This window comes from Variovorax glacialis (assembly GCF_051216375.1).
Taxonomy (GTDB): domain Bacteria; phylum Pseudomonadota; class Gammaproteobacteria; order Burkholderiales; family Burkholderiaceae_C; genus Variovorax.
In genome coordinates this window covers 1-57,671 of record NZ_JBPJZT010000016.1, presented here as the reverse complement: position 1 = coordinate 57,671, position 57,671 = coordinate 1, and the positions used below count along the sequence as shown (strand labels likewise).

Annotated in this window: 35 protein-coding genes and 1 pseudogene (1 of these 36 running past the window's edge); 20 read left to right on the top strand and 16 right to left on the bottom strand. The window is 63.7% G+C overall.

Annotated elements, in window-relative coordinates; genetic code table 11:
• Together mgtA and ACSFBL_RS28885 are read right to left on the bottom strand one after the other, a co-directional pair.
• On the bottom strand, window positions 1–2,089 hold the 5' portion of the coding sequence (gene mgtA, locus ACSFBL_RS28890) for a magnesium-translocating P-type ATPase (RefSeq protein ID WP_435519256.1). Its footprint begins 650 nt before the window's first position; the window shows 2,089 of its 2,739 coding nt (coding positions 1–2,089); the start codon lies at window positions 2,087–2,089; its stop codon lies beyond the left edge, outside the window.
• A 54-nt stretch (window positions 2,090–2,143) separates the two neighbouring features.
• Window positions 2,144–3,328 (bottom strand): acetyl-CoA C-acyltransferase family protein, encoded by a 1,185-nt coding sequence (locus ACSFBL_RS28885; RefSeq protein WP_435519255.1) that lies wholly within the window; start codon window positions 3,326–3,328, stop codon window positions 2,144–2,146.
• Window positions 3,329–3,467: 139 nt separating this feature from the next.
• Here ACSFBL_RS28885 and ACSFBL_RS28880 point away from each other — a divergent pair, with 139 nt between their 5' ends.
• The 8 genes from ACSFBL_RS28880 to ACSFBL_RS28845 all read left to right on the top strand — a co-directional run bounded on the left by ACSFBL_RS28880 (window position 3,468) and on the right by ACSFBL_RS28845 (window position 13,915).
• Window positions 3,468–4,250 carry a YoaK family protein gene (locus ACSFBL_RS28880; protein WP_435519254.1) on the top strand — a complete coding sequence of 261 codons (783 nt, stop codon included), beginning with the start codon at window positions 3,468–3,470 and terminating at the stop codon, window positions 4,248–4,250.
• Window positions 4,251–4,487: 237 nt separating this feature from the next.
• Window positions 4,488–6,131, top strand: coding sequence for an acyl-CoA synthetase (locus ACSFBL_RS28875; RefSeq protein ID WP_435519253.1), 1,644 nt, complete (start codon window positions 4,488–4,490; stop codon window positions 6,129–6,131).
• 8 nt (window positions 6,132–6,139) lie between these two features.
• The gene (locus ACSFBL_RS28870; protein WP_435519252.1) at window positions 6,140–7,933 is read left to right on the top strand and encodes an acyl-CoA dehydrogenase family protein; all 1,794 of its coding nucleotides are present in this window, start codon (window positions 6,140–6,142) and stop codon (window positions 7,931–7,933) included.
• Window positions 7,934–7,945: 12 nt separating this feature from the next.
• Entirely contained in the window at window positions 7,946–8,434 is a 489-nt protein-coding gene (locus ACSFBL_RS28865; RefSeq protein ID WP_435519251.1) for a MaoC family dehydratase, read from the top strand.
• A 256-nt stretch (window positions 8,435–8,690) separates the two neighbouring features.
• Window positions 8,691–9,050 carry a hypothetical protein gene (locus ACSFBL_RS28860; protein WP_435519250.1) on the top strand — a complete coding sequence of 120 codons (360 nt, stop codon included), beginning with the start codon at window positions 8,691–8,693 and terminating at the stop codon, window positions 9,048–9,050.
• A 41-nt stretch (window positions 9,051–9,091) separates the two neighbouring features.
• Window positions 9,092–10,456: an MFS transporter gene (locus ACSFBL_RS28855; RefSeq protein ID WP_435519249.1), complete on the top strand. Its 1,365-nt coding sequence runs from the start codon at window positions 9,092–9,094 to the stop codon at window positions 10,454–10,456.
• A 268-nt stretch (window positions 10,457–10,724) separates the two neighbouring features.
• A complete protein-coding gene (locus tag ACSFBL_RS28850; RefSeq protein ID WP_435519248.1) occupies window positions 10,725–11,246 on the top strand; it encodes a universal stress protein in 522 nt (173 codons plus the stop codon).
• A gap of 284 nt (window positions 11,247–11,530) precedes the next feature.
• Window positions 11,531–13,915 (top strand): phosphoketolase family protein, encoded by a 2,385-nt coding sequence (locus ACSFBL_RS28845; protein WP_435519247.1) that lies wholly within the window; start codon window positions 11,531–11,533, stop codon window positions 13,913–13,915.
• A gap of 38 nt (window positions 13,916–13,953) precedes the next feature.
• On the opposite strand, the gene ACSFBL_RS28840 is transcribed toward ACSFBL_RS28845, so the two are convergent.
• The 4 genes from ACSFBL_RS28840 to ACSFBL_RS28825 all read right to left on the bottom strand — a co-directional run bounded on the left by ACSFBL_RS28840 (window position 13,954) and on the right by ACSFBL_RS28825 (window position 28,020).
• Complete coding sequence (locus ACSFBL_RS28840; RefSeq protein ID WP_435519246.1) at window positions 13,954–14,214, bottom strand: hypothetical protein; 261 nt, start codon at window positions 14,212–14,214, stop codon at window positions 13,954–13,956.
• Window positions 14,215–14,777: 563 nt separating this feature from the next.
• Window positions 14,778–14,903: a hypothetical protein gene (locus ACSFBL_RS28835; protein ID WP_435519245.1), complete on the bottom strand. Its 126-nt coding sequence runs from the start codon at window positions 14,901–14,903 to the stop codon at window positions 14,778–14,780.
• Window positions 14,904–15,012: 109 nt separating this feature from the next.
• Window positions 15,013–27,003: an autotransporter-associated beta strand repeat-containing protein gene (locus ACSFBL_RS28830; protein WP_435519244.1), complete on the bottom strand. Its 11,991-nt coding sequence runs from the start codon at window positions 27,001–27,003 to the stop codon at window positions 15,013–15,015.
• Between the two features lie 531 nt (window positions 27,004–27,534).
• Window positions 27,535–28,020 (bottom strand): hypothetical protein, encoded by a 486-nt coding sequence (locus ACSFBL_RS28825; RefSeq protein ID WP_435519243.1) that lies wholly within the window; start codon window positions 28,018–28,020, stop codon window positions 27,535–27,537.
• Window positions 28,021–28,599: 579 nt separating this feature from the next.
• Here ACSFBL_RS28825 and ACSFBL_RS28820 point away from each other — a divergent pair.
• Window positions 28,600–28,869 carry a hypothetical protein gene (locus ACSFBL_RS28820; protein ID WP_435519242.1) on the top strand — a complete coding sequence of 90 codons (270 nt, stop codon included), beginning with the start codon at window positions 28,600–28,602 and terminating at the stop codon, window positions 28,867–28,869.
• A gap of 38 nt (window positions 28,870–28,907) precedes the next feature.
• Here the strand turns inward: ACSFBL_RS28820 and ACSFBL_RS28815 are convergent, their stop codons facing one another.
• Together ACSFBL_RS28815 and ACSFBL_RS28810 are read right to left on the bottom strand one after the other, a co-directional pair.
• A complete protein-coding gene (locus tag ACSFBL_RS28815) occupies window positions 28,908–29,072 on the bottom strand; it encodes a hypothetical protein (protein ID WP_435519241.1) in 165 nt (54 codons plus the stop codon).
• A 740-nt stretch (window positions 29,073–29,812) separates the two neighbouring features.
• Window positions 29,813–30,222, bottom strand: a pseudogene (locus ACSFBL_RS28810) (phosphate acyltransferase); the annotation flags it as partial.
• Window positions 30,223–30,502: 280 nt separating this feature from the next.
• Between ACSFBL_RS28810 and ACSFBL_RS28805 the strand changes: the two are divergent.
• Window positions 30,503–32,569, top strand: a complete 2,067-nt coding sequence (locus tag ACSFBL_RS28805; RefSeq protein ID WP_435519240.1) for a PAS domain-containing protein — start codon at window positions 30,503–30,505, stop codon at window positions 32,567–32,569.
• A 415-nt stretch (window positions 32,570–32,984) separates the two neighbouring features.
• Window positions 32,985–33,401: a phospholipase D family nuclease gene (locus ACSFBL_RS28800; RefSeq protein WP_435519323.1), complete on the top strand. Its 417-nt coding sequence runs from the start codon at window positions 32,985–32,987 to the stop codon at window positions 33,399–33,401.
• 1,007 nt (window positions 33,402–34,408) lie between these two features.
• Here the strand turns inward: ACSFBL_RS28800 and ACSFBL_RS28795 are convergent.
• Window positions 34,409–34,879, bottom strand: coding sequence for a class I SAM-dependent methyltransferase (locus ACSFBL_RS28795; protein WP_435519239.1), 471 nt, complete (start codon window positions 34,877–34,879; stop codon window positions 34,409–34,411).
• Window positions 34,880–35,649: 770 nt separating this feature from the next.
• The gene (locus ACSFBL_RS28790) at window positions 35,650–36,033 is read right to left on the bottom strand and encodes a c-type cytochrome (RefSeq protein ID WP_435519238.1); all 384 of its coding nucleotides are present in this window, start codon (window positions 36,031–36,033) and stop codon (window positions 35,650–35,652) included.
• Window positions 36,034–36,361: 328 nt separating this feature from the next.
• On the opposite strand from ACSFBL_RS28790, the gene ACSFBL_RS28785 reads away from it, so the two are divergent.
• Window positions 36,362–36,556 (top strand): DUF2970 domain-containing protein, encoded by a 195-nt coding sequence (locus ACSFBL_RS28785; RefSeq protein ID WP_435519237.1) that lies wholly within the window; start codon window positions 36,362–36,364, stop codon window positions 36,554–36,556.
• A 150-nt stretch (window positions 36,557–36,706) separates the two neighbouring features.
• On the opposite strand, the gene ACSFBL_RS28780 is transcribed toward ACSFBL_RS28785, so the two are convergent.
• Window positions 36,707–37,420 carry a dienelactone hydrolase family protein gene (locus ACSFBL_RS28780; protein ID WP_435519236.1) on the bottom strand — a complete coding sequence of 238 codons (714 nt, stop codon included), beginning with the start codon at window positions 37,418–37,420 and terminating at the stop codon, window positions 36,707–36,709.
• An 812-nt stretch (window positions 37,421–38,232) separates the two neighbouring features.
• On the opposite strand from ACSFBL_RS28780, the gene ACSFBL_RS28775 reads away from it, so the two are divergent.
• From ACSFBL_RS28775 to ACSFBL_RS28755, 5 genes are all read left to right on the top strand, one after another.
• A complete protein-coding gene (locus ACSFBL_RS28775) occupies window positions 38,233–39,768 on the top strand; it encodes an aminotransferase-like domain-containing protein (RefSeq protein WP_435519235.1) in 1,536 nt (511 codons plus the stop codon).
• Window positions 39,769–39,777: 9 nt separating this feature from the next.
• Complete coding sequence (locus ACSFBL_RS28770; RefSeq protein ID WP_435519234.1) at window positions 39,778–40,218, top strand: DoxX family protein; 441 nt, start codon at window positions 39,778–39,780, stop codon at window positions 40,216–40,218.
• Between the two features lie 83 nt (window positions 40,219–40,301).
• Window positions 40,302–41,153 (top strand): glyoxalase, encoded by an 852-nt coding sequence (locus ACSFBL_RS28765; RefSeq protein ID WP_435519322.1) that lies wholly within the window; start codon window positions 40,302–40,304, stop codon window positions 41,151–41,153.
• A gap of 64 nt (window positions 41,154–41,217) precedes the next feature.
• A complete protein-coding gene (locus ACSFBL_RS28760) occupies window positions 41,218–42,657 on the top strand; it encodes an alginate export family protein (protein WP_435519233.1) in 1,440 nt (479 codons plus the stop codon).
• Window positions 42,658–42,661: 4 nt separating this feature from the next.
• Window positions 42,662–43,387 (top strand): YoaK family protein, encoded by a 726-nt coding sequence (locus tag ACSFBL_RS28755; protein ID WP_435519232.1) that lies wholly within the window; start codon window positions 42,662–42,664, stop codon window positions 43,385–43,387.
• A gap of 16 nt (window positions 43,388–43,403) precedes the next feature.
• On the opposite strand, the gene ACSFBL_RS28750 is transcribed toward ACSFBL_RS28755, so the two are convergent.
• Window positions 43,404–45,260, bottom strand: a complete 1,857-nt coding sequence (locus tag ACSFBL_RS28750) for an amidohydrolase (protein WP_435519231.1) — start codon at window positions 45,258–45,260, stop codon at window positions 43,404–43,406.
• Window positions 45,261–45,302: 42 nt separating this feature from the next.
• On the bottom strand, window positions 45,303–46,001 hold the full coding sequence (locus ACSFBL_RS28745) for a hydrolase (RefSeq protein ID WP_435519230.1): 699 nt from the start codon (window positions 45,999–46,001) through the stop codon (window positions 45,303–45,305).
• A gap of 272 nt (window positions 46,002–46,273) precedes the next feature.
• On the opposite strand from ACSFBL_RS28745, the gene ACSFBL_RS28740 reads away from it, so the two are divergent.
• The gene (locus ACSFBL_RS28740) at window positions 46,274–46,549 is read left to right on the top strand and encodes a hypothetical protein (RefSeq protein ID WP_435519229.1); all 276 of its coding nucleotides are present in this window, start codon (window positions 46,274–46,276) and stop codon (window positions 46,547–46,549) included.
• Between the two features lie 591 nt (window positions 46,550–47,140).
• Window positions 47,141–47,572 (top strand): DUF6130 family protein, encoded by a 432-nt coding sequence (locus ACSFBL_RS28735; protein ID WP_435519228.1) that lies wholly within the window; start codon window positions 47,141–47,143, stop codon window positions 47,570–47,572.
• Between the two features lie 220 nt (window positions 47,573–47,792).
• On the opposite strand, the gene ACSFBL_RS28730 is transcribed toward ACSFBL_RS28735, so the two are convergent.
• Entirely contained in the window at window positions 47,793–49,229 is a 1,437-nt protein-coding gene (locus ACSFBL_RS28730) for a catalase (RefSeq protein WP_435519227.1), read from the bottom strand.
• A gap of 278 nt (window positions 49,230–49,507) precedes the next feature.
• Window positions 49,508–50,074 (bottom strand): DUF427 domain-containing protein, encoded by a 567-nt coding sequence (locus ACSFBL_RS28725; RefSeq protein WP_435519226.1) that lies wholly within the window; start codon window positions 50,072–50,074, stop codon window positions 49,508–49,510.
• Between the two features lie 767 nt (window positions 50,075–50,841).
• On the opposite strand from ACSFBL_RS28725, the gene ACSFBL_RS28720 reads away from it, so the two are divergent.
• Window positions 50,842–57,126, top strand: coding sequence for an AAA family ATPase (locus ACSFBL_RS28720; protein WP_435519225.1), 6,285 nt, complete (start codon window positions 50,842–50,844; stop codon window positions 57,124–57,126).
• Window positions 57,127–57,236: 110 nt separating this feature from the next.
• Here ACSFBL_RS28720 and ACSFBL_RS28715 read toward each other — a convergent pair.
• A partial coding sequence (locus tag ACSFBL_RS28715) for an MbcA/ParS/Xre antitoxin family protein (protein ID WP_435519224.1) occupies window positions 57,237–57,671 on the bottom strand: 435 nt, incomplete at its 5' end.

Below are 57,671 nucleotides of genomic sequence, written 5' to 3'. Positions count from 1 at the left end.
CGTCGAGCACCAGCAGGCTCTTCTCCAGCAGGATGATGTCGGCCGCCTCCTTGGCGATGTCGACGGCGGAGTCCACCGAGATGCCGATGTCGGCCGCGCGCAGCGCCGGCGCGTCGTTGATGCCGTCACCCATGAAGCCGACGACGTGGCCATTGGCACGCAGCGCGCGCACAATGCGTTCCTTTTGCAACGGCGTCAGCTTGGCAAACAGGAGGTGCTGCTCGGCGGCGCGCGCCAGCGTGGCGTCATCCATCGCTTCGATTTGCGAACCCAGCAGGACCTGGTTGGATGGCAGGCCCACTTGTTGGCAGACGTGCGTCGACACGAACTCGTTGTCGCCGGTCAGCACCTTGACCACGACGCCGTGCGTTGCGAGCCTTTTCAGCGCCGGTGCTGTTGATTCCTTCGGCGGATCGAGGAAGGAGATGTAGCCGACCAGCGTAAGGCCGGCTTCATCCGCGACCGAATACGTCGTCTGGCTGGGTGGCATTTCCTTCATGGCCACAGCCACCACACGCAGGCCTTCCTGGTTGAGCCCGTGCGTGAACGCCAATATGCGCGTCATCGCAACCGCGTCGAGTGGCGGGTCGCAGGACTTGCCCGGGATGCCAGTAGCGCCGCTCACCCGGACCCTGGTGCAGATGGCCAGGATCTCTTCGAGCGCACCCTTGCAGATCAACTCATGGTGATCGTCCCTCTCGGACACCACCACGGACATGCGCCGCCGCACGAAATCGAACGGGATCTCGTCGACCTTGCGGTAGCCCTCCTTCAACTTGAGTTCGGCGGGAAGGTCCACGTTGTCGAGCACTGCGCGATCGAGCAGGTTCTTCAGGCCGGTCTGGTAGTAGCTGTTCAGGAACGCGAACTCCAGCACCTCGGTCGACAGTTCGCCGAACGGGTCGGTCTTGCGAGCCACGGCGATCTTGTCCTGCGTCAGCGTGCCGGTCTTGTCGGTGCACAGAACGTCCATCGCACCAAAGTTCTGGATCGCGTCAAGCCGCTTGACCACCACTTTCTTGCGCGACAGCATCACTGCGCCCTTGGCCAGCGTGGACGTGACGATCATCGGCAGCATCTCGGGCGTCAGCCCGACCGCCACCGACAGCGCGAACAGGAATGCCTGCAACCAGTCGCCCTTGGTGAAGCCGTTGACCAGCAGGACGATCGGCACCATCACCAGTGCAAAGCGGATCAGCAGCCAACTGACGCTGTTGACGCCCGCCTGGAATGCGTTGGGCTGCGGATCCACCGCCGCTACGCGAGACGCCAGTGTGCCGAAATAGGAGCGGCTTCCGGTCAGCACTACCAGTGCGGTGGCCGCACCTGAGACGACGTTGGTACCCATGAAGGCCAGGTTGACCTGCTCCAGCACACTGGCCCCATCGCCGCGTCGGTCGACGAACTTCTCCACCGGCAGCGATTCACCCGTCATCGCGGCCTGGCCTACAAAAAGGTCGCGTGCGGTGAGCACACGGCAGTCAGCCGGGATCATGTCACCGGCAGAAAGCGCCACCACATCGCCAGGCACCAGCTCGCGCTGCGGTATCTCAACGCGCTCGGACGGTTCGCCCATGCCGGGCCCGGAGCGTATCACCGTGGCGTTGCTGCTCACCATCGCCCGAAGCGATTCGGCGGCCCGGTGCGACCGGCCTTCCTGCACAAAACGGATGATGGTGCTCAGGGCCACCATCGCGCTGATGACGATGGTGGCCTTTGCGTCTGCACTGAGCCACGACAGGCCTCCCAATACCGTGAGCAGCACGTTGAAAGGGTTCAGGTAGCAGCGCCAGAGGTGCAGCCAGGCCGGCAACGGCTTCTCGTGCTCGACTTCATTGATTCCTACCCGGGCCAAGCGCTCAGCGGCCTCTGCCTGGGTCAGTCCGCTTTCGCGCGACAGCAGTCTCGCGAGCGCAGCGGACGGCGCTTCGGCGGCCACAAGGAACATGTCGTCCGACAAGGCAAGCGGAGCGCCGGCGACGCGCGCGTGCGCGGCAACAGTGTCGAGGATGGGCGGACGCGAAAAGTGCCGCTGCGCGCTGCGGTGCCGCAGGAAAGCGGAGAAGCCCTGGGTCAGCACTGTGCGCATGTCGATCGGGCAGCGATGCCACTGTCACGCCGCATCCGTGACAGGAGCGCGTGCTTAGAGGCGTTCGAATATCGCGGCGATGCCCTGGCCACCCCCGATGCACATGGTCACGAGCGCATAACGTCCGCCCGTACGGTGCAGCTCGTAGATGGCCTTGGTCGCGAGGAACGCACCGGAGCAGCCGATGGGATGGCCCAGGGCAATTGCGCCCCCGTTCGGGTTGACTTTACTCACGTCGAATTCCAGCCCGCGCGCCACCGCGATGGCTTGCGCGGCAAAGGCCTCGTTGCTTTCGATCACATCCATCTGGTCGAGCGACATGCCGCACTTCTTCAACGCCAGCCGCGTCGCAGGGATCGGTCCCTCGCCCATGATTTCGTTCGGAACGCCGGCCACCGCGTACGACACCAGCCGGGCCATCGGCCTGTGGCCGGCCGCCGCCGCGACGCTCGCATCGGCCAGGACGAAGAAAGCCGCGCCGTCGTTGATGCCCGACGCGTTCCCTGCTGTCACCGAGCCGTCCTTCTTAAATGCCGGCTTCATCTTCGCCAGGGTCTCCATCGATGTCGATGCCTTGACATGCTCGTCCGTGTCGAAGGTCACTTCGCCTTTGCGCGTTTGCTTGACGATGGGCACGATCTGCGACTTGAAGCGCCCTTCGGCGATGGCGGCCGCAGCGCGTCGATGCGATTCGACGGCAAGCGCGTCCTGCTCCTCGCGGGTGATGCCCCATTTGCTCACCAGGTTTTCAGCCGTGATTCCCATGTGGCCCACACCGAACGGGTCGGTCAGCGTCGCGACCATCATGTCGATCATCTGGGTATCGCCCATTCGCGCTCCGGAGCGCATCGCAGCGGACATGTAGCCGCCCCGGCTCATCACTTCCACGCCGCCTCCCACGCCGTAGTCGCAGTCGCCGAGCAGGATGTTCTGCGCGGTGGTCACGATGCCCTGAAGGCCCGAGGAGCACAAGCGATTGACGGACATCGCGACCGAATCCACCGGCAAGCCGGCCTGGATGGCCGCGACCCTCGCCACGTAGGCAAAACGGTTGTCGGTGGGAATCGTGTTGCCGACGGTCACGTAGTTGATGGCCTTCGGGTCGACGCCTGAACGCCGGACGGCCTCCTTCATGACGGTTCCCGCCAGTTCCGCGGGTTCCGTGTCGGCCAAGCCTCCGCCGAAGGTGCCGATCGCCGAGCGGGCCGCGCCCAGAATCACAACGTCACGTTGGGTCATTTCGTCTCTCTCTTTGGTAGATGTGCCATCACCTTGTAGACCCTTGCGCTGGACTTGTCGGTGCGCCAGTGCACCGACAGCATGGATGGTGCGGTGCCGCACAGACCATTTCGCTTCGCTGAACTACAACGCATTCGATATGACCGCGCGTTGGGCAGGCTTCCTGTACGGGCTGGTCGGGAGGCGGCGCACCCAGGCGGCCAATCGCCAGTTGGGCTGCGTGCTGGCCGCCGTCGCGGGCGCCATCAACGCCGGTGGCTTTCTCGCTGTGCACCGCTACACCTCTCACATGACGGGGATCGTGTCGTCGGTCGCCGACGACTTCGCCATCGGCAGCCTGGCACTGGCGCTCGCAGGCGTAGTGGCCCTTGCGACATTTGTGAGCGGGGCGGCCTGCACGGCGCTCCTGATCAACTGGGCACGCCGCCAAAGGTTGCACAGCAAGTATGCGCTGGCCCTGATGGTCGAGGCGGCGCTGCTGCTGTTGTTCGGCCTCGCGGGTGCGAATCTCGCGTCCTTCGCCCACCTGATGGTCCCCGCCACGGTAATGCTGCTGTGCTTCATCATGGGCTTGCAAAACGCGATCATCACCAAGATTTCCGGTGCCGAGATTCGAACGACGCACATGACCGGTATCGCCACAGACATCGGCATCGAGCTGGGCCGGCTGTTCTACTGGAACCGCAACGCGGCAGCCAACAGCGTGCACTTCGTCAAGGCCAACCGCGACAAGCTCTTCATTCATTGCGCCATCCTGGCGTCGTTCTTCGCGGGGGGCGTGGTCGGCGCCTTGGCATTCAAGGCTGTGGGTTTCGCGGCGACCATTCCGATCGCCTGCACCTTGGCCATGCTGGCATTGCCTCCGATCCTGGTCGACCTTCACTTGCGTCGCTTCGGCCATCGTTCAGCGCACGGACGGTGAAGCGCGCTCACTGGATGGCGGCGGCCGAATGCAGTTGCGGACGAGTGGCTGTTGTGCGTTGTGATGCCAGTGCCGTGCTTGCTCTGGTACAGCGAGTTGCGCAAGTGGGTGATGCGTTTCCATTGACTGCCAGCATCGGCGCTGCAGAGCGGTACGGCAGCGCACAGACGGATTCGCCTGGTGCGTCTATGTTGGAACGGCTAGGCGCCTGAGCGGCGCCGAAGAACGGACATCACCATGAAAAGAGCCCATCCCTACGAATTCGGCCTGGACAAGAACGAAGCCAACTTCGTTCCCTTGTCGCCCCTGAGTTTCCTGGAGCGATCAGCCAGCGTCTACCCGGGGCACACCGCGCTGATCTACGGAACACGACGGCAAACCTGGCGCGACACACATTCGCGCTGTCGCCAACTGGCCAGTGCTCTTGTGCAACGCGGGGTTGGCGCGGGCGATACCGTCGCGGTGATGCTGCCCAACGTGCCAGCGATGTTTGAAGCTCATTTCGGCGTGCCGATGACGGGCGCCGTGCTCAACACGCTCAATACGCGCCTCGACGCGGAGGCCATCGCGTTCATGCTGCAACACGGTGAGGCGAAGGTGCTTCTGACTGACCGAGAATTCGCGGGCGTGATCGAGAAGGCACTCGCGATGGTTGGCGACAGGCGGCCATTCGTAGTCGAGGTCGAGGACGACCATGCGCCGGCCGGCAATTCGCTCGGCGACGTTTCGTACGAGTCCTTTCTCGCGCAGGGCGACCCTGACTTCCGCTGGAAGCTGCCTTCCGACGAGTGGAATGCCATTGCCCTGAACTACACCTCCGGCACCACCGGCAACCCCAAGGGCGTGGTGACGCATCACCGGGGCGCCTACCTCAACGCGGTGTCGAACGTCGTGACGTGGGAGATGCCGCGCCTCCCCGTCTACCTCTGGACGCTGCCGATGTTCCATTGCAACGGCTGGTGCTTCCCGTGGACCCTGGCCTTGCAATCCGGCGCCAGCGTCTGCCTGCGCAAGTTCGAGCCAGAGACAGTGTTTGACCTGATCCGCGAGCACAAGGTCACCCACCTCTGCGGTGCGCCGATTGTCTATGGCATGCTGATCAACGCGCCCGAAGCGCAGCGCGCTGGCATTCGCCACGCTGTCAAGGGTTTGATCGCCGGATCCGCGCCGCCCGCCGCGATCATCGAAGGCTGTGAACAGATGGGGATCGCAATCACTCATGTCTACGGGCTGACGGAGGTCTACGGCCCAGCGGCTGTATGCGCCCAGCAGGTCGAGTGGGCTGCGCTCCCGGTGGGCGAGCGCGCCCGCCTGAACGCGCGCCAAGGCGTGGCCTATCCAATGCAAGAGGCCATCGTCGTGCTGAACCCCACCACGATGGAACCTGTGCCGGCGGATGGGGAGACGATAGGCGAGATCTTCTTCCGCGGCAATCTGGTGATGAAGGGCTACCTGAAGAACGCACAGGCCACGGAGGAAGCGTTCGCCGGTGGCTGGTTCCACACGGGCGACCTCGGGGTAACGCAGTCCGATGGCTATGTGAAGATCAAGGATCGCAGCAAGGACGTGATCATCTCCGGTGGCGAGAACATTTCCAGTGTCGAAGTCGAAGAGGTGCTGTATCGCCATGCCGCGGTGCTCGCGGCCGCCGTCGTGGCCAAGCCGGACGAGAAATGGGGCGAGGTGGCCGCGGCCTTCGTTGAACTGCGCATGGGTGCCACTGCGACAGAGGCGGAAATCATCGCGCATTGCCGCGCGGAAATGGCTCGGTTCAAGGTTCCAAAGCAGGTCATTTTCGGGGTGTTGCCCAAGACCTCCACCGGCAAGATCCAGAAGTTCGTGTTGCGCGAGCAGCTGCATTCGGCCGCAGCCATCGTGTGAGTGTCGTCATGAACTTCTATACCCCCCCGCTGCACGAGATGCTGTTCGCCATGAAAGCGCATGGTGGCCTGGATGCGGTGCTCGCTCAAGTCGGCAATGAAGAAGTCACTGGCGACCTGGTCGAGGCGATCCTTGAGGAAGCGTCGCGATTTGCGAGCGACGTGCTGGCGCCTATCAATGCTCAGGGAGACACCCAGGGCTGCCAATGGAGCAACGGCGTCGTGACCACCGCCGACGGGTTCAGGCACGCCTACACGGGCTTTTGCAAGAGCGGATGGAACGGCATGCCCTCGGGCACCGAGTTCGGCGGGCAGGGAATGCCCACGCTGGTGTCGACCGCGGTGCTCGAGATGTGGAAGGCCTCCAACATGGCGTTCTCGTTGTGCCAGATGCTCACGCTGGGCGCCGTGGAGGCCATCACGCATCACGGCAGTGAGGAACTGAGGCAGCGTTATCTGCCGGCAATGATCGAAGGCCGCTGGACCGGCACCATGAACATCACCGAGCCCCAAGCCGGCTCTGACCTCGGAGCCATTCGCACCAAGGCCATTCCGGATGGAGACCACTACCGCATCAGCGGAACGAAGATCTTCATCACCTGGGGCGAGCACGACATGGCGGACAACATCATCCATCTCGTACTGGCGCGTCTGCCAGATGCGCCGCCGGGCGTGAAGGGTATCTCACTGTTCGTCTGCCCCAAGTTCCTCGTGAATGCCGACGGCTCGCTTGGCGAGCGCAACGACCTCGTGTGCGCCTCGATCGAACACAAGATCGGCATCCACGGCAGCGCCACGGCTGTGATGTCGTTCGGCGAGGGGCCGGGCGCGCTCGGCTGGCTGGTCGGTGAGCTCAACAAGGGACTCGCCTGCATGTTCACGATGATGAATCACGCACGCCTGAACGTGGGCCTCGAAGGCGTAGCGATCTCGGACCGCGCCTACCAGAAGGCACGGCAGTTTGCGCTCGACCGCGTTCAAGGCAAGACGTTGGGCCGCGAGGGCGGCGCCAGCGCGACCATCATCGGTCACCCTGACGTACGCCGCATGCTGATGGACATGAAGGCACGCGTCGAGGCGATGCGTGCGCTGGCCTACTACACGGCCGGCCAGATGGACCGTGCTCACGGCCACGAGGACCCCTCCACGCGGCACAAGGCGCAGGCGCTGGTCGACCTGCTGATACCCGTCGTCAAAGGCTGGTGTACCGACAACGCGTTGGGCATCACGTCGGACGGCGTGCAGATTCACGGCGGCATGGGGTTCATCGAGGAAACCGGCGCCTCGCAGCACATGCGCGATGCACGAATCACTACCATCTACGAAGGAACGACGGGCATCCAGGCCAACGACCTGATCGGGCGCAAGCTGACGCGCGATGGCGGCGCGGCGATGAAGGAGCTCATCGCGATGATGCAATCCGACGTCGACTCGCTTCATGCGCCGGGCGCAACCGATGACGCGGTGCTCGCGGGCGTGGCCCTGGCCCTAGGAAACGGGTTGCGTGCCCTCGCCGAAGCCACTGACTGGGTGCTGGCCGCTTCGCCGCGCGATGCGGCGGCCGGGGCTGTGCCCTATCTGCGGCTCTGCGGCACGGTGATCGCCGGCTGGTTGACGGCGCGCGCTGCGCAAGTCGCCACGCTGCGATTGGCGCGCGGCGACACGGATGCCGATTTCCTGAACGCGAAGCGGATCACATCGCATCACTATGCGATGCACGTATTGCCCGGGGCCGGCGCATTGCGTGACACGGTCCTGCATGGAGCGTCGACCACCTTGGGCCTGACGGACGCCCAGTTCTAGCTCGGGGACAACATGAATGAAATGAACGGCTACGACGTCGAAGACCTGAAAGAGGGCATGCGCGCAACCTTCTCGAAGACCATCACAGAGGCCGACATCGTCCTGTTCGCTGGCGTATCGGGTGACAACAACGCCCTGCACGTGAACGAAGAGTTCGCGGCGACGACGCGCTTTGGCGGCAGAATCGCGCACGGCTTCCTTACGGCCAGCGTGATTTCGGCTGCGGTGGCCAACCACCTCCCAGGGCCCGGCACGATCTATCTCAGCCAGCTGCTGAATTTCCGTGCGCCGGTACGCATTGGCGAAACGGTGCATGCGCGTGTCAGCGTCAAGTCTGTGGATCTCCCGCGCCGCCGCGTGACGCTAGAAACGGTCTGCACGGTCGGAGAGTCCGTGGTCATTGACGGCGAGGCGGTGGTGATGACAACCTCGGCGACCAGGCGCCCGGCTGAGATGGTTGCTGTGAAGCCGCAGCCGACGCCGGCGCTCAGCCTCGTCTGACTGCGGGCTGCTCCCAGGCCGCTCGGCGTTCGCGCGTGCGTTCATGAGTGATGGACCAGCGATGAATGCGCCTGTGGGTGCTCTGCCGCACCGACAGGACACCCGCTACGTTGTAAACAGAGGAAGGCACGGAAATGGGCGCAAGCACAGGGTCCGTGCGGCGGAACGGATCTCAAGGCCTCACGGAGTCTTTGGCTCCGATCGGCGGCACCGCCTGACAGGCTGCTGGTAGTGCTCCAAGAATCGAGTGGCCTCAATGACCGGCGCATCCCGGGGAAAGATCCATATGAATGACCTCACGAAACCCTTCGTCAAGCTGTCCACGTCCAACACGGAACTCATGACGAGTTTCGCGCAATCGCCGGAGGTCGCCGAACTGGCGAACGTCAATGCGCAGGAGTTTCTGGACCTCGCGCAGAAGGCCTTTGGCGGCGCAGCGGCGTCCAGCGCACATGCCGATCTCGTCCGAAGTCTCGCCGAGAACTATGCGACCTTTGCGCGAGAAAACGCCGAGAACCTCATGGGCATTCTCGCCGGAGGACAGGCCGCTGTTGCGCAACAAGTCACCGCTGCAAGCGAGCGTATGGCCGCGGCCACTGAAGTGAATAAACGGTAGCTCAGAGCGGACTCGTCGACCAAAGCAAACCGGAGCCCATCATGCATCGGATAGACGTTCACAAACTGGTCGACGAGGCCAGGTTCAATCGCTTTCACGCACTTGTCCTTTGCTGGTGCGTGCTCATCATCATCATCGATGGCTACGACCTCGCGGTGGCGGGCATCGCTCTGCCCAGCATCATGAAGGACATGAACGTCGACGCCTCCACGGCCGGGTTCATGGCGAGTTCGGCCCTGTTCGGAATGATGTTCGGTGCGATATTTCTTGGCACCCTCTCTGACCGGATCGGTCGCCGCTGGACGATCTCCATCTGTGTCTTTCTGTTCAGTGTCTTCACAGCGGCGGCAGGATTCACGAGCGATCCGTACACGTTCAGCGTGCTGCGATTCCTTGCAGGCCTCGGCATCGGCGGCGTGATGCCCAATATCGTGGCGCAGATGACCGAATACTCTCCCAAGACGATCCGAAGCCGCATGGTGACTATCATGTTCTCCGGCTATGCGGTCGGCGGCATCCTGGCCGCGCTCATCGGCAAGCAGTTCATCGAAACCTATGGCTGGCCATCGGTGTTCATCGCCGCCGGCGCGCCCGTGCTGCTGATCCCGTTTATCTTGAAAATGATGCCGGAGTCGTTGCCCTTCCTGATCAAGCACCATGACGACACCCACCTGCGGCAAGTCGTCAGTCGCCTCGTGCCGGACCTGCGGATGGAGGCACATGAGGAGTTCTTGCTGCCGGCAGAGGACGAGGCCGGGGGAGCGCCCGTCCGCCAGTTGTTCCAAGACGGCCGCGGCCTCAGCACGATCATGTTCTGGATCGCCTTCTTCATGGGACTATTCATGATCTACGCGTTGAGTTCCTGGTTGACCAAGCTGATGGCAATGGCGGGCTACAGCCTCGGTTCCGCCCTGACGTTCTCACTGGCGTTGAACGTCGGTGCCATGGTGGGTGCCATCTCAGGGGGATGGCTCGCCGACAAGTTCAACATCAAGTACGTGCTGGTGATCATGTATGCGCTCGGCGCGGTGTTCCTTTACATGATGACCATCAAGACGTCGCAGGAAGTGCTCTACGTGATCGTTGGACTGGTGGGCACCTGCACCACCGGCGCCCAGATCGTCGCATACGCGTATTGCGGCCAGTACTACCCCATGGCAATCCGATCGACAGGTATCGGGATGGCAGCTGGGATAGGGCGTACCGGCGCGATCATGGCGCCCCTGCTGATCGGCTTGCTCGTTTCGCTGAAGCTGCCCCTGGAGCAGAACTTCATCGCCATCGCGACGGCGGGTGCGCTCGGAGCCATCGCGCTCGCTTTCATCAACCATCGCGCGTCGGCATCGACACATCACGACGACGCCTTGCGCAACACGATCCCACCACTGCGTGAGGTGCCGGTCTAGGTGGCGTGGTTCAGGCTGCGGATCGTTACTGAACGCGGTGCCCGCCGATATTCCAGGGCAGCAAGTCCACGATGCGGTTGATCGGCAATGCGTGCGAGCACATCGCGCAGACACGCTTGCCTGCGAGGTCAGCATCATCGACGACGGCGTTTCCGGCATTGGCGTCAATTTCGTGCGCTGCCGCACAGACCACTCGTCTCCAAGGATCTAGAAGGGGTGTCGGATCCGTTTCCGAATCAATGCACCAGCCTCCTGAAAGGAGCGCGCCATGTACCAACGAATTCTCGTTCCCGTCGACGGCAGCCTCACATCCATGCGCGGCTTGGAAGAGGCCATCCGCATCGCCCAGCTCACGCATGGCCGCCTGCGCCTCATTCACGTCGTGGACGAGCTTTCGTTTTCCTTCGGCATGGAAGCCTATGCGGGCTACGGCGGAGATCTCTTAGGCATCCTTCGCGAAAACGGCGCACGGGTCCTCGAACAGGCGAAGTCCATCGTTGCCGCCACCGGCATCGAGGTCGACACGATCCTGAATGACACGTTCTCCGGGCTCGTCCATGTTTTGGTGACGGCCGAGGCCAGCCAGTGGCCTGCGGATCTGATCGTGCTCGGCACGCATGGACGCCGCGGTGTCGGGCGCATGGTGCTTGGAAGCAGCGCGGAAAACATCCTGCGCTACGCAACCGTGCCGGTGCTGCTGGTGCGTGCGCCCGAGGTCGTTGCCACGACCGCAGCGCATCCGGCCGCAGCTCATATGAGCCTGCCTGCGGGCGCACTGGCGATGGAATAGCGCCGCCGATGCCTGGGCCTGCGACTTTCGGCGGCAGAGACCGCGTTCTCCTCACATTCAATCCCGGGTCCTCGACGATCAAGGTCGGCCTCTTTTCAGTGAAGTCGGGACGAGCGGACGCATGCGGCCGCGGCGTCATTGATCTGCGCCGCGACACCGCGCCGCGCATTGATTCGACCGACAGCAAGCTTGGCCCTGCTCGTCATGTCCACCGACGAGGAGCAGGTAATCGCCGACGAAGCCTGTCAGATAACTTTTCAACCCTCCCGACTGGAGTTGATCCCATGTCAAATCGCCACGCATCGCCGTCGCCCGAGGACCTCGCCGGCGTCGACGCCTGGTGGCGCGCTGCCAACTTCCTCTCGGTCGGCCAGATCTACCTGATGAGCAATCCGTTGCTGCGCGAGCCGCTCGCGCTCGAGCACATCAAGCCGCGCCTGCTCGGTCATTGGGGGACGACCCCGGGCCTGAATTTCATCTACGCGCACATGAACCGTGCCATCAACGCCCGCGAGCTCGATGCGATCTTCATCGCGGGACCGGGTCACGGCGGGCCCGGGGTGGTAGCGAACACCTATCTCGAAGGCACCTACAGCGAGGTGTATCCGCACATAGGGCATGACGCCGAAGGACTCCAGCGTCTCTTCCGGCAGTTCTCCTTCCCCGGTGGCATCCCCAGCCATGTCGCGGCCGAAACGCCGGGATCCATCCACGAAGGGGGCGAACTCGGCTACTCGCTGCTGCATGCCTATGGCGCGGTTTTCGACAACCCGGACCTGCTGGCCTGTTGCGTGATCGGCGACGGCGAGGCGGAGACGGGCGCCCTCGCCGCAAGCTGGCATTCGAACAAGTTCCTGAATGCCGCCCACGACGGCGCAGTGCTGCCGATCCTCCATCTCAACGGTTACAAGATCGCGGGGCCAACGGTGCTGGCGCGCATCGGCGACGAGGAACTGGCCGCGTTGATGCGCGGCTACGGCTACGAGCCGCACTTCGTTTCGGGCCGCGAGCCAGAGGCCATGCACAGGATGATGGCCGCCGCGCTCGACACGGTGCTCGATGTGATCCGCGCCATCCAGGTGGAAGCCCGCGCCGATGGCTTCAGCCGGCGCCGCAGCTGGCCGATGATCGTGCTGCGTTCGCCCAAGGGTTGGACCGGGCCCGAGACGGTCGACGGCGTTGCCATCGAGGGCACGCAACGCGCGCACCAGGTGCCACTGGCAGGGTTTTCGGACCAGCCCTCCCACGTCGCACTTCTGGACGACTGGATGCGCAGTTACCGGCCGCAGGAACTGTTCGACGAGGACGGCGCGTTGCGAGCCGACATTGCCGCGCTTGCGCCCCGCGGCAGGCGGCGGATGAGCGCCAATCCGCATGCCAATGGTGGCTTGCTGCTCAAGGAGCTCAGGCTGCCGGACTTTCGCGACTTCGCCGTCGCCGTGCCGGCGCCCGGCGCGGTCAAGGCCGAGGCGACGCGCTTGACCGGCGAATTCCTGCGCGAGGTGATGCGGCTCAATGACGGCGAGCGCAACTTTCGTGTGATGGGACCGGATGAGACGGCCTCGAACCGCCTGGGGGCGCTGTTCGAGGTGACCAACCGGATGTCCACTGCTGAGATCCTTCCCGGCGATGACCATGTCGGGCCCGACGGACGCGTGATGGAGGTGCTCAGCGAACATCTCTGCCAGGGATGGCTCGAGGGCTACCTGCTAAGCGGCAGGCACGGCTTCTTTTCATGCTACGAGGCCTTCATTCACATCATCGACTCGATGTTCAACCAGCACGCCAAGTGGCTGAAGGTCTCGCGGCAGATCGCCTGGCGCAGACCGATCGCATCTCTCAACTACCTCCTGACCAGCCACGTCTGGCAGCAGGATCACAACGGCTTCAGCCACCAGGACCCGGGATTCATCGATCACGTGGTCAGCAAGAAGGCCGAGGTGGTGCGCGTCTATCTGCCGCCTGACGCGAACACGTTGCTGTCGGTGGTCGATCACTGCCTGCGCAGCCGCAACTACATCAACGTGATCGTGGCCGGCAAGGCGCCCGAATCACAATGGCTGGACATGAGCGCCGCGATGCGCCATTGCAGCGTCGGGATGGGCATCTGGACCTGGGCCAGCAATGACGAGGGTGCGGCGCCGGACGTGGTCATGGCCTGCGCAGGCGACGTGCCGACTCTGGAGACGCTCGCGGCTGTCGACCTGCTGCGGCACCATTTGCCTGATCTGAAGGTCCGCGTCGTCAATGTGGTCGACCTGATGACCCTGCAGTCGCCCTCGGCACATCCGCATGGCCTTTCCGACGCGGCATTCGATTCGATCTTCACTGCCGACAAGCCGGTCATCTTCGCCTTTCACGGCTATCCGTGGCTGATCCACCGGCTCACATACAAGCGCACCAACCACGACAACTTCCACGTGCACGGCTATCAGGAAGAAGGCACGACCACCACACCGTTCGATATGACGGTGCTCAACCGGCTCGACCGCTTCCACCTCGCCGCTGACGCCATCGACCATGTGCCGCGCATCCGCGACCGCGCGGGCCATGTGCAGCAGCATCTGCGGGACCGACTGCTGGAGCACCGGGCATACATCGGTCGCCACGGCCAGGACATGCCGGAGATCGCCGGCTGGCATTGGATCGACACTCGCAACAGGAACTGAGTTCGATGTGGCGGCGCGTGAGGACCTCCGGGTGGCGCCTATTGCCGTGCGTGCTTCTGCATGTACGCGACGATCGAGTCCATCTCCTGCTCAGTCGGCGTGTTGACACTCCGCCAGCGGCTGTCCATCTGGATGTGCATGCGTTGGGTCACGCTCGACCAATCCTTGGCGGTATGGAGCGTGGGCATCGGCGCTGCGTGGCACTGAGCGCAATAGCTCGAGACCAGCTTCGCGCCTGCGGACGTGGCGTCCGGCAAGGGCTTCGAGACCGCATCGGGCGCAGCGTTGAACCGGTCCAACGATAGCGCCTGGTCTTGAGCGAAAGCGCTGGTGAATACCGCGAGCAATGCCGCAAGCGCCGCCGTTCGCCCAGGAAAAATGCAGACTGTTGCGTTCACATAGATACCTACCACGAAAGAGACACTTGTAGCCCGCGCCGGAGACTCTGGTCTGTACGCCAGGGCACAGTGCGCGCTATCCTTCTCGTTCAGGCTTGAGGAACACATGCTTCTGCCCAGGGGTCTCACATCATGATGTCCCCGGGAGAAAACTCCCGATCTCTCGGCCGGCTGAACGCCTCGGCTTCGCGCGGATTTGAGGCCACTCACGGAGGGCCCTATGCATCGATTTCTACCCAACAACCGGCGTGTCCGCAGTCCGCCCTCCCCCTTCCGATCGCCTCGACCCGCAGAGCACGCACGGCTATGCCAACTCGGCGTGGGTGAATCCGCAGTCTGAACCGGGAGTAGCCTCTCCGCAGGCCTGGCAGGACCGGGCCAGGGACCGCGCGTGGGGCAATTCGGGCTGCAAGTACTTCCCAGCGGCCCGTTTCAACTACTGGTGAATAAGGCATCGCGCCCTATCAGCTTTGGCCATAGCTCGCGGCATTGATCGTCCGCGCGAGGACGAGGTCGATGAGCACGCTGAACTCTGCGCCGAGCGGCCGGGCTTCGGAGTTGCCAGCCGGTGTGAGCTTGGCTCGAAGCATTGCCTTCGATCACGACGTCGTCGCGCGACTTGAAGCTGGAACTGTCCTGAATGTTGGCGAAGACAACGATCCCATCGGGCCAAAATGTGCGCTCGCCCCGGCGCGATCTCTACCAGCGCACCTTCACACCCAGAGAGGCTTGCACGGAGGACTTCACGGTGGCGTCGCCGCCAAGGCTCCACAGGTGGCCGATTTCGCCGTAGAGGCTCGTTGCCGGGGTCAGCGCCAGTGTCGCGCCCGCCGCCACTTCGGCGGCGCTGTAGCCCCCGCCGCTCGCGATCACGGTGGCGCCCGCGGGCCCGATGAAGGTGGCGGCATCGTCGCCGAAGCTCGCGTGGTAGACATTCAACCGCCCATAAGGCTGCAGCCGGCCTGCGCCGGTGGCGAGGTCGCCCTTGATGCGAACGCCGAGCCGCCCGATCCACCCACTGTCCGCGCCCTGCTGCACGCGTGCGCCGCCGAGGACGAGGTCGTCGAAGCTGCTGTGCTGCCAGGCGAGCTGCGCCTGCGGCTCGATGCTCCAGCGCTCGCTCAGCGCAAAGGCCTTGCCGCCTTCGATAGAGGCCGTGAAGCTGCTGCCCTTGCCCGAGACCCGGGGATTGATGTCGGGCTTCATGTCGTAGCGCTGGCTCGCACCCTGCAGCACGCTGTCGACGTACCAGCCGCTGGCATCCATCCAGGTCGCGTACGCGCCGAGGAAGCGCGAGCGCAGGTCGTTGCGGCCCACCCGTGCCGTGAGCCCGCGGGCATTGCCTGTGACGTCGGCGCCGCCGTCCAGGTAGCCGACATAGATCCCCGACTTCCATGCGTCGGTCACGAACAGGTCGGTGCCGACCTGCAGCCCACTCACGTGGCCGTCGCTGCGCGGCTGGGCCACACCGCCCTGCTCGATGTCGAGGTCGGCATACACGAGGCGGCCCCATGCCCGTCGCGTGCCACCGGCCGCGGCATCGAACCCGCCGCCGGCGCCCGCGGCGGCGATGGATGCGGGGTCCTCATCACCCATGCGCCGATGCAGGTTGCCGAGCATCGCGAGATCGGCCTGCCTGAACTGCGCGGGCAGTGCGGCCACCAGTGGCACCTCCGCGCGGTAGGTCGGGATCTGCACGGGGGGGATCGAAGGAGGCAAGGACGGCACGCCCGGCGTTTCGCCCGGGGGCACCACTTCGCCGACCGGCGGCGGGATCACGGGAGGGACGATCGTGGTCGTCGAGCGCAGGTACCAACTTTCGCCAGCGCCCAGCGCATCGGCCGCATGGAGCCGGTATTCGAATGCGCCCGCATCCACGTGCCCACCCGCCAGGCTGAACGCGCTCCGGCTGGTCTGCGCGGTCGTGGTGGCGCCATTCGTCGCGCCGATGACCTCGATGCCATTGCCCGTGGTCAATGCACCCAACCCGTTGAGATTGGTGATCTGCACGCTGGTGCTGCCGCTGGCGACCGCCGCAGGCCCATCGAGCACCAGTCTGTCGCTCGCGCTGGCGCTGCCGGCCAGGGTGGTGCCGAGCCGCAGCAGCCCGCCGTTCCCGACATAGGGGCCCGTGACCTTGAGCGTGCTGCCTGCCGCGTCGCTCAGGAGCGTGACCGTGCCGCTGTTGGTCAAGGCGGCGACGCGCTGGTTGAAGCCTCCGGTGTCGAGCGTGGCGCCCGGCGCCACGGTGTGGGCCGAGGCCGCGCTCAAGCTGTTGGCCGCGCCCGCGCGCAGTGTGCCCGCGGCCACGGCGGTGGTCCCCGCGTAGGTGTTGGCGCCCGCGAGCACCAGGGTGCCGCTGCCGTTCTTCGTGAGGCCGCCGCCACCCGAGACGACGCCGGACAGCGTTTCGGTGAAGCTCCCGGTGTCGATGACCGGGTCCGTCGTCCCGGTGAGCACCAAGGCATTGGCGAGGTTGAGTCCGTCGGCCGCAAAGCCCAGGGTCGTGCCCTCGTCCATCGCCAGGGCGCCGGTGCCCAGCGCGCTGCCGTTGCCGATCGTGATCTGGCCGGCCTTGAGTGCCGTGCCGCCGCTGTAGCTGTTGGCGCCGGAGAGTGTCAGGTTCGAGCTGGCGAGCTGGGTGACCGTGCCGCTGCCGCTGATCACGCCCGCGAAGTTGAGCGCGCTGCCGCGGTCGAATTCCAGCGCGCCGTTGTTGACGACATCGCCCGCGATGCTGCCTGTGGTGCCGCCGTTGCCCAGTCGCAGCGTGCCGCCACGGATGGTGGTGCCGCCGGCATAGGTGGCGTCGGCGCCCAGCACGAGCGTGCCGGCGCCTGCCTTCACCAGGGCGCCGCTGCCCGCGACGCTGCCGGTGTGCGTCAGGGTGGTTCCGGCAGCCGTGTCGAACAAGGCGCCCGCGGCGCCGAGGGTCGTGGCGCGCGCTGTGGCCATGTTGCCCGTGGTCTGGAGCGTGCCGCCGGCGAGGGTGAGCGCGCCGCCCGCGGCACCGAGATTCGCGTCCTGCGAGATCCGCAGGGTGCCTGCGGCGATCGTGGTGCCGCCGCCATAGGTGTTGGTGCCCGTCAGGACGGTCGTCCCTGCGCCAGCCTGCACCACCGCGCCACTGCCCGATACGACGCCGCCAAACTGGACCGCGTCCGAGCGATCGAACACCAGCGTGCCGTTGTTGGCGACATCGCCCACGATGCTGCCGGTCGTTCCGCCGTTGCCAAGTCGAAGCGTCCCACCCGACACGGTCGTTCCGCCCGTGTAGACATTGGTGCCCGTCAGGATCGTGGTGCCGGGGCCACGCTGTGCCAGCGCACCGGGGCCCGACACTGCACCGGCGTAGACCCACGCATCGGAGCGATTGAAGGCCAGCGTCCCGTTGTTGATGACATCGCCGGCGATGGATCCGGTGGTGCCGCCATCGCCCAGCGTCAACGTCCCGCCGCCGATCGTGGTGCTGCCCGTGTAGGTGTGGTCGCCGGTCAGCGTCAGGGCGTTGGCGCCGAGCTTGGTGACGCTGCCCGTGCCGGAGATGACGCCGCCAAAGCCGACATCGTCCGAGCGGTTGAAGACCAGCGACGCGTTGTTCACCACATCGCCCGCGATCGCGCCACCGGTGCCGCCGTTGCCGACCTGCAGACTCCCGCCCGAAATGGTGGTGCCGCCCGTATAGCTGTTGTTGCCGGTGAACGTGAGCGCGTTGGCACCCCGCTTGACGACGCCGCCCGTGCCCGAGACGACCGCGTCAAAGGTGACGGGGTCGGCGCGGTCGAAGGCCAGCGTGCCGTTGTCGACGACGTTGCCCACGATGCTTCCCGAAGAGCCGCCATTGCCCAGCTGCAGCGTGCCGGCCGTGATGGTCGTCCCGCCCGTGTAGCTGTTGGCGCCGGTGAGCACGAGCGTGCCCTGGTCGGTCTTGTCGATGCCGCCGGCACCGGTCAGCGCGGAGGCGATCGTCGCGACGTAGCCTGCGCTCGGCGCCGAGCCGTCCCCCACGCGCAGCGTGTTGCTGCCGGCGGCCAGGGAGATCGCCTGGCCCTGCACCCGATAGCCGCTGGTGGCGAACTGCATGCCGCCCGAAACGACGGCGCCCAGGCTGTTGTCCACGGTGACGGTGCCTGGCGAGGCGGAGAAGATCGCAAAGGCGCCACTCGTGTAGGGCGCGTTGATCGCGCCATTGGCATCGGCCCAGTTGTCGTTGCCAGCGGCGCCCTGCCACACCCCGTCACCGCCATTGATGACGCCGTTGTTGTGCGTCGCGCCGCCGGCATCCCAGAAATTGAGCGCGAGGCCCGCCGTGTTGATGACGTTGACCTGCTGCGGCACGGAGGTCTGCACGACCAGCGTGCTGCCCGGCGGCTGCGCGCCGATCGCCAGGCCGTTGTTGGTCAGCGTGCCACCGTAGCTGATCACCCGGTACAGGCCCGGGCTCGCGGCGCCGCCGCCCGATGCGCTGACGTTGAGCGTGCCGTCCAGGGTCAGGTTGCCGCCCACCACGGTGAGGTCGTTGAGCGCGCCGCCCACGACGTTGGGCTGTCCGTACTCGTAGGCCAGCACCGAGGACGGGGCCAATGCCAGGTTGCCGACGATGGTCAGCGTACCCGGCGAGTTGCCGGGCGCGAGCGTGCCGTCGGCGATGGTCACGTTGCCACCGAAGGTGCCGGTGCCCCCGAGCGTGCCGCCATTGGCCACGTTCAGCGTGGCGGCGTCCGTGCCCAGCACGCCATTGATCCACAGGGCGCCGTTGGTGACGCTGGTGGTGCCCGAGAAGGCGGCGCTGTTGCCGCTCAGCGTGGTGATGCCGCTGGCGACCTGCGAAAGCGCCCCGGCGCCGCTGATCGCGCCCGCGAGCGTCAGCGCGTCGTTGCGGTTGAAGACGAGGGTGCCGTTGTCGGCGACATCGCCCACGATGCTGCCCGAGGGGCCGCCGTTGCCCAGTTGCAGCGTGCCGGCCGCGATGGTGGTGCCGCCGCTGTAGCCGTTGTCCGCCTGCAGCACCAGCGTGCCGGCACCGATCTTGACGAGCGCGCCGACGCCTTGGAGCGTGCCGGCCTGCGTCAGGATGCCGGCCTGCGTCTCGATCGTGGCGCCATTGGCCTGGAGGGAGGTCACGCGCGCCATGGACAGGTTGCCCGTTGTCCTCAGCGTGCCGCCATCGAAGGTGAGCGCACCGGTGGCGGCACCGAGACTGGCATCGCTGGAGATCGCCAGCGTGCCGCTGCTGATCCGCGTGCCGCCCGCGTAGCTGTTGGCGCCGCCGAGCACCGTGGTGCCGGTTCCGATCTGCGCGACCGTGCCGGTGCCCGAGATCAGGCCATTGAACGCCTGGCTCCCCGAGCGATTGAACACCAGGGCGCCGTTGTCGAGGACGTTGCCGAGGATCGCACCCGTCCCCCCGCCATTGCCCAGCTGCAAGGCGCCCGCCGCGATCGTGGTGCCGCCCGCATAGGTGTTGTTGCCGGTCAGGATGGTGGTGCCGGTGCCGGCCTGCTCGAGACGACCGCTGCCACTGACGGCGCCGCCGAAGGTCAGGACATCGGCGCGATTGATCGCGAGCGCGGCGTTGTCGACGATGTTGCCCGTCACGCTCCCGGTGGTGCCCCCGCCGCCGAGTTGCAAGGTGCCCGCGGCGATCGTGGTGCCTCCGGTGTAGGTGTTGTCGGCGGTGAACACCGTCGTGCCGCTGCCGCTCTGGGCCACCGAGCCGACGCCCGAGATCTGCGCGCCGACGCCCAGCACATTCGAGCGGTTGAACACCAGCGAAGCGGCGTTGGCCACGCTGCCGGTGCCCAGCGTTCCGGTGGTCCCGCCGGCGCCGATCTGCAGCACGCCGCTGGAGACGGTGGTGCTGCCCGCGTAGCTGTTGTCGGCCGTCAGCCGCAGGGTGCCGGTGCCGGTCTTGGTCAATGCGCCGACGCCGCTCACGGCGCCTCCCAGGGTCAGGCTGGTGGCCGCTTCCGTGGCGAAGCTGCCGCCGCCCGGATCGAGCGTGGTCGCACGCGCCGAGTCGAAGGTCGCCGTCGTGTCGAGGGTGCCGCCGTCCAGGATCAGGCCGCCGGCGGCCGCGCCCAGGTTGCCGTTGGACGCGACGCGCAGCGTGCCGCCCCGGATCGCCGTGCCGCCCGCATAGCTGTTGGCCGCCGTGAGCGTGAGGATCCCGGTGCCGGTCTTCGTCAGTGCACCGACTCCCCCGACGACACCGGTCATGACGAAGGTCGCCGAGCCGGCCACGCCGAACGTGCCACCGCCGGTGCCCAGGGTGGCCAGTCGATCGGTCGTGAAGCCGTTCGTGACGTTGAGCGTCCCGCCATCCAGCGAAAGCGCGCCGGACAGTGCCCCGAGGTTGTTGTTGGCCGACACCTGCAGCGTGCCGGCATTGATCGCCGTGCCGCCCGTGTACGTGTTCGCAGCGGTTAGCACCAGCGTGCCCTGGTCGGTCTTCTGGAGCTGGGTGGTGCCGCCGAGCACCACGCCGATGGTCGCGATCGAGGTCGCCCCCGAACGCGAACCGTCGCCGACGCGGAAGTTCGTCACGCCCGATCCCGCGTTGGTCTCGAGCAGCGTGATCGCGTTGCCGGTCACCGTGTAGCCGCTCGTGGCGAACTGCATGCCCGAGGTCCGGATGGGACCGGCCGCGGTGGTGTTGGTCGTCACCGTCCCGGGCGTGCCCTGGAAGATGGCGTACGCGGTGTCGGTCCACGGCGCGTTGGCAGCGCCGCTACCGCTTGTCCAGTTGTCGTTGCCGCCCGTGTTCGGTCCCTGCCAGACGCCGTCGCCGCCATTGACGGCGCCGTTGTTCTTGTTCGCAGGCGCGGCGCCGTCCCAGAACGCGAGCAGCTGCCCGGTCGTGTTCACCAGGTTGATCTGCCTCGCGATGGAGGTCTGCAATGTCACCGAGGTCGCCGGCGGAACGCTGCCGATCAGGAAGCCGTTGTTGGTGAGCGCGCCGTCGTAGTTGAAGACGCGGTAGATGCCCGGGTCGAAGCTGCCGCCGGCCGGCGTCGACACGTTCAGCACGCCGCCCAGGGAGAGGTTGCCATGGACCACCGTCAGATCGTTCAAGGACGCCCCGTTGAGCGAGCCGAAGCTGTAGTTCGCCGAGGCCCCGGGGTTCAGGGTGAGATTGCCGTTCACCGTCAACGTGCCGGCGGTACCGTCGGGATGGCCGGGTGACAGGCTCCCGCCCGAGGCGACCACCACGTTGCCGCCCACTGTGCCGTTGCCGCCCAAGGTGGCGCCGCTCGCCACGGAGGTGGCGCCGGTGGCCCCTGCGTTGTTGCCCTGAACGAACAGGGCGCCGCCCGAGACGGTGGTCGCGCCACCGTAGCTGTTCGCGCCCGACAGGACCAGCGTGCCGCCGCCAGCCTTCGTGAGTGTCCCTGGGCCCGAGAGCACGCCCGCCATCGTCAGGCTCGTGTTCACGGCGACGTCCAGGATGCCGCCGCCTGTGTTGAGCGTCGCGTTGCGCGCCGTGCCGAAGGAGGCGGTGCTGGCGAGCGTGCCCGTGTTGAAGGCCAACACGCCGGACGCGGCGCCGAGGTTGGCGTCGCTCGCGACCTGCACCCCGCCCGCGTTGATCGAGGTGCCGCCGCTGTAGGTGTTGGCGGCGTTCAGCACCAGCGTGCCAGTACCGGTCTTGGTGATCGCCCCCGGCCCGTTGCCGTTCGCGATCACGCCGTTGGCCGTCAGTGCCGTGCTGGTTGCCACGTTGAACGTGCCGCCGCCGGTGTTGAGCGCGGTGGCGTGCGTCATCGCGAAGGTGGTGGTGGTCGCCAGCGTGGCGCCGTCGATCGTGACGCCGCTGCTGGTGGCGCCCAGGTTGTTGTCGGCACCCACCTGCAACGTGCCTGCGCTGATCGTCGTCCCGCCCGTGTAGCTGTTGGCGGCGGTCAGCGTGGTCGTTCCCGAGCCCACCTGCCGCACATCGCCCGTGCCCGAGATGGCGTTCGCAACGCTATAGGGGTTGGACCGGTTGAAGACCAGCGTGCCGCTGTTCTGGACCGCGGGGGCGGCCAGCGTGCCGGTCGTGCCGCCGTTGCCCACTTGCAGCGTGCCCGCCAGGATCCGCGTGGCCTGCGGGGAGTTGGTGCCGAACGAGTTGTTGGCCGCCAGCACCAGCGTGCCCGCGCCGCTCTTGACCAGCGGCGCCGCCAGCCAGGACTGGGCGCCCAGCGAGGTGCCCGACACCACGCCGGCCAGGGTCAGCGTGGTGCCCGCATCGACGTTGAAGTTGGCGCCTCCGTTGCCCGGGTTGATCGCGATGGCATTGGGCAGCGTGAAGGTCGATGTCGTGTGAAGCGTGCCCGCCGTGCTCGTTCCGAAGCCCATGCTGAGGGCGCCCGCTCCGATATTGCCGGCACCTGCGATCTCCAGTGTCCCGGCCAGTATGGAGGTGTTGGCACTGGCCGTGAGGCCGCCGCTGGTTCCCACGCCCGTGTAGGCGCTGTTGCCGGTCAACACCAGGGTGCCGTCACCGTTCTTGAAGAGCGCGCCGTTGCCGGTCAGGTTGCTGCTGATCGCGAGCGTGGTGCCGGCATTGACGTTGAAGGTGCCGCCTGCGCCCGTCAGCGTGGTGGTGCGCGCGGTGGCGAAGCTGGCGGTCGTGTTGAGCGTCCCCCCCGCCATGGCGAGAGCGCCAGACGGGTCACCCAGGTTGCCGTTGCTCGCCACCTGCAGGATGCCGCCGCTGAGCTGGGTGCCGCCGGCGTAGGTGTTGAGCCCACCGAGCGAGGTGGTGCCCGGGCCGAGTTGACGCAGTCCGCCGGTGCCCGAGATCACGCCGTTCAGGGTGATCGAATTCAGCGGTGCGAAGGCCAGCGTCCCGTTGTCGTTGACGTTGCCGACGATCGAGCCATTGAGCGTCCCGTTGCCAAGTTGCAGCGTACCCGCCGAGATCGCGGTGCCGCCCGTGTAGGTGTTGGCACCGGTCAGTACCGTGGTGCCGGGGCCGATCTGCTGCACCGCGCCGGTGCCCGAGATCACGCTGGACGCGGTGCCGGTGGCCGAACTGGCCGGGTCGAGGGCCAGTACGGCATTGTTGGCGATGGGGCCGGTGATCGATCCGGTCGTGGTGCCGTCGCCGATCTGCAGCGTGCCGGCAGAGAGGGTGGTGCCCCCGGTATAGGTGTTGGCACCGGTCAGCACGGTGGTGCCGGCACCGATCTGGGTCACCCGCCCCAGGCCCGAGACGATCCCTGCCTGGGTCAATGTGGCGCCGGCGGCTGGATCGAACGCCAGCGTGCCTGTGGAGCCTGCGACCGTGCCGGTGCTCACGTCGCCGACGATCGACCCCGTCGAGATGCCGTTGCCCAGTTGCAGCGTGCCGCCGGTGATGCTCGTGCCGCCCGCATAGGTGCTGCCGCCCGTAAGCACCAGGGTACCGAGGTCGGTCTTGCGCAGTTGCGTGCTGCCCTGCAGGGGCGCAGCGATGGTCGCCGTATAGCCAGCGCCGGCGGCGGTGCCGTCCCCGACCCGCAAGGTCGTCACGCCTGAGCCCGGCGTCGTCTCTGCCAGGGCAATGGGCCTGCCGTCGACGAGGTAGCCGTTGGCGGCGAACTGCATGCCGCCGCTCGTGACCTGGCCCGCCGTGGCGTTGTCCACCGTCACCGTGCCGGGCGCAGCCTGGAAGATGGCGACCGCACCGGGCGTCGATGCCCCGTTGACAGCGCCGTCGGCCGCGGTCCAGTTGGCATTGCCGCCGGGCCCTTGCCACGGGCCGCTGCCCCCATTGACGGCGCCGTTGTTGTGGTTGGCCGCGTTGCCGCCGTCCCAGTACTGCATCGGGGTGGCGCTGCTCACCACGAGGTTGACCTGGTTGGCGGTGGCGGTCTGCACGGTGGCCGAGGAGCCGGCGGGCAGGGTCCCCACCGCGAGCGTGTTGTTCGTCAGCGTGCCGGTGTAGCTGAACACGCGGTACACGCCCGGATCGAACAGGCTGCCCGTCGTGCGCGCCACGTTGATCGTGCCGTCCAGGGTCAGGCCGCCATTGACCACGGTCAGATCGTTCTGTGCCCCGCCCACGGCATTGGCCTGGCCGAAGCTGTAGTTCAGCACCGAGGCGCTGTTCAGCACGAGGCCCCCGTTCAGGGTCAGAGTCCCCACGCCGCCGCCTGCGCCGCCCGGCGCGAGGATGCCGCCATTGGCCACTGTCACGCTGCCACCGATGGTGCCGGTGCCGCCCAGCGTGGCACCGGAGGCCACCGTCGTGGCACCGGTCGCCGTGGTCTGGACGCCGTTGACGATCAGCGCGCCCGCTGCCACGGTCGTCGCGCCGCGATAGCTGTTGTTGCCGGTCAGCACCGTGGTGCCGCTGCCCTGCTGGGTCAGCGTGCCCGTCCCGGAAATGACGCCGGACAGCGTGCGGTCCGCCCCGACGTTGAGGACCAGCGCCCCGTTGTTGACCACACCGCCCGTGCCGGCCCCCAGCGAACCCGTGGTGCCGCCCGTGCCGACCTGCAAGGTGCCGGCGCTGATGGTCGTGGCGGTGGTGTAGGTGTTGGCGCCCGTGAGCACCAGCGTGCCGCTCCCCGTCTTGCCAAGACCTCCGGCGGTGCCGGCAAGCACCCCTCCGAAGGTCAGGGTGGTGGCCGGATCGACGTTGAAGGTCCCCCCGCCCGAGTTGAGTGCGGCGTCCCGCGCCATGGCGATGTCGGCCGTCGTGCGCAGCGTGCCGCCGGCGAAGGTAAGGCCCCCCGCGGGGGCGCCCAGGTTGCCGTTGGTCGCGATCTGCAGCGTGCCGCCGCTCAGCGTGGTGCCGCCCGAGTAGCTGTTGGCCCCCGTGAGGACCAGCGTGCCGGTCCCTTGCTTGGTGAGTCCGCCGGCCGCGGTGCCGTTCGCGATCAGCCCGTCGATCGACAACGTCTGGCCGGCGTCCACATTGACGATGCCGCCGCCATTGCCTTCGTTGAGGCTGACCGCCCGTGCAGTGGCGAAGGTGCCCCCGATCGCCAGCGTGCCGCCGTTGAAGCGAAGTGCGCCCGCCGCGTCGCCGAGGCCGCTGTCGGCCACGATACGCACCACGCCGCGATCGATCCGCGTCCCGCCGGTGTAGGTCTTGGCGCCATTCACGAGGGTCGTTCCGGCGCCGTTGTAGATGAGCGCACCGGCGCCGGACACCGCGCTGTTGAGGGTCAGGGTCGTGCCGCTGTTGGCGTTGACGATCCCGCCGCCGGCATTGAGCGTGAAGCCGCGCCCCAGCGTCAGGTTGGCGGTGGTGTTGAGCGTTCCACCGTTGAACACGAGCGCGTTGGATGCGTCGCCAAGCGAGCCGTCGGTGGCCACCTGCACCGTTGCGCCATTGAGCGCCAGACCGCCCGTGAACGTATTGCCCGCGTTGCCGAGCACCAGGGTGCCGGCCGAGGTCGTGATGCCCCCCGAGTGGCTGACCACCCCATTGAGCGCGAGGGTGCCGGTGCCGACGGACTTGGTGAGCGGGCCGGTGCCGCTGACATTGCCACTCAGCGTCAGCGTGTTGGTGGTATTGAAGGTCCCGCCGCCTGCGAGGACCACCGCGCGTGACATGCTGAAAGCCGCCGTACTCGCGAGGGTGCCGCCGGCCAGCGTCAAGCCGCCGGCCGCGCTCCCCAGGTTGTTGTCGGCCGACACCTGCAGCGTCCCGGTCCGGACCGTCGTGCCGCCGCTGTAGCTGCTCGCGCCGGACAGGGTCACGGTGCTTGTGCCGTTCTGGGTGAGCGTGCCGGTCCCGGAGATCGCGTTGGCGACGCTCAAGGCGTTGCTGCGATTGAAGATCAGCGCGCCGAGATTCGTCACGGCGCCGCTCCCGAGTGCCCCGGTCGTGCCGCCGCTGCCCACCTGCAGCGTGCTGCCCGCCTGGATCGTCGTCGCGCCCGAATAGGTGTTGGTCCCGGTCAGCGTCAGCGTGCCCGCGCCGCCGACCGTGAGCGAGCCCGGGCCGTTGCCGTCGCGCAGCACCCCGCTCAGCGTGAGGGCCGTGCCGCTGCCCACCTCGACGGTGCCGCCCCCCGCGTTGAGCGTGATGGCGCGTGCCGAACTGAAGCTGCCGGTGGTCGCGAGCGCGCCGCCATTGAAGCTGAGCGCGCCCGCCGCGGCGCCGAGGTTGCTGTCGGCGAGGACCTGCGTGGTCCCGCCATTCAGCGTCGTGCCGCCGGTGTAGGTATTGACGCCCGTGAGCACCAAGGTCCCCGTGCCGGCACGGACGAGCGCGCCGCCGGCGAGGACCGACGAGAGCGTGTCCGTGCCCCCGGAGGTGGTGATCGTCGAGCCCCCACCCGCACCGAGCAGCGTGAGCGTGCCGCCCTGTATCGCGTAGCCCGCGCTCGAGAAGGTGAGGTTCTGCACCGAGATCGGTGCGGCCAGGGTGAGCGTGCCCGGCACGCCGGCCAGCGTGGCACTGTTGCCCGAGTTGGTCCACGGCGAGAAGACCGTTCCGTTGTACCAGGACGATGTCGTCGTGTCCCAGGGCCCCGAGCCTCCGGAGTTGGGCCCGGTGGGCGACCACGACAGATTCTGCTGGGCATGCGCGGCGGTGGAAACCAGCGCGCAAAGCGGCGCCGCAAGGAGCAAGAGCGTTGCCGACGTGAGCGCTCGAGCCCGGACGCCCGCGCCGGATCGCCCACCGCCAAGCCGTCTCGCCGTTTCGGGCGCCGCGACCCAGCTGCCCAGGCTCGCGTTCCACAAGGTCCGGTGGGCACGGTTCATCGCCGTGCCGTCTGAAAGGTCGTCATCGCATGTCTCCAATGCCGGAGGTCGGCACCGTCCTGGCTGACGTTCGCCGCCGTTTGAACGATGTCTGGTGTCCCGCCCAGGGCCTGCTGTGGCGCACGCGCCCGGGTCATGCATCGGCACGCTCGGAACCTGCTGCCGACTCCCTCACTGTCCGTTGCGCGCGATTGTTTTCCGCATCCCGCCCGCCGGTCTATCCGAGCGCACACGTACAACTCGTGCGTGGTGCACGTGCGGCCAACGTCGCATCGAGAGGCTCGGGGGATGTGCCAGCCGGGTGACGAAGCGCGAGCGCGCGGTCCCCCGGCATTTATCATTGACCTGCGTTGACTCTTCCTATGTCTTTTGACATTGCATGGGAAGACTAAATCAGCGAACGCTGGGGGCTCTCCCTCGCCGCGCTATGAGGCCGAGGATGTCATCCAGGTTCAATAGGAGATTTTCATCTGCTGTTGCACCGGGCGAGAGAGAACAGGAGCAGGCCTCGCTGGCGAGGGCAGTGCCATCTCAGAGATTCCCGCAGAACACCTCTCGGTTCATGTCAGCAGGACTCGTCCGAACTACCAGGGCATGGGGCGAACTGGTCAGCTGCGTTAACGTTGCAGGCGCTGTATTGGTCAAGCGGAAAGGTCCGCTGCCTGACACGAGCGACGTGGGGTTGTTGACATCGGTGACGCGGACAACCTTGTCGAGCATGTACTCGGGATTGGGCGCAAGGGCGCCACATCGACCCTCGAACACGGCCATGTACAACTGCAACGGCGATGTGGTCGCGACGCTGAGCCCCGAGACTTCGATGGTCACCACGGTGGCGTCCGACTGCGGGCGCAGGAACGCCCTGCCGATCTGACCGGCGTTCATCCCGGTCGCCGAGAACTGGACTGTCTTCGTGCTTGCCTCGGCGGCACGATGGCTTGTCGTGCATCCCCACATCAGATAAAGGCCTGCGATGGCCGTGACGAGGAGGATGGATCTCGGATTATGGCGCTGCATGATGGATCGTCCTTCTGTGCGGAATGCGCGTCGATGGTTCGCGTGGGGTACCGCCTCGCCGGGCTTTCCTCACTCGAAAGCTTGCGCTTGACTATTGAACGGCAGATCTATCGATCATGGCAAGGTCGGGCGATAGGCTCTCGGATTCGTCAGCCGGTCGTGTGTGGGCGATGCTGGTTCCTGTCGCGACGTGCGCGGCGCCTGGCATCCGTTCTTTGTCCTTCCAACTTGGCGCCAAGACGCACGGCGCAGGCGCAATCCCACTTGACATCGGGCCGGCGGCCGTCTTTTCTGCTGACAGGTCGCGCGATCTTGACGAGTCCTCAAGGAGCGCTTCGTGAAAGGTCCGTCAGACACAGATCCGAAATCCTCGGACAGCAAAGAACGACCCGGCGAGCAGGCGCCACGCGCCGCCCCCGGATTCGGGGGATTCGACGTGGCGAGCCCGACGCGGATTCGCCGCCATGGAGGATCTCGACCTTGCGACACCCGCCGTGCGCGCAAGCCCATCGGCAGCCTGTTCAAGTCGCGGATGGCGCCATCCCACGCGCCCCTGCTACCTACGGAGATCGACCTCCCATGAAAGCAGCGGACCGGCGTATCACGCTGGCCCGCGCCAAGCGCCTTGGCGCGCCGGCGGTAAGCCTTTTCGACTGGTTGGAAACGCAACGCCTGCCCGTCGAGATTGCGCGGCTCGACGGTGTGGATGTGATTCGCAGCCTGGTCGCCGCGGGGTTTGAGGAAGCTGACATACCGGAAACCATCCGCAGGGCGGGTCGCATCGAGCAAGGTCCCGCGATCGTGAGAGCATTGACGCCGGCCGGCAGGCAGTGGCGCCGCAGCCCGTAGGCCGGGCATCGCGACCGAGTTCCGTCCCCCACGTGCCGCTAGGAGGCGGTGCGGAAACCGACTTCGGTCCCCGTCGACGCGCTGTTCGGCGAGGTGAGCACCGCGCCGAGCGATTGCGCGGCACCGTTGCTGTTCGAGAGGCGCTCGACGTTGGCGTACATCGCGCTGCGTTTCGACAGGTTGTAGACATAGCCCAGCGCCACCTTCGACGAAGTCGGGTTCGCACGTATCCGAGGTCATGCAGCTTTTTGGCCATACCTCGCGACACCCGAGCTTCCTTGCCGTCGACAGGACAAGAAAGCCGATCCGCGCGATCTTCGCTTGTTGTTCAAAGATGGTGGGACCGGACGTCTCGGTGTGAGATTCGTCCGCTTCCGACGGCGCCGTCAACCGACGGTTTTGCAGGAGTTTGAATGAGATGCCACTATTCGCTCTATCGCCGATCTGGCCAGGTTGCCAGAGGGCGAACTCGATGCATGTCTGGCCGCTTTGCCGGAAGCTATCCGGGATGCGAAGCGTCGATTTGTGGCTGCAACATGGCACCCCGACACGTCGCTCGGTGTCGCGTGCAAACTCAACTGGATCGATTGGGAGCCGGGCTCTCTGATCTCGCCAATCACGCTGAACCCAGCGCTCGAGGACGCGAGCCCGGCGCGGCAGTCATCAGTGTGTTGCATCGACCGGTTGAATCCGCAAAAGGAAGCAGTCATTTGCAGTCGCATCCCGATCGGCGGTTTCTGGCCGCGAGGATAATTCGGCGGCGCGCCTAGCGCTTCGGCGTGCTCGAGGACAGCTATTGGCAAGCTTGACGAACAGGCAGTCCCGGCGGTCACCTGCCAGTCGCACATCGAGTCGACAGGTCCGCTTCGAGTCTGTAAGCGGACCTCGAGCGCGTCGAACTCTCAGGAAAGCATTTGCCCCCAATTCGCGCGGTCTCATCTGAGCGCTCTGCAGTCGCATCCGCGACCGCCAGTGCGGTCGTGTTGACGATTCGCCGCACCCGGCGCTCGGCGCTCGGCGCTCGGCGCTCGGCGCTCGGCGCTCGGCGCTCGGCGCTCGGCGTGAGGATATGCACAGGGTCGCCGCACCGAGCAGAACCGGGCCGATCGATATGTTTCCGCCGGCAGCCGTCTTCAGGAGGTTGTAGGCGATGTTCGCGGCGTCGAGGTTGGGGAACACAAGCAGGTCGGCGTCTCCGGCCAGCGAGCCGCGCGGCATCACCGCAGCGCGTTGCTTGCCGTCAAGCGCCAGGTCGCCGTGCATCTCGCCGTCCACCTCGAGCCAAGGTGCCTGGATCCGGAGCAGCTCCAGGGTCCTGCGCATCTTGAGCGCAGTGGGCGAGTTGCTGCTCCCAACGGCGAGCCGACCACTGCGCCCTACTCTGTTTTCCTTGAAGATGTAGGCGAAGGTCACGTTCCGAGGTGGACCAGCCTGTCGACGCTTCTGTGCGGGTTCCCTCCAATTCAATGCCAGGCACGGTCAGATAAATTCGTTGATAGCCTCTGGACGACTCCCGTCAAGAGGGTGCCCCGCGCCAACACATTGACCAGGAAGAAACAAGGTTCACCCAGCCGAGGCGTGTTCGAGTGAACGTAGCGTCAGGGCCTTCGCCCGAACGCGCTGAAGAGTCACCATGTCTGATTCGAAGTTGCCAGCGATAGGTCAGTCCGCCGAGTTTCTGGACGGAGGCGGCGCCGTTGGTGCATTGATGCGCTCGCACGACTGGACGCGGTCGCCGCTCGGCCCGCCGCAATCTTGGCCGCAACCGCTACGAACGGTCGTCGGGCTCCTTCTTCAATCGCGCTTTCCCATGTTCGTCGCATGGGGAGAGGCGCTTGGGTTCCTCTACAACGACCCGTACGCAGAAATCCTCGGCGCCAAGCATCCAAGCGCCTTGGGCATGCGCTTCCAAGACATCTGGTCGGAGATCTGGCCGGACATCAGCCCCCTGATCGACGCTGCCATGGCGGGCCAGGCGATCTATCGCGAGGATCTGCCGCTCGTGATGAATCGCAAAGGCTACGACGAACAGACGTGGTTTACTTTCTCCTATTCGCCGCTGCGTGATGAGAGCGGCACGATCGCGGGAATGTTTTGTGCAGTCTCGGAGACGACCCGAAGAGTGCTGGTCGAGCGCGATCTGCGTGACCTGAACGAGACGCTAGAACGCCGGGTGAGCGAGGCGCTTGCACAGCGCAAGCTGCTCGCCGACACCGTGGAAGGCACCAATGCATTCGTGCAGGTCGCCGATCTCGACTACCGATGGCTTGCCATCAATCGGGCGGCGGCGGACGAGTTCGAGCGCATTTTCGGCGTTCGCCCCAAGGTCGGCGACAGCATGCTGGAGCTGCTGGCTCCGCAGCCCGAACAACAGGCCGCCGTGAAGGCCGTCTGGAGCCGCGCGCTCGGCGGCGAGGAGTTCGTCGAGATCGGGGAATTTGGAGATCCGGCGAGGGATCGTCGGTTCTATGAGATGCGCTACAGCACCCTGCGTCAGGGCAATGGCGCGCGCATTGGTGCCTACCAGTTCGTGTATGACGTCACGGGACGCGTGCTCGACCAGGAGCGCCTGCGAAAAGCCCAGGAAGCGCTGCGGCAATCCCAGAAGTTGGAGTCCATAGGGCGGCTGACCGGAGGCGTGGCACACGACTTCAACAATCTGCTGGCCGTGTTCGCAAACGGGTTGCAGTTACTGGAGCGCGACATGACGGCGGAGCAGCGGGAGCGCATCCACGCAGCGATGCGCCGTGCAGTCGCACGGGGAACCGGTTTGACGCACCAGCTACTTGCTTTCACGCGCCGACAGGCGATCAATCCCGAGCCGGTCGACCTTGCAGTCCAACTCCAGGGCATGCGTGAAATGCTCGAGCACTCGCTGCGCGGGAACATCCGTGTGGAGACGGACTTCGAAGCCGACCTGTGGCCAGTCGAGATCGATGTGGGCGAATTCGAGCTGGCGATGCTGAACCTATTTGCCAACGCTCGGGACGCGATGCCCGACGGCGGCGTCATCACCATCGACGCCAGGAACGTCATGAAGGCGGCAGACGAGGGAGTGCCATCTGCCTACCTTCAGCTTTCCGTTTCCGACACGGGGAGCGGGATGCCACCGGAGATTCTGGATCGCGTGTTCGAGCCGTTCTTCACAACCAAGGAGGTTGGGAAGGGGTCAGGATTGGGGTTGCCGCAGGTTTATGGTTTTGCCCAGCAATCTCGCGGCCAGATCCGGATCAACAGTGAGCTCCAGGTGGGCACCACAGTGACTCTGCTATTGCCTCGCTCGCTGAGCAAGCCGGCCGCGCCGGTTGACGCAACGAGCGCGCCGTTAGTTCGTGGCGACGGCAGCGGTCGCCAGGTGCTTCTCGTCGAAGATGACGAAGAAGTCGCGTCGCTCACGCGCGAGATGCTGGGTCACTTGGGGTTTGCTGTCATCCACGTCTCCAGCGCGGCCGCTGCGCTGGGCGCGCTGGCCAATGCGCGCAGTATCGACATCGTGTTCTCGGACATCATGATGCCCGGGGGCACGAGCGGCCTCGACCTGGCGCGCGAGATCCGGCGCAGGCGCCCAGAGTTGCCAATCGTGCTGACGACTGGGTATGCCGGAGCAGCGGCCGGTATGAGCAACGCGGAATTCCGCATGCTTCTAAAGCCGTATAGCGTCGAATCGTTGGCGGACGCCCTGAGCGTCAAACCCCGATGAGCGATTCCGAGTTTGCCCGCTCTTCCCGCCGATGTCCGAGCCTTCCCGGTCGAAGAGGCCTGCAACTACTGGCGTGAAGCCTGCTCGATCCTTGCTCCCATCGAGCCGGAAGCGGGACTGTCGATCAGGTGCGCAAGACCGGTCGGTCGCTTGGCTGATCCGTGCCAGGACCGGGCAGCTGGGGCTTGATGGCCTCACGGCGGCGACCCGCGAGCGGCCTCGCAGGACCGCTGTGGCCGAGGTCGTGGACGTACGATGTCGCCCGACCGTCGCCCGTCGCCGGCTCGTTTCTCGGCCTACAACGATACGCGCCGTGGCGATTCGCGAAAGGACCGGCTCGCCTGCACCCCGTCCGGGCCGACGAAAGCGATCCGGTCGGCGAAGGCAGGAAGACGCTGCCAGCTCAACGGGCCCCCTGCCCTCCGACGCGAAGACCGAGGTGGCGTTTTCGCTCGAAGCAGGCTCCGAAGCCCTTGTGCTCAAGGTCATCGACAGCGCGCGCGTTTCGGTCAGGCTGGCTGGCTACTCCTTCACTTCGCCGAGCGTTGTGCGCGCGCTGACGGATGCGAAGCGACGCGGGGTCGATGTGCGCGTGCTGATCGATGACAAGGGCAACCGCGGCAAGGCGAACATTGCGGCGATGAACCTGCTCGTCGGCGCCGACATCCCGACCCGGGTGATCTCCACCTACGCGATCCACCACGACAAGTACATCGTCGTGGACGGCAAGCACACCCAAACGGGGTCCTTCAACTACACCCAGGCAGCGGCGAAGTCCAACTCCGAAAATGTGCTGGTGGTTTGGACCGATCCGAAGGTGGCTGCAACGTGAGTGTCCGAGATTCCCCGTCATTGCCTGAAGGCGCGTGATCGGCGAAGGTCAGCTCTCCCTTCTTCGGAGAGTTCAATGACGGGTCAGGCAGAAGCGATCGAGGCTGCCCCCAAGGGCTCTCCGCCCGGGCTCGCGCACGAGGCGATGCGCTACTTCGCGGAGGTCTACCGCATCGAGGGTGCCCTACGGCGGCCTCAGGCGCGTACTCGACATCTGACCGTCCTGGCGGCCTCAGGCCATCAAGCGACGGGGACGACCGGACACTCACGCTGCAACCTACCTCGCACACTGGGAGAGCCGGTGGACCCAAGGCGTGGCCATCGAGATGACCTACTAGGTGTCGTTCCCGGGCGCCGCGGTTGCCGGCCTGCCCTCCCGCCCGGCCACTGGCTTCACGAGGCAATGGCGAGCAAGGACATCGGGGCCGCGAATGGATCGCGTACCGCGGTGTCCAAGGTCGTGCCTAGACGCTGCGGACTTCGCATTCAACAATGTCAGCGCTCACACCCGAGGCCTGCGCCCTTGACGATGTCCGTCAGGGCCGCGCGAAAGGTTTCGCGCTCCAGGCCCTGGTTCCGCGCCATGTGAAGCAGGACGTTCCAGGTCCGCCGGCCCAGCGCGGTGATCTTGTTGTTCTGGGGTACGAGCGCCGATGGCCGCCTGGCCCATCGATGACCAGGCGGGCTATGAGTTATCAGCGGGAATGCCTCTATCGCGACGCCAGCCTCATGAAGAGGGTGGCAGGACCGCGATGGCGCGTCCGGTGCTCTAGTGCTGCAGAAGAACGCCACCAGTTTGCAGTTTGCAATGACAGCTTCGATTCGCATTGCCGACCTCCGTACGAATCGCGAGAAAGACGGCACTGGGCCCAGAACGCCAGCTCGCAATATGTCAAAGCGGTCGTTCAACGTGATTTCGTGTCGCGACTGAATGAAACCTCCTATGGGACGTCCACCGGTGGCCCACCAGGCAAGGGTGCCGAGGCGGCTGTAAGAAATCGCTGCCATTCAGAAAGATCGAAGGGCCTCGACCAGGCTGAACTTGGCCTTCCAGCTTGCAGTGGCACGCGCGGTCGTGACAACTAGCTGCATGTTTGACCACGGGTGTCGGCCACGTAGGGCAAGCACGTTTTTCAACGAGCAGTTCGAGGCCAATGCGACGGCGTCCTCGTCGGACACGTCAAAGATGCGTCGTTCGCTTGGCGCCAGGCCATACCGGATAGACATCACCAGGACTCCATCAGGTGCGAGCAGTGACGCAAGCCGCGGCATGGCCCTGCGCCGCTCCAGCTCGTCAAGATGCATCCATACAGCCGTGAGCATGACGACATCGAAGCTTTCGTCGCAAGCCGGCATGCGAGCGAGGTCGGGCAAATTCGAAGGCATGCGCCCCATGCAGTTCAGTGCCTGCGCGGCGCAGCTCATCCGTGGGCTCGACCGCGACGACCCGATGACCTCTTGAAGCAAACCATGCAGCATCGGCACCGGTCCCGGCACCGACGTCGAGCACCGTAGACGGCACCGAAGGCAGGAGGTGTATGACGGCCGCGTGCTTTTCGGCAAACGAAACACCTTCAAATCTTTTGGCCAACTCTGCGGCGTGCTCCGCGTAGCCCTCGGTTCCTGGAGTCATGGCGTGTCGAGTTGCGTAGTTCTACTTATGCCTGCGGGTTCAACCGGTCGATCTATTCGTCTGTTTGCCGAGCATCGGCTTGCCGACTCCATGGAGCTCCGCCATGCTCACGCCATGCCATCCAGCCTGGTCGCATGTCTGCGAGTTGGACCAATGTCAGGTCTCGGTCAACCATGCTCGTGGGCGAGACCAGCATCTCTTCTGCTGCGTCGAAGGCGTCGCCCGTGAGGAACTGCCAGGCACCGTCCTGCGCGTCCCGTGAGGCCATCAAGACGGGCTTCATGCCCTCGACAATCGAACGGACCGTCAGGCATGCCATGCTTGGAGGGCTATCGAATGGCCAATCACGCGGCTCGGAAGGCATCGCTGGATCCTTGAACGAGAGGTCTGGTGTTTGCCCGCATCCTGCCAGCAGGCCCGGGCGCCCCACCTGTCGGTCGCATCCGATGCCGAACCCGGCAGCCCGTTCGTCTGCTCCTTCTCCACCTCCCTCACGGGCTGCATTCAACCCGCTCCGGCGGGCTTTTCTTGGCGCATCTGAGAGCCTTCCGTCGACCACGACCTGGAACGGAGCGCGAAAGTCGGTTTCTGGCAGCCTGCTGGCGTACCTGCTCACTCAGTCAACCGACGGGAAAGTCCGAAGATATGCGAACAGGTCGGCAAGCTTCTGGTCGCCATACGACCATCCATAGAAACGCATCTTCGTGCCGGGCACGACATCGTCGGGGCGACGAACATACGCAGCCAGGGTCTTCTCCGACCAGACGATTTCCGACTTCTTCATCGCAGGCGAATACTTGAAGCCGGGTTCGATGCCGGCGCGCCGGCCAAAAACTCCGTTGAGTTGAGGACCAAATCCGTTGCGCGCAGCGGGGCCAACCTGATGACATGACGCGCAGGCCGTAAACGCTGCCTTCCCCGCCGCTACGTCAGCCGCTCGAGGAGCAGCGTGCACCATGCTCGTTGCGAGTATGGCCACAGGAAGGATGCTGACTTTCATGCTCGCAATTGTTCCCCAAACTGATCAGCCCCTGTGCCAACGGGGCACCCCGCGAGGCTGCAACCAGCCCGAAAGCCCAGAGGTCCGGCACCTCTTGGACGCCTCGCCGCAAGTGGCTCCGGCGGCACAACTTGGCAAACTCAGGCTGTCGCCCGGCATCTCCGGACCACTATTTGCTTCAGTCGGTCGCTCTCGCGTCCGTATTCCATCTGATACGGCGCATTTGACGCCACCTGCTCCTGTTATTTCCAGCCCGAAACCGCCAAAGTAGCCGCGGGGCCAAGATTGCAAATTTTGTGCGCAGTGGGCCCCAAGTCTGAGAGGAATCATGTCGAACTTCTTGGGTTATATACGGGCCGTACTCTGGGCCTTTATCGGCCTCGGTGGTCGAAGGGCCGACGCGGAGTCGCGAGTGGGAAGGGCTGGCGTGCTTCCGATGATCCTCATTGCGTTGGTGCTCGTCGTTCTGTTTGTCGCCGGCCTCGTTGGCGTGGCGCACCTCGTCGCGAGCAGTACCGTGTAGAAGTCCGGGCAACATCGAACTCGGCGTGCTTGGGTCCCCGCGTAGCAAACCCTTTACCCCGAGTTCGCAGTCGGCGGCACGCCGGTGTCTTGAACTACCTCTCTGAGCAGCGAGCAGAGGCTCGCTTTCAAGTGATGGGGATGGCTCTGGCTACGCCTGCTCGATCGCCAACTGGAGGTGATTTTTCAAGAATTCCGAGGTTCGCTTGTTGGCCAAGGCGGCCGCGGCCGCATCGTAGTGAATGCCGTGATGACGCGCAAAAGCATGGTTGCAGCCAGGGTAAGTAAAGATCTCGACCGTGGAGCGATTCGCAAGAGCACCCCGGATGTCTCGCTGCGCATCCTTCGATATGTATTCATCCTCCTCGGCCAGATGCATCAACATCGGACTTGCGATCGCGTCGGCCTCTTCAAGGTGCTTTTCCGTCCCGCCGGGATAATAGGCGGCCGCAGCATCCACGTCCATCCGTGCGGTTGACAGGTAAGTCATCAGGCCACCAAGGCAATAGCCCATCAATCCCACTTTGCCACTTGCTCCAGACATCGATCGGGCCGCCTCGACTGTCTTTGCGACATCTAGTACGCCGGTGTCCACGTCGAACGCCGTGTAGAGCGCAAAGCCCCTTTTCCACTCCGCCTCGGTCTGGTCGGACATGTCGACGCCGGGCTCGAGGCGCCAGAAGAGATCTGGACAGACGGCAATGTAGCCCTGACTTGCTAAGTCATCGCACGTCTCCCGCATATCGGCATTGATGCCAAAGATCTCCTGGAGAACGACGACCGCCGGCGCGACCTTCGCCTTGGGCCGAGCGACGTAGGCGCGAAACTGCCCGTCCGCTGTGTTCACATTCATCGATTCGCTCATTCGTTGCTCCTTGATTGAGGGTTTCTAGTCAGAAGGCCCTAGCCAGGCCAAACACGTACACGCCAAGTACCCAACGGTCCGATCAGATAGGCGCTCCGCCTTGTCGAGAAGGCCGCCAAACCATATCCCTCTCGCTGGGAAGCGGCCTGAGTTCACTTGAGCTTGACTGCTCTCGAACTGGTATCAGTCCTTACGAGGTCGGCTTCATGGAGCGGAGCGGATCGACCGGTGCTCGAGGGTGGGTGGCCCGTTCCGGCACCGTCTGAGATCACCGTCACCGTCAAATTCCACTCGCCTCGATTGACGACCTTCTCCTTCGCGACCTCGTATGCCCTAGCGTGTCGCTCTGCAACGGAATGTCCGAAGACGTCGTACGCCGCCGTTTGCGCCGACGCGCATACCGCGAACAACACTGATGCGGTGCCTCCCAATGTCCAGGATAAATTCTTCATGACTCAGTTTCCGGCAGAAGACATCCACGTAACGGGGATTTCAGGGACCTCGGTCGTCTAACGGCCATGTGCTCCCAACAGCAATGGTTGCGCAGGGGCGGCGTCTCCGCCAACCCGCATTGGCGTCAACGCGAAGTACTTCGTTCGGATGAGGAAGGACCCCGCGGCACTCACCACACGGATCTGGTCCGTCTGTGTGAGGCAGGCATTTCACCGACCCAAGAGGGTGGTGATAGAGACGACCGCCTCCGTAGCATCGCAAGCATGCATTTACCCATCGGCAGAGCGTGGCGGGTGCTCTAAGCAAAATCCCAACACCAGACCCAGCACTGTGTAAGCGACCGCGGCAGGAAACTCAGGATGAACCTGTACAAGTCACTGGCGGCCGACCTGGAAGCCTCTATTCGCGCCGGCACCTTGAGGACGGGGGACAGGCTTCCGTCAATCCGGGACATGGCGACGAACCGTGGAGTGAGTGCCACCACAGTCTTCGAGGCGTACTATCAGCTCGAAAGGCTGGGTCTTGTTCAGGCGCGTACGCGCTCCGGCTTTTATGTGAAGTCCTCTCGCTTGGATGAGCCACGACGATTCGAGCAAGTCGACTTGGCTTGCGGCAAAGGCGCAGCGCAAGAGTACCGAGCGCTGACCTTCGAGGTGCTTGCATCCACGCTGGATAGCAGAATCGTGTCGTTCGCCTCCTCGTCGCCCTGCATTGAACTCTTTCCCTGGGTGCGATTGGACAAGGCCTTTCGATTCCACCGCGTCCACCTCGACCCGGCAAAAGGTAATGCGGACTTGAGGCGCCAGGTCTCCCAGCGGTATTTTGCGAACGGCGTTCACGTCCACATGGACGACATCGTCATCACCGATGGGGCGTGGGAAGCGCTGAGCCTTTGCCTGTCGGCCGTTGCGCGCCTCGGAGACTGCGTGCTCGTGGAATCCCCGACCTTCCACGGCGCCCTGCACGCGATCGAGCGCCAGGGCCTCCGTGCGATCGCCGTGAAGACGCATCCCGATGAGGGCATTGAGTTGCCGGCGTTGAGAGAGGCCATCCTCCGGCACAAGCCAGCGGCGTGCTGGTTGATGACGTCCTTTCAGAACCCGTTGGGCTGTTCAATGTCGCATGATAGGAAGAGCGCTCTCGTCAGCTTGCTTGCTGAATATTCGCTTCCTCTGATCGAGGACGACGTCTATGGCGAGTTGTCCTTCGACGGACTAAAGCCTGCTCCGGCGTTGGCATTCGACAAGCAGGGCATGGTGCTGCATTGCTCGTCCTTCTCCAAGTGCCTTGTGCCCGGCCATCGAATCGGCTGGGCGGTCCCGGGTCGCTATATGCGCGCTGTGACGAATGCGCGGATGGCCTCGGGCTCCCTGGCCCCGTCACCAGCACAGGCCGCAATCGCCGAATACCTCGAGCGGGGCGAATTCGACAGGCACCTGCGAACGCTCAGGGCCAAGCTGCGAGAGCAGTACGGCCTTCTCGCGGCGTCGGTGGCCCGTCATCTGAAGTCGGTGGCCTGGGCGAATCCGGCGGGTGGGTATTACATGTGGGTCGAACTGGCGCCTCACATCAACGCCGTCGAAATCTTTCGCCGAGCCCTCGCCTTGGGTGTCGGCATCGCACCGGGGCCGATTTTCTCCAGCAACGGGGAGTTTGCAAACTGCCTCCGCCTGAGTTTTGGTCATCCGTGGGACGTTCGAAGTGAGCAGGCCATTGCGACGCTGGGCCGGCTCATCGCTTCTGCTGGGGGGCAGGTCATGCACTCCGATGATCCAGTCTTGACCTCGACGGTTGCCCCTAAAGAGAGGCATACGCCCCGAACCCAAGAAGGTTTCCCTTTGACGCAGGCAATTTCATACTTTGGACAGGCCGCCACACCTCTCCAAAATGAATGAAGGAACTGCATGCCGCAAGCAACGACGGTGAGTCGACGCGGAGTTGGCCAGTCGATAAGGGCCGGGTTTGCCGCCCCTTGGATACGCTGGCTCGCAATGCTCGGGGTGTGTGCTGCATACGTACAAGGCGGCTTCGACAAGGCTACCGACTTCAGCGCAGCGATCGCGGAGATGAGGCACTTTGGCATTGCCGCTGCTGCGCCGATGGCCGCGGTCGTCACGATGCTCGAGATCGGCGCGTCCGTGATGATCCTCACGGGCTTCTATCGCTGGCTCGGGGCGTTGGCATTGGGATGCTTTACGCTGATGGCGACCTTCCTTGCCAACCAGTTCTGGAACGCGGTACCCCCGGAGCGACTCGCGCTCGCGAATTCATTCTTTGAGCATCTCGGCCTGGTCGGCGCGTTCCTGCTGATCGCGTGGCACGATTTGCATCAGGGTACGAAGTGATGTCGCTCGCGCCATTGAAGCGAACTCTCCGAGCCAGCCTCGTCGGCTTCACGACGTTGACTGCCGCGATTACCTGTCTCCCAATGTTTGCGGCGCGAACGGCCTGGGGCCACACGAGCCCGGCAACGGTTGCGGTCGGCCCCCAGTACGACACCACACATGTTTACGTGGCACCCGAGGACTTCGAACGACTGGTTGGCAGCCTGCTGGCCACATTCGGAGGCAAGACCACCACGACGGGCGTCTTCACGGTAACGCCCACACCGAGCAAGACGGTGTCACAACTGGTCCTGATGCCAGTTGGGACCGTGTCCGTGTTCGGATTCAAGACACCGATCCCGTGGCCGTTCGGCGCTGAGCGCAGTGGCTACCTCGTGCGCGACATGCAAGTCGCGGTGGACGCGGCGCGCCGCGCTGGCGCCGATGTCGTAGTTAAGCCCTTTCCCGATCCGATCGGGAAGGACGCCATTGTGCGGTGGCCGGGCGGCGTCGACATGCAGTTCTATTGGCATACGACTCGGCCCTCTTATGAGCCGCTGAAGACCATCCCCGAGAACCGCGTCTACTTGTCTGCCGAGCGGGCGACCCTCTTCCAGCGCGCCTTCCTGGCCTTTGCCGGTGGCAAGGTGGTTTCAGACGAGGTTCACGCGCCAGGTATCGAGATCGGACGGCCGGGCGATACCTACCGCAGAGTCCGCATTGCATCGGCTTTCGGCAAGCTCACCATGTTGGTGACCGATGGGCACCTGCCCTATCCCTACGGCCGCGAGACGACCGGCTACGAAGTCGAGGATCTCGCAGCCACGCTGTCCAAGGCACGGGCCGCAGGTGCCTCGTTGCTGGTCGATCCCTATGTAGCTGGTGGACGCGCCGCGGCGCTTGTGCAATTTCCCGGTGGCTACATCGCTGAAATACACGCCCCCGCTGTCAGATAGACGCAATGTACGTCTACCCACTCGGTGGGGTCTGGGATGCGGCAGTCCATGTCGTCGAGCTTATATGGCCCTCCTGTTGCCTCGTTCATGCCAGATCACGGCCCGTGCGATCTGCGCAGCAGCAGTGCTCTCGACGGCAGGCCCCGCGCGAGCTGAGCGCGATGCGACGCAGCCGGCGGTCGTCGAGGTGACGCGTCCGAAGCTGCAGTCCAACCGCTGGCAGGAAGACTGGTCGGTGCTGGCCGACCCGGCCCTGCGCACCGAGCCTTTGGATGGTCTCAAGTACATTTCGCTGTCGACTGACGACCCTCAGCGCTACGTCTCCTTCGGGCTGAGCCTGCGCGAACGCTTGGAATCCAACAACGCGCCCTCTTTCGGCGTGGGCAGCGTGCGGCCGGATTCCTACCTGTTGCAGCGTCTGGAGGTCTACATTGACGTCAATTTCGACCGCGACTGGCGCGTGTTCACTCAACTGGAGGATGCGCGAGCCTTTGCCAAGCAATCGATCACACCGGTAGACCAGAATCCACTTGACCTGCGCCTCGGCTTCCTTGAATACAGGAGGAAATTTGACAATGGAACGTTCAAGTTTCGCATCGGCCGTCAGGATTTCGCATTCGACCTGCAGCGCTTTGTCTCGTCGCGCGACGGGCCGAACGTTCGACAGTCCTTCGATGCCGTGTGGGCCGACTGGGAGAGCGGAAACTGGCGCTTCATCGGCTTCGTCAGCCAACCGGTTCTGTATGCGAAGCAAAACCCCTTCGACGATTCCTCTGATCGGCATTTCCGCTTCGATACGCTTCGAGTCGAACGCCATGTCTTCGGCGACAGCGAACTCTCGGCCTACTACGGGTTCTACCAACGCGACAACGCACACTATCTTTTCGCCAGCGGGAATGAGCGGCGCCATGTACTGGACGCGCGCTTCGCAGGTTCAGGCGGCGCCGTGGATTGGGACGTCGAAGCGATGGGTCAGACGGGCAGCGTCGGCACCAAAAGCATCCGCGCCTGGGCATTCGGCGAGCGCACCGGCTACACCTTCCGGAGCGTCGACTGGCAGCCGCGCTTTGGCCTTCAGGCCGACGCGGCGTCGGGCAACACCCATCCCGACGGTCACACCTTGGGGACCTTCAATCCGCTGTTCCCGAACGGCAGCTACTTCACCCTTGCGGGATATACCGGCTATACCAACCTGCTCCAACTCAAGCCATCGATTACGTTGAAGCCGGCATCTGACACGCTGCTAATGGCTGCCGTAGGCTTCCAGTGGCGCCAGACCACCCAGGATGCCGTCTACGTGCAGCCGAATGTGCCGGTCGCCGGCACGGCCGGAAAGGGCGGCCGCTGGACCGGCGCCTACGCCCAGATTCGCGTCGACTACGTATTCGGACCGCACTTGGCGGGCGCCATCGAGGCGGTGCGATATGAGGTTGGAAGTGGAATTCGCCAGGCGGGCGGACACAACAGCAACTATCTTGGCATCGAACTCAGGTTTGGATGGTGAAACGATGAACTCAACTGATGCCTCCCCCCCCACCAGGCCGCGCTGGAGGCCCACATTGGCGCTGCTGCTCAGCTGCAATGGCGGCTTCGTGGACACAGCCGGCTTTCTGGCGTTGCAGGGTCTGTTCACGGCGCATGTGACCGGGAACTTCGTAACCTTTGGAGCAGCTGCAGTGCTCGGGACTTCGGGCGCGGTTGCGAAACTGCTTGCACTCCCGATGTTCAGTGTCGTGGTACTGGGCACCCGCTTCTTGAGCCAAAGTCTGCCGGCCCGAGGGCTGCCCGTGACGCGAACCATCCTCACGCTCATGCTGGTGCTGCTCATCGGAGGCTCTGGGCTCGCCGTGGGGCTCGGACCCTTTGCCGACGGGGACAGTTGGCAGGCGATCGTGACCGGCATGACGCTGGTAGCTGCGATGGCCATACAGAACGCCTTCCATCGCATTCATCTGAGCAGCTCGCCCCCGTCGACCTTGATGACAGGAACCACGACCCAGATCATGATTGATGTGGCGGACTTGCTGCGTGGCGGCGAATCGAAGGAAATAGCGGTAGCGCGATCCCGTTTGCTTCGCTTCTCGGCGAGCGTTACAGCCTTCGCCCTAGGTTGCGCCGCGGCGGCCCTGACTTTCAGCTTCTACGGAGTTTGGTGCTTCACGATCCCTCCACTACTTGGCGTCTGGGTGCTGCTGGAGAGCATTGACGCGCCCGATCCAACAGCTCCTTCCTAAGAGGGGCCCTGGCGCTTCAGAATGCCCAGCAGGAGCAGCCCATCGCACCCCAGAAGGCACGTGCATCCGAAACCGGCGGTCGGGAGGTACGCGCGAACGCGTGTTGATGCCCGTGTACGGAGCATGAGGTCGCACATCCGCATGCCGATGCATAGGCTGCGTGCCGGCCTAAGCGCGCTTGCGACTGATAGCCGCCGAAACGGGAAACCGGCGACCAATCGGGCATCGCGGGCGGCTGGGGAGGGGCCCATTCAGCGAATTCGTCGCTGGCGTGCACTACCGCTCCACCAAGCATGGTCAATACTGAGCTGATGTCCTGGATCTCGCATTCGGGCACCGCGAAATAGTCAGCTGACAGCACCGCAAGATCTGCAAGCTGACCGACCGTGATTTGTCCCTTTTTGCCAGATTCGAACGAAAACCAGGTGTTGGCCTCCGTCCAGAGCCGCAAGGCGCCTTCTCGGTCGAGCAGGTTCGATGGCGGATACAAGCCCAGGCCGCCCATCGTCTTGCCGGTGACCAGCCAGGAGAGTGATACCCACGGGTTGTAGGAAGCCACCCTCGTTGCATCAGTGCCGGCCCCCACGTGCACGCCCAGCTCGAGCATGCGCCGAATCGGCGGCGTGCGCTCCGCGGCCTCCTTACCATAGCGCTCGACAAAATCCTCGCCCTGGTAGGCCATGCGATGCTGGACGGCGATGCCTCCGCCGAGTGCGGCGATTCTCTCGATGTTGCGATCGCTGACCGTCTCGGCGTGATCAAAAAACCAATGCAGCCGGTCAATTCGCGTCTCCCGATGCACCCGTTCGAAGACATCGAGTGCACGGCCTATCGTCTCATCGTAGGTGGCATGCATGCGCCACGGCCAATTGTTCTGCGCGAGAAGCCGAACCACCGGTTCAAGGTCGACCTCCATGGAAGACGGCATCTCCGGGCGCTCGACTTTGAAATCCTCGAAGTCGGCGGCGCTATAGACCAACATCTCGCCCGCGCCATTGTGTCGGTACATGTCGTCGCCCTGCCCCGGGCGTACCTGCCTTGACCAAGACCCAAAGTCCGCAAGTTCTTCGTGGGGCTTTTGCGTGAACAAATTGTAGGCAAGCCGAATTGTCATCTTCCCTTCGCGATGCAACTGCTCGATGACCTGGTAGTCCTCTGGATAGTTCTGCATTCCTCCGCCGGCGTCTATCACGCCAGTGACTCCCAACCGGTTCAGCTCGCGCATGAAGTGGCGCGTCGAGTTCGTCTGGTATTCAAGCGGCAGCTTCGGCCCATGGGCCAGCGTCGCGTAGAGGATCGTGGCGTTGGGTCTCGCGAGCAGAAGGCCAGTAGGCTCGCCTTTCGCGTCGTGGACGATCTGGCCTCCGGGCGGATCCGGTGTTTCGCGCGTATAGCCGACTGTTCGCAAAGCAGCGGCATTGAGCATCGCGCGGTCGTACAGGTGCAGGATGAAAACGGGCGTGTCCGGAGCAACCGCGTTCAGCTCCTCGATGGTGGGCAATCGTTTCTCGGCGAACTGGTGCATAGTGAATCCGCCAACGACGCGCACCCATTGCGGTGCAGGGGTGCGCAGCACTTGCTCCCGCAACATGCGCATCGCTTCACCCAGCGATCGAACGCCGTCCCATCGAAGTTCCATGGCGTAGTTCAATCCACCACGGATCACGTGTGTGTGGCTGTCGATGAGTCCTGGAATGGCTCTCCGACCTCTCAGGTCGATCACCTTCGTGCGAGCGCCCCTCGATGTAAGCAGCACGTCGGTGGCCCCGACGGCGCTGAAGACGCCGTCTCGAATCGCGACGGCCTGCGCGCTCGGACAGGCGTGGTTCAGAGTGGCGATACGTCCGTTGATGAGGATGAGGTCGGGATTCACGTCTTCCGCCTGTACAGGGGTTCGCATCGCTCGGATTCGGGCTCACCCACGCGGGTGCCCCGGCACGTAGGGCGGGAGTTGCGATTCCGCAGCGCCGTGGACCATGGTGTAGGCGTACTCGACCCCCATCCCATATGCGCCGCAATGGGTCTTGACGATGTCCATGACCGCGTCGTAGGTGTCTCTCTGCGCCCAATCGCGCTGCCATTCGAGCATGACCGAGAGCGCCGTGACGGGCTTGGCTCCAGCCTGTATGACGCGTCGCATTGCGTTGTCATGGGACAGTTGACTCACGTCACCGCAGCAATCCTCGACAACGAAGACTTCGTATCCGTCATGCATCGCCTGCACGGTCGCCAATGCCACGCAGGTTTCCGTCCAGAGTCCCGCGAGCACTATCTTCTTGCGACCAATGCGCTCTACGGTCGCTACGAACTTCTCGTCGTCCCACGAGTTCATGGTTGAACGCTCGACGAGTTCCTGTTCGGGATATACCGCCCGAACCTGCGGCCATAGGTGGCCGCTGAATGCCTGGGTCTCCACGGTCGATATGACGATAGGAATCTCAAAGAGCTTGGTGGCCTTGGCCAGCAAGACGTTGTTGTTGATCACCGACTGACGATCGAAGTTTGCCACTCCGAAAAGCATCTGTGGCTGTAGGTCAATGAGAGTGACCACGCAGTTGTCCGGCGTCAGCAGACCCTTCTCGCTGCGCTTGAACTTCGGGGTTGATTGGGTCATTGAGATTTCCTTCGAAGTTGGGGGTACGCACGGCAACCTGTCATGCGCGATAGGTCTTCGTTAGGCTACGATCCACCACCGCGTCGAGCATCTCCCTAGTGGCCGCTCAAGAACTGAGACGGAGGGGGCACCGCCAGACAACTCGCCTTGGCTGTCAAGCAAGCGAGCTGAAGCCGTGCAGGCAAGGGGCATGATGAAATCCCCCAAATGGCGCATTGACCGGAGGACAGTCCGGTGGGAATCTCACCCACCTATCACGTCCCGGATCCAGCATGAAAACAATCGTCCATGTGATCGTCACCCTTGCTGGAGTTCTTTCATGCGTGGTCGCACTGTGTTCCGCGAGTTCTCTGCTGCTAGAGTCCTTGGCGGGCGAGCGCCGCGATTTCGGCACGTGGGGGATTTCAATGCTCGCCATCCTGATCGTGGGGCAGTGCCGCGCACTGTGGGCCGTGTCCGGCGCGAGCAGTATGAAGCCGCGCCGCGCTTCCCAGAAAAGTGAGAGCGTCTCAGACGACTCAAGAGTAAAAGCTCTTTCGGGCCAATAGAGATTGGAGCTGCTCACGCTGAATGGGGAAGCCAACACGAACGTGCCGCCGTGTGACGGCGTGCTCCCCAATGTGCTTTATGACGTTAGGGCCTAAATGCAGGACCTGCTTTTGCCGGCGCGTGACGTGAACTAGCGCACTCGAGGCCAGGGGCAGTGTCGTCGACTTATACAACCGTGACCCTTCAAGTGATCGGTTGCCCGCAAGAGAATCGTTCGCGTGGTCGCGGCACGCGTTTACAGCATCAAGCCTCATGTTCAGCCCAAGTACGTACCGGAGTTGGACTCGATCCCTTCAGGGCAGAGGCCGCTTCAAATATCCATCGCGCATCCCAAAAGAGCCAATGGCGAGCCATGCCTTCGAGCGTTGGCACGAATCCCTAGTGTCCCTACGCTCCAAGGCAGGCCTCGCGCTCAGCCACTGGAAGTACCTGGTGTAGGGCGGCAACAGGCTTGAGCATTCATCAACGCCGAAAGGAAGTTCAATGGCAACTGCAGCGCCCCATTCAAGTTCTAGAGAACGGCCCCCAATTCGAAGCGCAAGTCGGCTTTCGCCTCGACCATTTATCTTGAAGGACATGTCATGCACACCATGCTCAAGCACCTGATCGCCATGACTGCCTGCATTGCTGCCGCCGGCGCATCTGCCCAGAGCGCCAGGGATATCCGGGGGCCCTCCGAACTGGTTGCTATCGAAAACGAACCGGCGCCCAAACTGATCGTGGACGCACCGCTGCCGGAGCAACTGGCACGGGGCCTCGTCTTCATCCAGTACCGTACGGAGAACCTGCGCGTCGTGCCCGTGTTCGGCAAGGGGGCGCTCGATGTTTCTCCTCGCATTGGCCATGTTCACATCACGGTCGATGACGCACCGTGGCACTTCGTCAATTCGAACGGCGAAACGGTCATCGTGGTGGGCTTGAAGCCGGGCCCCCACAAGGTTCTGTTCGAACTGGCCGATCCCACCCACATGGTGATCACGAGCCAGACTGTGAGCTTCACGGTGCCTCCGAAGAGTCCGTAGGGTTGCGTGCGTCGAGTTCAAGGCGGCCCGCTCGGACCGCCTCCGACAGGTCTGATGACTTCAAGACCACGTCCGGGGATGGGAAGACGCGTGTTCAAAGCATCATTTTGGCTTGCTTCTTCTGCGCGGCGTACGACTCAAACCACGGACGCAGGCACGAATCCTTGCTCGCGAATGGTAGAGGTTTCCATGACGCCCAAGGAGCGTACGCGTCACTGGGTCATTTCGGAACGTCCTCGAGTGCCGCTGCAACCCCAGCCCCATAAGCGGGATCGGCCAGGGTGCAGTTCGCGATATGGCGCAGCTTGACCTGCTCTGAAGCGTCACCCATAGCACGCGCCGTGTTCTCGAACAGGGCCATCTGTTGTTCCGGCGTCATGAGGCGGAACAGCGCGCCTGGTTGCGAATAATAGTCCGTGTCAAACCGGTGGTCCCAGTGCGCGGCGTCTCCGTGAAGCGGAAGTGCCGGTTCGGCGAGCTCTGGGCTGTCCTTCCATTCGCCCAGCCCGTTCGGCTCGTACGCGATCGTGCTGCCTTGGTTGCCATCGACGCGCATGGCGCCATCGCGGTGATAGCTGTGAAAGGGACACTTCGGAGCGTTCACCGGAATCTGATTGAAATTGACGCCCAGGCGATATCGCTGCGCGTCGCCGTAGGAGAATAGCCGAGCCTGCAGCACCTTGTCGGGCGAGAAGCCCACGCCGGGGACGATGTTTGCGGGGGAGAAAGCGGCCTGCTCGACGTCCGCGAAGTAGTTGTTCGGATTGCGGTTCAGTTCGAGTACGCCGACTTCGATCAAAGGATAGTCCGCATGCGGCCAGACCTTGGTCAGGTCGAAGGGGTTGATGGGAGAAGCTGCAGCTTGGGCCTCTGTCATGACCTGGATGAAAAGGGTCCATCTCGGAAAATCGCCACGTTGAATGGCGTCGTACAGATCGCGCTGCGCACTTTCCCTGTCTTTGCCAATGAGTGCCTCGGCCTGCTGGTCGGTCAGGTTCTTGATACCCTGCTGGCACCTGAACGTGAACTTGACCCAGTGACGCTCGCCCGCCTGATTGATGAGGCTAAAAGTGTGGCTGCCGAATCCATGCATGTGGCGATAGCCATCGGGTCGGCCTCGATCGCTCATGGTGATCGTCACCTGGTGCAATGCCTCCGGCATGAGCGTCCAGTAGTCCCAATTGCTTTGGGGGGTGCGGAGGTTCGTGCGGGGGTCTCGCTTGATAGCGTGGTTGAGATCGGGGAAGCGCAACGGATCACGCATGAAGAAGACCGGCGTGTTATTGCCGACGATGTCCCAGATGCCCTCTTCCGTATAAAGCTTGACGGCGAAGCCGCGAATGTCACGGTCCGCGTCGGCAGCGCCTCGCTCGCCGGCGACTACCGACAGGCGCACGAATGCCTCGGTGCGCTTGCCAACATCCGAAAAGATCTTTGCCTTGGTGTAGCGTGTGACATCCTGCGTGACGGTGAAGTGGCCGTGTGCGCCGGATCCCTTTGCGTGCATCCTGCGCTCCGGAATCACCTCGCGGTCGAAGTGCGCAAGCTTTTCGAGCAACCAGATGTCCTGGAGAAGCGCCGGACCACGCGCGCCGGCTGTCTGAATGTTCTGATTGTCGACGACCGGAGCGCCCGTGGCATGCGTAAGTCTTCTCATCGGTTGCTTTCAAGATGAAGAGGGATGCGACGACGCAAAGTCGCGAAAGTCGCCGGCTGACACTGGATGCTCTCGCTCGCGAAACGGAATTCCCAGTCCCGGATTGGCTAGTCCCGCCTGCCCCCTTTGGTCCTCTTCAGGGATGGCTGCCCGTCGCAGCGGCCGCGGCGATGGTCGCGCTGGCGCCCGACCGTCTCACGCTGGCCGTGTGGCCGCCCGCCGGATGACACCCGCAATTCCTGTCCGTGGGCAAGACGTGGCTGTCAGTGTCTTGGCGCTCACCACCAGGCTTCCGAACGCGGCTCGCCCTTGAACGGCCCGACCAGTTCGGGAGTGATCCAGCCTCCATAGTAGCGACCCGGCTGTGACCGCACGCGCACCCCGTCGACGCGACAATCGAGTTCCTGAGGATAGAACGCGATGTGCCCGCGCAGTGCTTCGTAGCCGGGCGAAGGCGCCGGATAAAACCAGGCAGAACCGTCGAGGCGCGCGCCCGAGATGACGATCGCGGCATAGCGCGCCTCGCCCTTCCATTCGCAATGCGATGCGCCCGCCGTGGGTTGCAACAGCATCATTTGCACGTCGGCCTGGGGAAGGTACCAGGTCGGCGGGCTTGCGGTTTCGCACACGCGCAACGCGCTGCGCGTGCGCGCAATCGCGACGTCGCCAAGATGCACCGTGACCTCGCGCTCTTCGGGATCGATGCGCGGCGGGCGCGGAAAGTCCCATACCGATTGCTGGCCCGGGCCTGGCGCCGTCGCAAACGGTGGGCGTTCCTGGCCCACGTAGCGCCATAGTGAGCGCGCCCAGGCGCGGCGCTGCGCTTCGTCCGATGCATTCGTCATGGCGGAATCTCCTGTGCAAGACCGTGGCCATCATGGACATAAGTTTGGCACGCAGCGGAGCGAGGCGCGCGCGGCGCCCATTTTCAGGTTGACGGCGGCGAACGCCAACGCGTGTGCGAAGCGACCACGGAGCGCGCCTGCCCTTCCGCGAAGCAACCTAGCCCGCGCTATCCTTCCGGCCCAGCGCAGACCGCGCCAGCGATCGCATGCCCGATGAGCGGGATCTGGTTGCGCCTCGGCAACCAATTGCAACGCTCGACTCCCACGACCAGCAACTACACTGCCTGTCCTAGGCTAGCGACCTTCGAAGCACCGAGACGTGGGAACAAAAAAGCCTGTCGCCCTCGCCTAGCACCACCTCGTCGTCATGCTGGCGCCTGACAGCGCGTCAAGCTGCGGCATCGAACGCCAAATCGATAGCAAGCATATCGGCCGCCCCCCCCCCGCATACAGCGGCGCCACCCGGTGCGTCCGGTGGCAACTCGACCTGACGTGCCGCGGACACACGCTCAGCAAGCCACCACTCCGCTTGGCCTGGCTTGGCCTAGCGGGCAGAAATCACTCTTTGGAGTGATTCCGCAAGAGGCCCGGCTTGGTAAATTTCATGCGTCCCGTGATTTCAAACGGCTTCCTGCAAGAACTGGACCACCCTTCCTCGCTACGGGCAGCGGGAATCCGGGCGCGCGCAGAAGCGATTCGACCTGCGAGCGTGTCGCCACCTCGTCCTCCAAGCTACGTAAACAAACCTTGCGGGAGGAACCATTCAGATGGCCCAACTTTCGGAATATCAGCTTCATCCGCTGCGACGAGGAGAGCCGCTGGGGCTCTTCAGGGGCCGACAACTCGACGGGGGTGCCGCACTATCTGTCCTGGTGGTCGACGCGACCTCGGCGAACCCAAGGCCGTCGGACATTGTGCAGATCGAGAGGGAGTTCCAGCTTGCCGAAGCACTCGACTCCGCATGGGCGCTCAAGCCCCTAGGCCTCGTAGAAGTGCGCGGCCGAAAACTCCTACTGTTAGAGGACCCGGGCGGCGACCTACTGCAAAGCCTCATGGGATCTCCTCTGGAAATCTCACTCGCGCTCGGCATCGGCGCTGAAGTCGCTGCCGCGTTACAACGAGCCCATTCAACCGGGCTGATCCACCGGGATCTCAATCCGTCGAACATTCTGGTGGGCGCACAAGGCAGCTGTGCCCATCTGACGGGCTTTGGCAAGTCGATGCACGGGCGGCCTAGCCAAGCCAGTCTCCACGACACGGACTCGCTCACCGGGACTCTCGCCTACATATCTCCGGAACAGACTGGCCGCATGAATCGCGCGGTTGATATTCGCAGCGATCTTTACTCACTGGGCGTCGTCCTCTATCAGATGGTCTCGGGCGAGTTGCCCTTTGATGCCCAAGATCCAGCAGAATGGATTCACTGCCACGTGGCACGGCAGCCAGTATCCCCTGATGTACTGGTCTCCAGTATTCCCGCTCCGGTCGCGGCAGTCGTGCTGAAGTTGCTCGCAAAGAACGCTGCCGACCGCTATCAGAGCGCTTCCGGGGTGGAAGCCGACCTGCGTCATTGCCTTTCGGAATGGCACGCCAACGAGCACATAGGGACGTTCGCTCTTGGCAAATTCGATCTATCTAATCGATTGTTCATCCCCGAAGGCCTGTACGGTCGGCAAGCTGAGATTAAGGCGCTGCTCTCTGCATGGGAACAGGTCTGCAACAACGGACACGCTGGGATTGCGCTGATCCGCGGTTACTCGGGCATCGGGAAATCCACAGTCGTCAGCGAGCTACAGCGATCCATCGCGACGAGCAATGGATTGTTCGCGGCAGGAAAGTTCGAGCAATTCCAACGCGATATTCCATACGCAACGCTCGCCCATGCCTTCCAAAACCTGGTTGGGCAAGTTCTGAGCAGAAGTGACGAAGAAGTCTCGAAATGGAAGGATGAACTGTTGTCCGCGCTGGAAGGTAACGGCCAGCTGGTCATCAACCTCGTCCCAGACCTTCGCCGACTCATCGGAGAACAGCCTCCGCTTCTGGACCTCCAACCTGAAGAAGCGGAACGCCGTTTCCATCTGGTCCTGAAGAACTTCATCAGCGTATTTGCCACGACAAGCCATCCTCTGGCTTTGTTCATCGACGACCTGCAATGGCTCGACATGGCCACACTCGACCTGCTCAAGCGTCTCTCTGACGACGCTGACCTTGGCTCACTGCTATTGATCGGGGCGTATCGGGACAACGAGGTGACCCCTTCCCATCCCCTCGCCGAGACGCTGCTCGCGTTCGAAAATTCGGACCTGCTCAAACTCGACATCACACTCGGCGCCCTTACCCTTGAGGACACCACGCAGTTTGTCGCCGACATGCTGAAAATGAACAAGGGGAACGCGGGCGCCCTTGCGACGATCCTCGAAACGCGAACGGCGTGCAATCCATTCTTCATGATCCAGTACCTGAAGGCGCTGGCCGACGACGAAATACTTCACTATTCCCACGAGACGGAAGAATGGCAATGGGATGAAAGGCGCATTGGCGCGCTTTCAATAACGGACAATGTCGCAGACCTGCTGTCGGCGAGGATCGGGCGGCTTCCGTCCGTGACGCAGCAAGCTCTCAGGGTTCTCGCGTGCTTGGGCAACAAGGGCTCTACGATCGAACTATCTCAAATACTTGGACAGCGCGACGAACACGTCCATGAAATGCTTTGGCATGCGATCCTTGCCGGGTTGGTGACAATCGACGGCACCGCTTATTCATTTCGGCACGATCGGATACAAGAGGCTGCCTATGCCCAGATTCCGCCGCCAGATCGCGCCAACCTTCACTTGCGAATTGGCAAGGCATTGGCGGGCAACGAACGCCTTGGCCAGAACATATTCGAACTTGTGCATCAGCTCAATCTCGGTGCTCGGGTTGTCGCAGAGATTTCGGAACGCGAATGGCTGGCGGATCTGAACCTCACCGCCGCCATCAGCAGCAAAGGAGCAACTGCCTACGACTCCGCTCTCAATTATGTGAACATGGGCTGTTCATTGCTGGATGCCGATAGCTGGGACCGAATCTTTGATACGTGCTTCAAGCTCTATTTTCATAAAGCCGACTGCCTGTTTTTGCTGGGAGATGTCGCGGCTGCAGAAAAGGAGTTTGCCGAACTAGCCCTGGCCACCCGATCCGCAGATCAATCGAGATTGGTCGTCGATCGGCAAGTGATTCTTTACACCTACCTTGGGAAAATCGATCGTGCGGTCGAGCTCTCCCTCGCGTGCCTTCAGCGTTTCGGCGTCGAACTCCCCTTTCGCCCCACAGACGCAGAAGTGGAACAGGAATACAAGTCGCTCATTCTCAGGATGGGTTCTAGAACCATAGAAGGACTTGTTGACCTGCCCCTCATGATCGCGCAAGAGCAGGGGAGCATCATGCATCTGCTCGAAGGCCTGAATGCGCCTGCCGGCATCCTGGATGCCAACTTGCGTGATTTCGCCAATCTACGCATGGCGAATCTCAGCCTGATGTATGGCAATACGGACGCGTCCTGTCACTGCTATACCAACCTTGGCTTCATTTTGGGGCCGCGGTTTGGCCGTTTCAATGAAGCCTACCGCTTCGGGCAGCTGGGTGTGGACTTAGTTCGACGACGCGGATTGATCGGGTATGCGGCGCGCGTTTTCTCGACATTCTCCCTGCTGGTGGCTCCTTGGGTTCTGTCGCTCCGAGACGGCTACGAGATCGCGGTGAAGGCTAGTGATGTGGCCCACCGCAATGGCGACACTACGTGGGCTGCCTACGCCCTGTGGACTCGGGTAGCCAGATTGCTGGACGGAGGCGCACCGCTCGAGGAAGTTTCTAGAGAAGGCGACGCAGCGCTGAAATCGGTGAGGACTTGCAACTTCGAGCTGGCCGTCGAACTCATCGCTGCTCCGCTCAGGCTTGTCAAGGCCTTATGTGGCGCAACCGTATCCCTTGACTCTTTCGACGCACCTGATTTCAATGAAGTGGCACATGAAGTCCAACTGGACAGCATCCCGCACATGGTCTCCGCAGAGGTCCGATACTGGACTCGAAAGGCCGAGCTTCAATACTTCTCCGGTCAGTACGAGAAAAGCCTGGAGTCGTCATCTCGCGCACTTTCAAAGCCAGACTCGTATCCAACGTTCGATTGGGCCGAGCATAGATTCTATTCCGCTCTTGCTCGCGCGGCCCTCATTCCGGCGGGAGGTGCAGATGACTATCCGGATGAGGCCGCGAGGCTCCGCCAGGATCATCTGCAGTTCACAGAATGGCTGAAGGAGTGCCGGGCAAACTTCGAGAGCAGGTCCTACCTGATTTCCGCGGAGATTGCGCGGGTCGAACACCGCATACTCGACGCGGAGCACCTGTACGACGACGCGATTCGAGCTTCGCAAGAGGCAGGCTCGATCAACATCGAGGGGCTGTCGAACGAATCAGCATCTCGGTTTTACAGGGCGCGCAACCTGGTGACCATAGCGAACGCTTACCTCATGCATGCGCGGAATTGCTACATCAGTTGGGGCGCTACGGCGAAAGTCGCCCAGATAGACCAACAGTACCCGCAAAGAGAGGGCAGCGAGAAGCAGCCAAAGAATGCCAGCATAGTGCAAATCGACCTCGCTACGGTAATCAAGACCTCCCAAGCCATCTCCGAGGAAATCCTGGTCGACAGACTTATAGAAAGGCTATTGACTATCGCCGTCGGGCACGCCGGTGCCGTTCGTGGCTACTTGATACTGCCAACAAAACAGGGGATTCAGGTCGAAGCCGAGGCCTCCAGCGAGCACGACGGCGTACGCGTCAAGTTGCGCCCTGACCTCGATCCCGCGGCAGACCTTCCCATGTCAGTGGTTCGCTATGCGATCAGAGTCGCAGATAGCGTCGTCCTCAACGACGCCCAGTCGCCCAACATTTTCTCAAGTGACGAGTACATCCGAACACGCCATCCACGGTCGATCATATGCCTCCCCCTGTCTAGGCAAGGAAAGCTCCTTGGCCTGCTATACCTTGAGAATCATCTGGTGCCCCAGGTCTTTACCCCATCACGCGTAGCCGTTCTTCAGCTGCTCGCGTCGCAGGCTGCAATTTCGATGGAAAACGCGTTGCTCTACGCCGATGTCCGGCAAGCGGAAGACAGGTCAAGGCAAAGCGAAGAGCAGTTTCGTATCGCTTTCGATACCATTCCAACATTGGCGTGGAGCGCTACGCCCGATGGCATGGTTCGGACCTTGAACAAGCAGTGGCAGAGTTACACCGGACTCCTCCCAAGTGAGGTCATGCTTGACGGTTGGAAGGCTGCACATCATCCAGAGGATCTCCAGCGCGTTGCCGACGCTTGGGCATCTGCATTGGCCGCGGGCGAACCGGCGGAAGCCGAAGCGAGGATGAAGCGCCTTGACGGAGAGTACCGCCATTTTCTCATTCGCGTTACCCCTGTCCGTGATTCGAACGGGGAGGTCGTCAAATGGTATGGTACGAACACGGATATCGAGGATCTGAAGCAAGCGGAAGGGCTATTGGCGGAAGAGTCAAAACTGCTTCAGTTGATCGCCGAGGGAAAGCCTGTTATCGACATTCTCAATGCGCTGTGCGCAGCCATCGAAAGTCTCATTGGCAGCTCCGCCTCATCGATCCTGCTGCTCGACTTGGATGGCAAGATGCTTCGACACGTCGCAAGTCCAAGTCTTTCCGCCGAGTTCATCAAGGCGCTCGACAAGGAACTCGACTGTCGGACAACAGTGGCCTTCAACGCCTCGGCACGCATGGGCTTGTCGCCCGAGGTGGAGGACATTGCAACGGCCTCTAGTTGGGCCAGTTTCCGTGTGTTGGCTGCGGCGCACGAATCACGAGCTTGCTGGGCTTTTCCCATCCTGTCTTCTTCTCGACAGGTTCTGGGTACGCTAGTTTGGTATTCGAAGCATCCGAGGCCCATCAGCGCAGCGGACAAGCGCATTCTGGAGAAATTCACGCATTTCGCCAGCATCGCGGTGGAACGCAAACGGGCAGACGAAGCGCTACGCAAGAGCGAGGCCTTCCTAGCAGACGGTCAACGAATCAGTCATACGGGAAGTTACGGCTGGAACATTCGGAGCGGCGAAATATATTGGTCGGAAGAGATGTACCAGATCTTCCAGGTCGAGCGCGGCACTCGCATAGACCGCTCAACCATGGCTGCGCGGATTCATCCTGACGATCGAGGCCGTGTCGCCGAGTTTATTCAGGAAAGAATGAAGCAGGGGCTCGGATGGCACCTCGAGTACAGGTTGCAGTTGGCAAGTGGGGTCGAAAGGAGCCTGTACGAGGACGCACAGATCGTGAATGGCGAAGGTGGCGATCGCGAAGTGATCGGCGCGCTGATGGACGTCACTTTGGCGAAGTGGGACCAAGCACGGCTGCAGAGTTCGCTGCATGAGAAGGAAGCGCTTCTGAAGGAGGTTCATCACCGCGTGAAGAACAATCTTCAGTTGATCAGCAGCCTACTCAGCCTCCAGGCAGCGAGCGTTCCTGACGCGAAGGTGGCCGAGTTGTTCCTGGAGAGCCGAAATCGCGTCAGGTCCATGGCGCTGGTGCATGAAAATCTATACCGTGCGGGCGACTTCTCTGGAATTGCGATGGCGTCGCACATTCAGTCGCTGTGCACTCATCTGAGCCATGCCTACGGTCCCGTCGCCGAACAGATCCAGATTTCTACTTCGGTGGAAGAAGTCGATCTTGATCTGGACAGAGCTATCTCTACTGGCTTGATCATCAATGAACTGGTTTCGAATGCACTCAAGCATGCTTTTCCCGCCGATCGGCCAGGTCACGTATGGGTCAATTTTCGCCTTCGGGAGGACTCAGTGTGCCTTCTGACGATCAAAGACGACGGCATCGGGCTCCCCCCCACCTTTAGAACCTCTCAGCTCGGCACTCTCGGCATGCGCCTGGTCGAGAGTCTGGTGCTTCAACTGCACGCAACGATGGAGTTGAGCCGTGGCCCCGGCACTGAGATTTCGATCGGCTTCCGCCTCGACGCACAAGAGGGCGTCTCTCACTAGCCCGGGTACACGCGTACGCCGGGGATCGGGGGTGCCTCAGCCGATCAAAGCGCGTTCTAGCCAAATTCGACCCTAGGGGCTGCCGATCCCGGCCGAGCATCGCTCATCAACTATCCAGAGACCACAAAGCGGTCCGCACGGGCGGCCTCAACTACTGCGTGAGCTTCCTGTCTGACCAGTTCGGCAGGCGTTCTTCCGGTCAGCCAGATATTCGGAGTCCCAAACCATTCTGCGAGCTCCGGATCATCGAAGACGTCTCGCAGTTCCAGGATGGACCGGGACACGCCATCGAGCACGCGCATGTCGGTCGCTTCGAACTGGAACATGGGGATCCACCGCTGCGAGTTGGCCTCGAAGGTAACGATCTGACGGTCGACGATCCATCGCGCCAGCCGCGAGATTGGCTGATCCGTGTGCCTTTGCAGAAGTGCGTATTTCGGAAGAGCGTGACCGACCGTTTCGGCATCGTGACCGCCGAATTCGGGAACGTGACCGATGATTTCGGTGACGTGACCGACGGACCATTTGCAACTGCCTGAGGGTGG

Excerpts from the sequence above, each read along its gene's own strand:
- ACSFBL_RS28785 (WP_435519237.1), top strand. The coding sequence starts at position 36,362 with ATGTCGAACTTCTTGGGTTATATACGGGCCGTACTCTGGGCCTTTATC.
- ACSFBL_RS28850 (WP_435519248.1), top strand. The coding sequence starts at position 10,725 with ATGTACCAACGAATTCTCGTTCCCGTCGACGGCAGCCTCACATCCATG.
- ACSFBL_RS28720 (WP_435519225.1), top strand. The coding sequence starts at position 50,842 with ATGGCCCAACTTTCGGAATATCAGCTTCATCCGCTGCGACGAGGAGAG.
- ACSFBL_RS28795 (WP_435519239.1), bottom strand. The coding sequence starts at position 34,879 with ATGCTGCATGGTTTGCTTCAAGAGGTCATCGGGTCGTCGCGGTCGAGC.
- ACSFBL_RS28855 (WP_435519249.1), top strand. The coding sequence starts at position 9,092 with ATGCATCGGATAGACGTTCACAAACTGGTCGACGAGGCCAGGTTCAAT.
- ACSFBL_RS28730 (WP_435519227.1), bottom strand. The coding sequence starts at position 49,229 with ATGAGAAGACTTACGCATGCCACGGGCGCTCCGGTCGTCGACAATCAG.
- ACSFBL_RS28760 (WP_435519233.1), top strand. The coding sequence starts at position 41,218 with ATGGCCCTCCTGTTGCCTCGTTCATGCCAGATCACGGCCCGTGCGATC.
- ACSFBL_RS28835 (WP_435519245.1), bottom strand. The coding sequence starts at position 14,903 with ATGCTTCGAGCCAAGCTCACACCGGCTGGCAACTCCGAAGCCCGGCCG.
- ACSFBL_RS28775 (WP_435519235.1), top strand. The coding sequence starts at position 38,233 with ATGAACCTGTACAAGTCACTGGCGGCCGACCTGGAAGCCTCTATTCGC.
- ACSFBL_RS28870 (WP_435519252.1), top strand. The coding sequence starts at position 6,140 with ATGAACTTCTATACCCCCCCGCTGCACGAGATGCTGTTCGCCATGAAA.
- ACSFBL_RS28745 (WP_435519230.1), bottom strand. The coding sequence starts at position 46,001 with ATGACCCAATCAACCCCGAAGTTCAAGCGCAGCGAGAAGGGTCTGCTG.
- ACSFBL_RS28790 (WP_435519238.1), bottom strand. The coding sequence starts at position 36,033 with ATGAAAGTCAGCATCCTTCCTGTGGCCATACTCGCAACGAGCATGGTG.
- ACSFBL_RS28820 (WP_435519242.1), top strand. The coding sequence starts at position 28,600 with ATGAAAGCAGCGGACCGGCGTATCACGCTGGCCCGCGCCAAGCGCCTT.
- ACSFBL_RS28725 (WP_435519226.1), bottom strand. The coding sequence starts at position 50,074 with ATGACGAATGCATCGGACGAAGCGCAGCGCCGCGCCTGGGCGCGCTCA.
- ACSFBL_RS28830 (WP_435519244.1), bottom strand. The coding sequence starts at position 27,003 with ATGAACCGTGCCCACCGGACCTTGTGGAACGCGAGCCTGGGCAGCTGG.
- ACSFBL_RS28735 (WP_435519228.1), top strand. The coding sequence starts at position 47,141 with ATGCTCAAGCACCTGATCGCCATGACTGCCTGCATTGCTGCCGCCGGC.
- ACSFBL_RS28755 (WP_435519232.1), top strand. The coding sequence starts at position 42,662 with ATGAACTCAACTGATGCCTCCCCCCCCACCAGGCCGCGCTGGAGGCCC.
- ACSFBL_RS28805 (WP_435519240.1), top strand. The coding sequence starts at position 30,503 with ATGTCTGATTCGAAGTTGCCAGCGATAGGTCAGTCCGCCGAGTTTCTG.
- ACSFBL_RS28880 (WP_435519254.1), top strand. The coding sequence starts at position 3,468 with ATGACCGCGCGTTGGGCAGGCTTCCTGTACGGGCTGGTCGGGAGGCGG.
- ACSFBL_RS28740 (WP_435519229.1), top strand. The coding sequence starts at position 46,274 with ATGAAAACAATCGTCCATGTGATCGTCACCCTTGCTGGAGTTCTTTCA.
- ACSFBL_RS28865 (WP_435519251.1), top strand. The coding sequence starts at position 7,946 with ATGAATGAAATGAACGGCTACGACGTCGAAGACCTGAAAGAGGGCATG.
- ACSFBL_RS28780 (WP_435519236.1), bottom strand. The coding sequence starts at position 37,420 with ATGAGCGAATCGATGAATGTGAACACAGCGGACGGGCAGTTTCGCGCC.
- ACSFBL_RS28765 (WP_435519322.1), top strand. The coding sequence starts at position 40,302 with ATGTTTGCGGCGCGAACGGCCTGGGGCCACACGAGCCCGGCAACGGTT.
- ACSFBL_RS28825 (WP_435519243.1), bottom strand. The coding sequence starts at position 28,020 with ATGCAGCGCCATAATCCGAGATCCATCCTCCTCGTCACGGCCATCGCA.
- ACSFBL_RS28860 (WP_435519250.1), top strand. The coding sequence starts at position 8,691 with ATGACCGGCGCATCCCGGGGAAAGATCCATATGAATGACCTCACGAAA.
- ACSFBL_RS28770 (WP_435519234.1), top strand. The coding sequence starts at position 39,778 with ATGCCGCAAGCAACGACGGTGAGTCGACGCGGAGTTGGCCAGTCGATA.
- ACSFBL_RS28845 (WP_435519247.1), top strand. The coding sequence starts at position 11,531 with ATGTCAAATCGCCACGCATCGCCGTCGCCCGAGGACCTCGCCGGCGTC.
- ACSFBL_RS28875 (WP_435519253.1), top strand. The coding sequence starts at position 4,488 with ATGAAAAGAGCCCATCCCTACGAATTCGGCCTGGACAAGAACGAAGCC.
- ACSFBL_RS28885 (WP_435519255.1), bottom strand. The coding sequence starts at position 3,328 with ATGACCCAACGTGACGTTGTGATTCTGGGCGCGGCCCGCTCGGCGATC.